This is a genomic window from Pseudomonas sp. LBUM1653 (assembly GCF_059716115.1).
On the sequence record NZ_CP166803.1, the window covers coordinates 757,501 to 815,171 of the forward strand.

44 protein-coding genes, 2 rRNA genes and 3 pseudogenes (2 of these 49 only partly in view) are annotated in these 57,671 nt (G+C 58.9%); 29 read left to right on the top strand and 20 right to left on the bottom strand.

The genetic code is table 11. The features are described 5' to 3' along the window. From ACA054_RS03390 to ACA054_RS03415, 6 genes are all read left to right on the top strand, one after another. Positions 1–1,777: ribosomal RNA gene (locus ACA054_RS03390) — 23S ribosomal RNA — on the top strand (it extends 1,117 nt beyond the left edge of the window). Between the two features lie 170 nt (positions 1,778–1,947). Continuing rightward, a 5S ribosomal RNA gene (gene rrf / locus ACA054_RS03395) occupies positions 1,948–2,063 on the top strand. 248 nt (positions 2,064–2,311) lie between these two features. Next, positions 2,312–5,764 carry an exodeoxyribonuclease V subunit gamma gene (recC, locus tag ACA054_RS03400; RefSeq protein WP_497688190.1) on the top strand — a complete coding sequence of 1,151 codons (3,453 nt, stop codon included), beginning with the start codon at positions 2,312–2,314 and terminating at the stop codon, positions 5,762–5,764. Then, the gene (gene recB, locus ACA054_RS03405) at positions 5,761–9,468 is read left to right on the top strand and encodes an exodeoxyribonuclease V subunit beta (protein ID WP_497688191.1); all 3,708 of its coding nucleotides are present in this window, start codon (positions 5,761–5,763) and stop codon (positions 9,466–9,468) included. Before recC ends, recB begins: the two co-directional genes overlap by 4 nt. Further along, entirely contained in the window at positions 9,465–11,564 is a 2,100-nt protein-coding gene (gene recD, locus ACA054_RS03410; protein WP_497688192.1) for an exodeoxyribonuclease V subunit alpha, read from the top strand. The genes recB and recD overlap by 4 nt, the downstream gene beginning before the upstream one ends. A 225-nt stretch (positions 11,565–11,789) precedes the next feature. Beyond that, entirely contained in the window at positions 11,790–12,800 is a 1,011-nt protein-coding gene (locus ACA054_RS03415; protein WP_497688193.1) for an acyltransferase family protein, read from the top strand. Positions 12,801–13,763: 963 nt separating this feature from the next. On the opposite strand, the gene ACA054_RS03420 is transcribed toward ACA054_RS03415, so the two are convergent. Together ACA054_RS03420 and ACA054_RS03425 are read right to left on the bottom strand one after the other, a co-directional pair. Next, positions 13,764–15,986 carry a calcium-binding protein gene (locus ACA054_RS03420; RefSeq protein ID WP_497688194.1) on the bottom strand — a complete coding sequence of 741 codons (2,223 nt, stop codon included), beginning with the start codon at positions 15,984–15,986 and terminating at the stop codon, positions 13,764–13,766. 1,676 nt (positions 15,987–17,662) lie between these two features. Further along, on the bottom strand, positions 17,663–18,610 hold the full coding sequence (locus ACA054_RS03425; RefSeq protein ID WP_497688195.1) for a LysR family transcriptional regulator: 948 nt from the start codon (positions 18,608–18,610) through the stop codon (positions 17,663–17,665). A gap of 150 nt (positions 18,611–18,760) precedes the next feature. Between ACA054_RS03425 and ACA054_RS03430 the strand changes: the two genes are divergently transcribed. Further along, on the top strand, positions 18,761–20,287 hold the full coding sequence (locus ACA054_RS03430; protein WP_497688196.1) for a CoA-acylating methylmalonate-semialdehyde dehydrogenase: 1,527 nt from the start codon (positions 18,761–18,763) through the stop codon (positions 20,285–20,287). 10 nt (positions 20,288–20,297) lie between these two features. Continuing rightward, a complete protein-coding gene (gene mmsB / locus ACA054_RS03435) occupies positions 20,298–21,185 on the top strand; it encodes a 3-hydroxyisobutyrate dehydrogenase (RefSeq protein WP_497688197.1) in 888 nt (295 codons plus the stop codon). A gap of 160 nt (positions 21,186–21,345) precedes the next feature. On the opposite strand, the gene ACA054_RS03440 is transcribed toward mmsB, so the two are convergent. Further along, entirely contained in the window at positions 21,346–21,690 is a 345-nt protein-coding gene (locus ACA054_RS03440) for a cupin domain-containing protein (protein WP_007946320.1), read from the bottom strand. 286 nt (positions 21,691–21,976) lie between these two features. Here ACA054_RS03440 and kynB point away from each other — a divergent pair, with 286 nt between their 5' ends. Together kynB and kynA are read left to right on the top strand one after the other, a co-directional pair. Next, entirely contained in the window at positions 21,977–22,642 is a 666-nt protein-coding gene (gene kynB / locus ACA054_RS03445; RefSeq protein ID WP_497688198.1) for an arylformamidase, read from the top strand. Further along, positions 22,639–23,493, top strand: coding sequence for a tryptophan 2,3-dioxygenase (gene kynA, locus ACA054_RS03450; RefSeq protein ID WP_497688199.1), 855 nt, complete (start codon positions 22,639–22,641; stop codon positions 23,491–23,493). The genes kynB and kynA overlap by 4 nt, the downstream gene beginning before the upstream one ends. A 63-nt stretch (positions 23,494–23,556) precedes the next feature. Here kynA and ACA054_RS03455 read toward each other — a convergent pair whose 3' ends face one another. From ACA054_RS03455 to antA, 4 genes are read right to left on the bottom strand one after another with little or no spacing between them, the layout of a single operon-like run. Beyond that, on the bottom strand, positions 23,557–24,960 hold the full coding sequence (locus tag ACA054_RS03455) for an amino acid permease (protein ID WP_497688200.1): 1,404 nt from the start codon (positions 24,958–24,960) through the stop codon (positions 23,557–23,559). Between the two features lie 43 nt (positions 24,961–25,003). Beyond that, positions 25,004–26,023: an anthranilate 1,2-dioxygenase electron transfer component AntC gene (antC, locus tag ACA054_RS03460; RefSeq protein WP_497688201.1), complete on the bottom strand. Its 1,020-nt coding sequence runs from the start codon at positions 26,021–26,023 to the stop codon at positions 25,004–25,006. A gap of 18 nt (positions 26,024–26,041) precedes the next feature. Continuing rightward, positions 26,042–26,533, bottom strand: a complete 492-nt coding sequence (antB, locus tag ACA054_RS03465) for an anthranilate 1,2-dioxygenase small subunit (RefSeq protein ID WP_497688202.1) — start codon at positions 26,531–26,533, stop codon at positions 26,042–26,044. Next, positions 26,533–27,924: an anthranilate 1,2-dioxygenase large subunit gene (gene antA / locus ACA054_RS03470; protein WP_497688203.1), complete on the bottom strand. Its 1,392-nt coding sequence runs from the start codon at positions 27,922–27,924 to the stop codon at positions 26,533–26,535. Before antA ends, antB begins: the two co-directional genes overlap by 1 nt. A gap of 507 nt (positions 27,925–28,431) precedes the next feature. Between antA and ACA054_RS03475 the strand changes: the two genes are divergently transcribed. Then, positions 28,432–29,442, top strand: a complete 1,011-nt coding sequence (locus ACA054_RS03475; RefSeq protein ID WP_497688204.1) for a cupin domain-containing protein — start codon at positions 28,432–28,434, stop codon at positions 29,440–29,442. A gap of 129 nt (positions 29,443–29,571) precedes the next feature. Here the strand turns inward: ACA054_RS03475 and ACA054_RS03480 are convergent, their stop codons facing one another. Beyond that, positions 29,572–30,045 (bottom strand): Lrp/AsnC family transcriptional regulator, encoded by a 474-nt coding sequence (locus ACA054_RS03480; protein WP_497688205.1) that lies wholly within the window; start codon positions 30,043–30,045, stop codon positions 29,572–29,574. 174 nt (positions 30,046–30,219) lie between these two features. Between ACA054_RS03480 and kynU the strand changes: the two genes are divergently transcribed. The 3 genes from kynU (at position 30,220) to ACA054_RS03495 (ending at position 34,383) form a co-directional block, all read left to right on the top strand. Continuing rightward, positions 30,220–31,470 carry a kynureninase gene (kynU, locus tag ACA054_RS03485; protein ID WP_497688206.1) on the top strand — a complete coding sequence of 417 codons (1,251 nt, stop codon included), beginning with the start codon at positions 30,220–30,222 and terminating at the stop codon, positions 31,468–31,470. A gap of 102 nt (positions 31,471–31,572) precedes the next feature. Continuing rightward, positions 31,573–32,886 carry an OprD family porin gene (locus ACA054_RS03490; RefSeq protein ID WP_497688207.1) on the top strand — a complete coding sequence of 438 codons (1,314 nt, stop codon included), beginning with the start codon at positions 31,573–31,575 and terminating at the stop codon, positions 32,884–32,886. 87 nt (positions 32,887–32,973) lie between these two features. Further along, positions 32,974–34,383, top strand: a complete 1,410-nt coding sequence (locus tag ACA054_RS03495) for an amino acid permease (protein WP_497688208.1) — start codon at positions 32,974–32,976, stop codon at positions 34,381–34,383. 31 nt (positions 34,384–34,414) lie between these two features. Here ACA054_RS03495 and ACA054_RS03500 read toward each other — a convergent pair whose 3' ends face one another. The 3 genes from ACA054_RS03500 to ACA054_RS03510 all read right to left on the bottom strand — a co-directional run bounded on the left by ACA054_RS03500 (position 34,415) and on the right by ACA054_RS03510 (position 36,354). Continuing rightward, on the bottom strand, positions 34,415–34,786 hold the full coding sequence (locus ACA054_RS03500) for a MerR family transcriptional regulator (RefSeq protein ID WP_497688209.1): 372 nt from the start codon (positions 34,784–34,786) through the stop codon (positions 34,415–34,417). Between the two features lie 61 nt (positions 34,787–34,847). Beyond that, positions 34,848–35,423: an NAD(P)H-dependent oxidoreductase gene (locus tag ACA054_RS03505; RefSeq protein ID WP_497688210.1), complete on the bottom strand. Its 576-nt coding sequence runs from the start codon at positions 35,421–35,423 to the stop codon at positions 34,848–34,850. 46 nt (positions 35,424–35,469) lie between these two features. After that, entirely contained in the window at positions 35,470–36,354 is an 885-nt protein-coding gene (locus tag ACA054_RS03510) for a LysR substrate-binding domain-containing protein (protein ID WP_497688211.1), read from the bottom strand. A gap of 225 nt (positions 36,355–36,579) precedes the next feature. Here ACA054_RS03510 and ACA054_RS03515 point away from each other — a divergent pair, with 225 nt between their 5' ends. Then, entirely contained in the window at positions 36,580–37,344 is a 765-nt protein-coding gene (locus tag ACA054_RS03515) for a sulfite exporter TauE/SafE family protein (RefSeq protein WP_497688212.1), read from the top strand. On the opposite strand, the gene ACA054_RS03520 is transcribed toward ACA054_RS03515, so the two are convergent. Continuing rightward, positions 37,334–37,648: a putative quinol monooxygenase gene (locus tag ACA054_RS03520; protein ID WP_497688213.1), complete on the bottom strand. Its 315-nt coding sequence runs from the start codon at positions 37,646–37,648 to the stop codon at positions 37,334–37,336. The two genes, ACA054_RS03515 and ACA054_RS03520, sit on opposite strands and share 11 nt — an antisense overlap. 164 nt (positions 37,649–37,812) lie before the next feature. Between ACA054_RS03520 and mdaB the strand changes: the two genes are divergently transcribed. The 7 genes from mdaB to ACA054_RS03555 all read left to right on the top strand — a co-directional run bounded on the left by mdaB (position 37,813) and on the right by ACA054_RS03555 (position 46,126). Further along, a complete protein-coding gene (mdaB, locus tag ACA054_RS03525; RefSeq protein ID WP_497688214.1) occupies positions 37,813–38,403 on the top strand; it encodes an NADPH:quinone oxidoreductase MdaB in 591 nt (196 codons plus the stop codon). A 159-nt stretch (positions 38,404–38,562) separates the two neighbouring features. Then, positions 38,563–39,474, top strand: a complete 912-nt coding sequence (locus ACA054_RS03530) for a LysR family transcriptional regulator (RefSeq protein WP_497637834.1) — start codon at positions 38,563–38,565, stop codon at positions 39,472–39,474. 103 nt (positions 39,475–39,577) lie between these two features. After that, positions 39,578–40,471: an NAD-dependent epimerase/dehydratase family protein gene (locus ACA054_RS03535; protein ID WP_497688215.1), complete on the top strand. Its 894-nt coding sequence runs from the start codon at positions 39,578–39,580 to the stop codon at positions 40,469–40,471. 209 nt (positions 40,472–40,680) lie between these two features. Then, complete coding sequence (locus tag ACA054_RS03540) at positions 40,681–42,126, top strand: SulP family inorganic anion transporter (RefSeq protein ID WP_497688216.1); 1,446 nt, start codon at positions 40,681–40,683, stop codon at positions 42,124–42,126. A gap of 309 nt (positions 42,127–42,435) precedes the next feature. After that, positions 42,436–43,785 (top strand): GntT/GntP/DsdX family permease, encoded by a 1,350-nt coding sequence (locus tag ACA054_RS03545; RefSeq protein ID WP_180204352.1) that lies wholly within the window; start codon positions 42,436–42,438, stop codon positions 43,783–43,785. Between the two features lie 15 nt (positions 43,786–43,800). Continuing rightward, positions 43,801–44,661, top strand: coding sequence for a MurR/RpiR family transcriptional regulator (locus ACA054_RS03550; protein ID WP_497688217.1), 861 nt, complete (start codon positions 43,801–43,803; stop codon positions 44,659–44,661). A gap of 1 nt (position 44,662) precedes the next feature. Beyond that, a complete protein-coding gene (locus ACA054_RS03555) occupies positions 44,663–46,126 on the top strand; it encodes an N-acyl-D-amino-acid deacylase family protein (RefSeq protein ID WP_497688218.1) in 1,464 nt (487 codons plus the stop codon). Positions 46,127–46,347: 221 nt separating this feature from the next. Here the strand turns inward: ACA054_RS03555 and ACA054_RS03560 are convergent, their stop codons facing one another. Both ACA054_RS03560 and ACA054_RS03565 read right to left on the bottom strand, forming a co-directional pair. After that, complete coding sequence (locus ACA054_RS03560) at positions 46,348–47,211, bottom strand: methyl-accepting chemotaxis protein (protein ID WP_497690239.1); 864 nt, start codon at positions 47,209–47,211, stop codon at positions 46,348–46,350. Continuing rightward, positions 47,206–48,267, bottom strand: a pseudogene (locus ACA054_RS03565) (methyl-accepting chemotaxis protein); the annotation flags it as partial. The gene ACA054_RS03560 and the pseudogene ACA054_RS03565, both read right to left, overlap by 6 nt. 260 nt (positions 48,268–48,527) lie before the next feature. Between ACA054_RS03565 and pmrG the strand changes: the two are divergent. Both pmrG and ACA054_RS03575 read left to right on the top strand, forming a co-directional pair. Continuing rightward, positions 48,528–49,199 carry a lipopolysaccharide core heptose(II)-phosphate phosphatase PmrG gene (gene pmrG, locus ACA054_RS03570; protein WP_497688219.1) on the top strand — a complete coding sequence of 224 codons (672 nt, stop codon included), beginning with the start codon at positions 48,528–48,530 and terminating at the stop codon, positions 49,197–49,199. Between the two features lie 26 nt (positions 49,200–49,225). After that, positions 49,226–50,110, top strand: coding sequence for a phosphatase PAP2 family protein (locus ACA054_RS03575; RefSeq protein WP_497688220.1), 885 nt, complete (start codon positions 49,226–49,228; stop codon positions 50,108–50,110). On the opposite strand, the gene ACA054_RS03580 is transcribed toward ACA054_RS03575, so the two are convergent. Both ACA054_RS03580 and ACA054_RS03585 read right to left on the bottom strand, forming a co-directional pair. Next, positions 50,052–50,318 (bottom strand): DUF6124 family protein, encoded by a 267-nt coding sequence (locus ACA054_RS03580; protein ID WP_497688221.1) that lies wholly within the window; start codon positions 50,316–50,318, stop codon positions 50,052–50,054. The genes ACA054_RS03575 and ACA054_RS03580 overlap by 59 nt on opposite strands. Positions 50,319–50,783: 465 nt before the next feature. Next, positions 50,784–51,428 carry a hypothetical protein gene (locus ACA054_RS03585; protein WP_497688222.1) on the bottom strand — a complete coding sequence of 215 codons (645 nt, stop codon included), beginning with the start codon at positions 51,426–51,428 and terminating at the stop codon, positions 50,784–50,786. 148 nt (positions 51,429–51,576) lie between these two features. Between ACA054_RS03585 and ACA054_RS03590 the strand changes: the two genes are divergently transcribed. Next, entirely contained in the window at positions 51,577–52,296 is a 720-nt protein-coding gene (locus tag ACA054_RS03590) for a hypothetical protein (protein ID WP_497688223.1), read from the top strand. A gap of 17 nt (positions 52,297–52,313) precedes the next feature. Here ACA054_RS03590 and ACA054_RS03595 read toward each other — a convergent pair whose 3' ends face one another. Further along, on the bottom strand, positions 52,314–52,763 hold the full coding sequence (locus ACA054_RS03595; RefSeq protein WP_497688224.1) for a GNAT family N-acetyltransferase: 450 nt from the start codon (positions 52,761–52,763) through the stop codon (positions 52,314–52,316). A gap of 260 nt (positions 52,764–53,023) precedes the next feature. Here ACA054_RS03595 and ACA054_RS03600 point away from each other — a divergent pair, with 260 nt between their 5' ends. Further along, positions 53,024–53,749, top strand: a complete 726-nt coding sequence (locus tag ACA054_RS03600; protein WP_497688225.1) for an inovirus Gp2 family protein — start codon at positions 53,024–53,026, stop codon at positions 53,747–53,749. Here the strand turns inward: ACA054_RS03600 and ACA054_RS03605 are convergent. From ACA054_RS03605 to ACA054_RS03615, 3 genes and pseudogenes are all read right to left on the bottom strand, one after another. Beyond that, the gene (locus ACA054_RS03605) at positions 53,746–56,010 is read right to left on the bottom strand and encodes a hypothetical protein (protein ID WP_497688226.1); all 2,265 of its coding nucleotides are present in this window, start codon (positions 56,008–56,010) and stop codon (positions 53,746–53,748) included. The genes ACA054_RS03600 and ACA054_RS03605 overlap by 4 nt on opposite strands. A gap of 20 nt (positions 56,011–56,030) precedes the next feature. Beyond that, positions 56,031–56,207, bottom strand: a pseudogene (locus tag ACA054_RS03610) (DUF932 domain-containing protein); the annotation flags it as partial. A 96-nt stretch (positions 56,208–56,303) separates the two neighbouring features. Beyond that, positions 56,304–56,576, bottom strand: coding sequence for a hypothetical protein (locus tag ACA054_RS03615; protein ID WP_225739969.1), 273 nt, complete (start codon positions 56,574–56,576; stop codon positions 56,304–56,306). Positions 56,577–56,751: 175 nt separating this feature from the next. Here ACA054_RS03615 and tnpA point away from each other — a divergent pair, with 175 nt between their 5' ends. From tnpA to tnpC, 3 genes and pseudogenes are all read left to right on the top strand, one after another. Further along, entirely contained in the window at positions 56,752–57,084 is a 333-nt protein-coding gene (gene tnpA / locus ACA054_RS03620) for an IS66-like element accessory protein TnpA (protein WP_497688227.1), read from the top strand. Continuing rightward, positions 57,081–57,416, top strand: a complete 336-nt coding sequence (gene tnpB, locus ACA054_RS03625) for an IS66 family insertion sequence element accessory protein TnpB (RefSeq protein WP_497688228.1) — start codon at positions 57,081–57,083, stop codon at positions 57,414–57,416. The genes tnpA and tnpB overlap by 4 nt, the downstream gene beginning before the upstream one ends. A 165-nt stretch (positions 57,417–57,581) precedes the next feature. After that, positions 57,582–57,671 (top strand): annotated as a pseudogene (tnpC, locus tag ACA054_RS03630) (IS66 family transposase) (it continues 1,352 nt past the right edge of the window).

Below are 57,671 nucleotides of genomic sequence, written 5' to 3' on the forward strand. Positions count from 1 at the left end.
AGATGTAACGGGGCTCAAACCATACACCGAAGCTACGGGTATCATCTTCGGATGATGCGGTAGAGGAGCGTTCTGTAAGCCTGTGAAGGTGAGTTGAGAAGCTTGCTGGAGGTATCAGAAGTGCGAATGCTGACATGAGTAACGACAATGGGTGTGAAAAACACCCACGCCGAAAGACCAAGGTTTCCTGCGCAACGTTAATCGACGCAGGGTTAGTCGGTCCCTAAGGCGAGGCTGAAAAGCGTAGTCGATGGAAAACAGGTTAATATTCCTGTACTTCTGGTTATTGCGATGGAGGGACGGAGAAGGCTAGGCCAGCTTGGCGTTGGTTGTCCAAGTTTAAGGTGGTAGGCTGGAATCTTAGGTAAATCCGGGATTCTAAGGCCGAGAGCTGATGACGAGTGTTCTTTTAGAACACGAAGTGGTTGATGCCATGCTTCCAAGAAAAGCTTCTAAGCTTCAGATAACCAGGAACCGTACCCCAAACCGACACAGGTGGTTGGGTAGAGAATACCAAGGCGCTTGAGAGAACTCGGGTGAAGGAACTAGGCAAAATGGCACCGTAACTTCGGGAGAAGGTGCGCCGGTGAGGGTGAAGCATTTACTGCGTAAGCCCACGCCGGTCGAAGATACCAGGCCGCTGCGACTGTTTATTAAAAACACAGCACTCTGCAAACACGAAAGTGGACGTATAGGGTGTGACGCCTGCCCGGTGCCGGAAGGTTAATTGATGGGGTTAGCTAACGCGAAGCTCTTGATCGAAGCCCCGGTAAACGGCGGCCGTAACTATAACGGTCCTAAGGTAGCGAAATTCCTTGTCGGGTAAGTTCCGACCTGCACGAATGGCGTAACGATGGCGGCGCTGTCTCCACCCGAGACTCAGTGAAATTGAAATCGCTGTGAAGATGCAGTGTATCCGCGGCTAGACGGAAAGACCCCGTGAACCTTTACTATAGCTTTGCACTGGACTTTGAATTTGCTTGTGTAGGATAGGTGGGAGGCTTTGAAGCGTGGACGCCAGTTCGCGTGGAGCCAACCTTGAAATACCACCCTGGCAACTTTGAGGTTCTAACTCAGGTCCGTTATCCGGATCGAGGACAGTGTATGGTGGGTAGTTTGACTGGGGCGGTCTCCTCCTAAAGAGTAACGGAGGAGTACGAAGGTGCGCTCAGACCGGTCGGAAATCGGTCGTAGAGTATAAAGGCAAAAGCGCGCTTGACTGCGAGACAGACACGTCGAGCAGGTACGAAAGTAGGTCTTAGTGATCCGGTGGTTCTGTATGGAAGGGCCATCGCTCAACGGATAAAAGGTACTCCGGGGATAACAGGCTGATACCGCCCAAGAGTTCATATCGACGGCGGTGTTTGGCACCTCGATGTCGGCTCATCACATCCTGGGGCTGAAGCCGGTCCCAAGGGTATGGCTGTTCGCCATTTAAAGTGGTACGCGAGCTGGGTTTAGAACGTCGTGAGACAGTTCGGTCCCTATCTGCCGTGGACGTTTGAGATTTGAGAGGGGCTGCTCCTAGTACGAGAGGACCGGAGTGGACGAACCTCTGGTGTTCCGGTTGTCACGCCAGTGGCATTGCCGGGTAGCTATGTTCGGAATAGATAACCGCTGAAAGCATCTAAGCGGGAAACTAGCCTCAAGATGAGATCTCACTGGGACCTTGAGTCCCCTGAAGGGCCGTCGAAGACTACGACGTTGATAGGTTGGGTGTGTAAGCGCTGTGAGGCGTTGAGCTAACCAATACTAATTGCCCGTGAGGCTTGACCATATAACACCCAAGCAATTTGCTGCTCTTAGTTGAAAAGACGAAAGAGGCCAGATTGCGGTGTGTGAAGACGAAACGAACCGAAAGTTCGAGATACTTACAAAGCACCGAAGCTATCACATACCCAATTTGCTGAAGCGAGGCCAACTGGTCACGACTCAGTACCCGAATTTCTTGACGACCATAGAGCATTGGAACCACCTGATCCCATCCCGAACTCAGCAGTGAAACGATGCATCGCCGATGGTAGTGTGGGGTTTCCCCATGTGAGAGTAGGTCATCGTCAAGATTAAATTCCAAAACCCCTATCTGCGCATGCAGGTAGGGGTTTTGTCTTTGCGGCTCCTTTTACCCGTAGGAGCGAGCATGCTCGCGAAAAACCCGAGAACGCCACGGGGTATCAGGCCCCCAGCGTTATCGTTGACGACCATCGTCGGAACGCCGCCCGGAGCATGCTCGCTCCTACCCCCAACAATGAAGCCAATCGCCTTCAATGCTAAAGTCGTACCTCGATTTGCGCTTTCCAAGGAAGCCTTTATGCCGGACGCAACGTCCCTCAGTGCTGGTTTTATGGTGGTTCATGGCAATCGCCTGGACGAGTTACGCAGCCTGGTGGTGAGCTGGATGCGGCGCTACCCGCTGGCTCCCCTGGAAAATGAAATCGCCCTGGTGCAGAGCAACGGCATAGCCCAATGGCTGAAGCTGGCATTAGCTGAAGACGCTGAAGATGACGACATGGGCGGCTGCGGAATCGCCGCTGCCATCGACGTGCAGTTGCCCGGCAGTTTCATGTGGCAGCTCTACCGGATGGTCCTGGGTCGCGACGAAATTCCGGCCAAGTCGTTGCTGGATAAAGCCCCCTTGACCTGGCGCCTGATGCGTCTGCTGCCGCAGTTGATCAATCAGCCACACTTCGAACCGTTACAGCGTTTTCTCACCCATGACACCGATTTGCGCAAGCGCTATCAATTGGCTGAGCGACTGGCGGATCTGTTCGACCAGTACCAGGTGTACCGTGCCGATTGGCTCGAAGACTGGGCGGAAGGTCGACACCAGTTACGTAACGGCAGGGGCGAAGCCAAGCCGATGACCGCGGCCAATGCCTGGCAGGCGGAGTTGTGGCGTGCACTGTTGCTGGATGTCGGTGTGGAAGGGATGGCGCAAAGCCGTGCCGGCGTGCATCAGCGTTTTATCGAACGCATCAACAGCCTCGACGTTGCTCCGACCGGTTTACCTTCACGGGTCATCGTGTTCGGCATTTCCTCGCTGCCCGCTCAAGCCCTCGAGGCCCTGGCCGGGCTGGCTCGATTCAGCCAGGTTCTGCTGTGCGTGCACAACCCCTGTCGTCACCATTGGGCGGACATCGTCGCCGACAAAGATCTGTTGCGGCATCAATACAAACGGCAGGCGCGCAAGAGCGGCATGCCCGGCGTACTCGACCCGCAAACCCTGCATCAACATGCCCATCCGTTACTGGCCGCATGGGGCAAGCAGGGGCGGGACTACATCAATCTGCTCGACAGCTACGACGACCCCAACAGCTATCGCTCGGCGTTTCGTGACGGGCGCATCGACCTGTTCAGTGACAGCCAGCCGCTGCACATGCTCAACCAGTTGCAAGACGACATCCTTGAGTTGCGTCCACTGGGCGAAACCCGTGAATGCTGGCCAGCTGTGGACCTGGAGAAAGACTCGTCGATTCGCTTCCACATTGCCCACAGCGCTCAGCGCGAAGTGGAGATCCTGCACGATCAGTTGCTCGCGCGCTTCAGCGCCGATCCGCTATTGCGTCCCCGGGATGTGATTGTCATGGTCCCGGACATCGATGCCTATGCCCCGCACATTCGCGCGGTGTTCGGCCAGCTTGAGCGCCACGACCCGCGCTTCATACCCTTCACCCTCGCAGACCAGGGGCAGCGCGGCCGTGATCCGTTGCTGATCGCCGTCGAACATCTGCTCAAGCTGCCAGACAGCCGTTTCCCGGTCAGCGAGATTCTCGACCTGCTGGACGTCCCCGCGCTACGGGAGCGCTTCGGCGTAGAGGAGCGTGACCTGCCAACCCTGCACCGCTGGATCGAAGGGGCGGGCATCCGCTGGGGCATGAATGCCGAGCAGCGTGCAGGCCTGGGCCTGCCGGAGGCGCTGGAGCAGAACAGTTGGCGTTTTGGCCTGCGGCGGATGTTGCTCGGGTATGCCGTTGGCAGTTCCGGTGCCTGTGGCGGCATCGAACCCTACGACGAGATTGGTGGGCTGGATGCCGCGCTCATAGGCCCGCTGGTTGCGCTGCTGGATGCACTGGAAATTGCCCACCACGAGCTCTCTCAACCGGCATCGCCCCAGCAATGGAGCCTGCGCTTGCAAGCGTTGGTGGCACTGTTCTTCCAGGCCAGTAACGAACACGACGAGTATTTGCTGACGCAACTGGAAACGTTGCGTGAAACCTGGCTGGAGAACTGTGAGTCAGTTGGCTTGCACGACGAGCTGCCGCTGACCGTCGTTCGTGAAGCCTGGTTGGCCGGTCTCGATCAGGGGCGGTTGTCCCAGCGTTTTTTGGCCGGAGCGGTCAACTTCTGTACCTTGATGCCCATGCGTGCGATCCCGTTCAAGCTGGTGTGCCTGCTGGGGATGAACGATGGCGACTACCCGCGGGCACAGCCGCCACTGGACTTCGACCTCATGGGCAGCGACTACCGCCCCGGCGATCGCTCGCGGCGTGAGGATGACCGTTATTTGCTGCTGGAGGCGTTGTTGTCGGCGCGCGATCAACTCTACGTCAGCTGGGTCGGTCGCAGCATTCGCGACAACAGCGAGCGCCCGGCATCGGTGCTGATTGGCCAGCTCCGTGACCACCTGGCCAGCGGTTGGCGATTGGCCGATGCCGAGGAAGACTTGCTTGAGGCCATGACCCAGGAGCATCCGCTGCAACCCTTCAGTGCCCGTTACTTCCACCAGGGCGATGCCCTGTTCAGCTATGCCAGTGAGTGGCAGGTGCTCCATCAAGCCAGCGGGCAAGCGCCTGGCCACGAGATGCTGGATGCCCACGTCCAGGAGGAGCCGCTGAGTCTCGGGCAGCTGCAGGATTTCCTGCGCAACCCGGTGCGACATTTCTTCAGTCAGCGCTTGAAGGTGTTCTTCGAGGCTGCCGAAGTGCCTTTGGCCGATGAAGAGCCATTTGTCCTCGATGCCTTGCAACGCTATAGCCTGAGCGACAGTTTGCTCGGCGCGGCACTGGCGGACCTGGATAACACCGACCGGGTGCTGGAGGTGCACGCCAGTCGCCTGCAAAACAGTGGGCTGCTGCCCATGGCCGGATTTGGCGAATGCCTGCAGCGCGAGTTGATCGAACCCTTGCCGGATCTGCTTGCGCGTTATCAACAGCTCCTGGCCTTATGGCCAACGCCACTGACCAGTGCCCTGCCAATCAATCTGCAAGTGGCTGGCCTGCGTATCGAGGGCTGGCTCAGCGGCCTGCATCAACGTGCTGGCGGTGGATTGCTGTCGGTCACGACGATCCCCAACAGCATCGGTTCGATCAAGTCGCGCAAATGGCATCGGCTGACGCGGCCGTGGGTCAACCATCTGGTGGCGTGCGCCAGCGGCATAGCGATGACCACGGCCTTGGTGGCCAGTGACGACAGCCTGCTACTCGAGCCGATTGCCCAGGAGAGTGCCTTGCAAACGCTGGGCGACCTGTTGCTGGCCTGGCAATCCGGCATGCGCCAACCCCTGCCGATTGCAGTCAAGACCGCCTTTGCATGGCTCGGGCAAACCGACCCGGTCAAAGCCCAGGCAGCAGCCCGCAAGGCCTATGAGGGGGATGGCTTGACCACTGACGGCGAGCGACGCGAAAGCGTGGCACTCGCGCGTCAGTTCGCCGATTACGACGCCCTGGTCGCCGACGAGACGTTCACCGATTGGTGCGACGCCCTGTATCGACCGCTGCTGGAGGCCCCTTGGCGTTCAGTGTCCAGCGAGGAAGCCCGCCCATGACCACCCAGACACCGTTGGCCCTGGCGTTCCCGCTGCGTGGCAGTCAACTGATCGAGGCCAGTGCCGGGACCGGCAAGACCTTCACCATTTCCGCACTGTACCTGCGCCTGGTCCTTGGCCACGGTGGAGAGTCCGGTGGTGGAGAGCCCACTGGTTTCGGCCGTGAACTGCTGCCGCCACAGATCCTCGTGGTGACCTTTACCGATGCCGCCACCAAAGAGCTGCGCGAACGCATTCGTACGCGCCTTGCAGAAGCCGCCCGCTTTTTCCGCGATGAAACGCCGGCCCCCGACGGGCTGATCAACCAGCTGCGGGACGAGTACGCACCCGAACAGTGGCCCGGCTGCGCCAATCGCCTGGACATCGCCGCGCAATGGATGGATGAGGCGGCGGTGTCCACCATCCACAGTTGGTGCCAGCGCATGTTGCGCGAGCACGCCTTTGACAGCGGCAGCCTGTTTACCCAGACCCTGGAAACCGACCACAGTGATCTGCTGGGTGAAGTCCTGCGCGATTACTGGCGGTTGTTCTGTTATCCGATGCAGGGTGATGCGTTGAACTGGGTGCGCGGCAATTGGGGTGGGCCGGCCGCCTTGTTGCCGCGAATCCGCGGGCTGTTCGCCAGCGAGCGCGACACCCTCGCCGGTAAAGAGCCGGCGCAGTTGATTACAGAATGTCTGCAGGCGCGGCGAGCTGCCTTGCTAGAGCTCAAGATGCCGTGGCGCCAGTGGGCCGACGAGTTGCTGGCCCTGTGTCACGAAGGTGTCGCCAGCAAGAGTGTCGACGGGCGCAAGATGCAGGCGCGATATTTCGAGCCCTGGTTCGAGAAAATCAAAGCCTGGGCCGAAGACGAGTCCCTTGAACAACTGGACATCGGTACCGGCTTCACTCGCCTGACTCCCGACGGCATGGCAGAAGCCTGGAAGAAGGGCGCAGCGCCGGATCATCCGGCCCTGGACGCGATGCCCGGGCTCAAGGCCTGTCTCGATGGCTTGCCAACGCCCGATGCCGCCGTGCTGCAACACGCTGCCCATTGGGTGGGTGCGCGTTTCGAAGAGGAAAAGCGTCGCCGTGCGGAAATGGGTTTCGACGACATGTTGCTGCGCCTGGATGCGGCGCTGCAAAGCGATGGTGGCGAGCGCCTGGCGACCTTGATCCGCGAACAGTTCCCGGTGGCGTTGATCGACGAATTCCAGGACACCGACCCGGTGCAGTACCGGATCTTCGAGAGTATCTACCGCATTGAAGATAACAGCCCCGACAGCGGGCTGTTCCTGATCGGCGACCCGAAGCAGGCGATCTACGCCTTCCGCGGCGCCGACATCTATACCTACTTGCGCGCCCGCCAGGCGACCACTGGCCGCCTGCACACCCTGGGCACCAACTTCCGTTCGAGCCATGGCATGGTCAATGCCGTGAACCATGTATTTGACTGCGCAGAGTCGCGCGAGTCGGGGCGCGGGGCGTTTCTGTTCCGGGAAAAAAATGGCGACAACCCGGTGCCGTTCCTGCCCGTCGAGTCCCAGGGACGCAAAGAAGTCCTATGCATTAATCAGCAGGCCGTACCGGCGTTGAACATCTGGCACCTGTCGGCCGAGCAGCCGTTGTCCGGCGCGGTCTATCGCCAGCAACTGGCCGCCGCCTGTGCCAGTGAAATCACCGCCTTGCTCAACGGCGGGCAACAAGGCCTTGCTGGGTTCGTGCGTGACGATCAGGCGCTAAAAGGCCTGATGCCCGCGGACATTGCCATCCTCGTGCGCGATGGCAAGGAAGCTCAGGCGGTGCGTACCGAGCTCTCTGCCCGGGGCGTGCGCAGCGTTTACCTATCGGACAAGGACTCGGTGTTCGCCGCGCAGGAAGCTCACGACGTGCTGACCTGGCTCAAGGCCTGCGCCGAGCCGGATGTCGAGCGGCCACTGCGCGCTGCATTGGCCAGCATCACGCTGAATCTGTCATTGGCTGAGCTTGAGCAGTTGAACCAGGACGAACTGGCCTGGGAAGCGCGGGTCATGCAGTTCCGCCGTTATCGCGAACTTTGGCGCAAGCAGGGTGTGTTGCCGATGCTGCGACGCTTGCTGCATGACTTCAAGCTGCCCCAGGCATTGATAACTCGCAACGATGGCGAGCGGGTGTTGACCAACCTGTTGCACCTGTCCGAGTTGCTGCAACAGGCGGCCGCCGAACTTGACGGCGAGCAGGCCTTGATCCGGCATTTGTCCGAGCACCTGGCATTGTCGGGCCAGGCAGGTGAAGAGCAGATCCTGCGCCTGGAAAGCGATGAGCAACTGGTCAAGGTCGTGACCATCCACAAGTCCAAGGGGCTGGAGTACCCGTTGGTGTTCCTGCCGTTCATTTGCTCGGCGAAGCCGGTGGATGGCAGCCGTCTGCCGTTGCATTACCACGATGCCGCGGGCAAGGCCCAAGTGACCTTGAACCCCACGGCTGAACTGATTGCTCTGGCCGATGATGAGCGCCTGGCCGAAGACCTGCGCCTGCTGTATGTGGCCCTGACCCGGGCGCAACACGCCTGCTGGCTGGGCGTGGCGGATCTCAAGCGTGGCAATAACAACAGCTCGGTGCTGCACCTGTCGGCGCTGGGGTATCTGTTGGGCGGCGGTGCTTGCTTGAACGAGTCGGCAGGTTTGCAGACCTGGTTGCGAGACCTGCAACAGGGCTGTCCGGCGATGGGCTATGGCGAAATGCCTGAAAGCACCTGCGAGCAATACCATCCACCGCAGAACACCGCCGCGTTGCTGGCCCCGTTGACGGTGCAACGCAAAGCCAGTGAAAACTGGTGGATTGCCTCCTACAGCGCCTTGCGCATTGGCGACAGCCTGAGCATCGGCAGTGATCAGGCGCCCGAAAGCCCGCAGGCACAGAAACTCTTCGACGACGAACGTCTCGACCCGCATGCCCCCCGAGAGATGGTGGCCGGCGGTGCCGATATCCATCGATTCCCCCGTGGCCCTAACCCGGGCACCTTTCTCCATGGTTTGCTCGAATGGGCCGGCAACGAAGGTTTTGCCGCCACCGCGCAAGCCGTGGAAGATGCGATTGCCCGTCGCTGCAATCGCCGTGGCTGGGAGGGCTGGATCACCACGCTGAGTGAATGGTTGCAGCATCTGCTCAAGTCGCCCTTGCCGCTGGGCAGCGGCCAGGCGCCGGTGATCTTCGGGCAGTTGACCCAGTACCGGGTCGAGATGGAGTTCTGGTTCGCCAGCCACAGGGTCGATGTGCTCAAGCTCGATGCCCTGGTGTGCCAATACACCCACAACGGTGTGCCTCGGGTGGCCGCCGAATCGGTGTTGCTCAATGGCATGTTCAAGGGTTTCATCGACCTGACGTTCGAGCATGACGGCCGTTACTACGTCGCCGACTACAAATCCAACTGGCTCGGGGTCGAAGACGCAGCCTATACCGAGCAAGTCATGGAGCAGTCGATCCTCGACAACCGCTACGACCTGCAATACGTGTTGTACCTCCTGGCCCTGCATCGCCAGCTCAAGGCCCGGCTTGCCGATTACGATTACGACCGGCATGTCGGAGGGGCGCTGTACCTGTTTCTGCGGGGTACGCGTGCGCCAAGCCAGGGCGTGTATTTTGCCCGCCCGCCCCGGGCGCTGATCGAGCGACTGGACCGCCTGTTTCAGGGCAAGCCGGAGCCCAGGGTCGAACCCGCCTGGGAACAGGGAGTACTGCTATGAACCGTACCTTCGCCGATGTGCTGTCGACGCCACTGAGCGCCGACAGCCTGGCGCAACTCAGCCCTTTGAGTCGTGCCGAAGACCTGTTGCTGCTGCTCACGCGCTGGGTCGAGCGCGGCTGGTTGCGAGCACTGGACAAGGCCTTCGTCGGTTTTCTCTACGAACTGGCCCCGGACGACGATCCGCTGGTGCTGCTGGCGGCGGCATTGACCAGTCACCAGTTGGGGCACGGGCATGTTTGCCTGGACCTGTTCGAGACCCTCAAGGAGCCGGACTTCGCCCTGTCGCTGCCACCGGAAGGCGACCTGCAAAGTGGCGCGATGTTGCTGCCTTCGCAGCTGCTCGAAGCGCTGGATGGCGCCCATTGGTGCAAGGTGCTGGCCTCCAGCAGCCTGGTTGCATTGGCCGCGGACGAGCGTGACACCGTGCAGCAACGACCGTTGGTGTTGGCCGGCAAGCGCCTGTACCTGCGGCGCTACTGGGCCTACGAACGACGTATCGACAATGCGTTGCGTGAGCGCCTGGCGGCGCATGAAAACGCACCGGATGATTTGTTGCAGCGCCTTACCGGTTTGTTTGGTCCGGCCAGGCCCGGTGAGGTCATCGACTGGCAGAAACTCGCCTGTGCCCTCGCGACTCGCAGCGCCTTCAGTATCGTCACCGGCGGCCCGGGAACCGGCAAGACCACTACGGTCGTGCGCTTGCTCGCATTACTCCAGGCCCCGGCGGTAGAGGCGGGCAAGCCGCTGCGCATTCGTCTTGCCGCGCCAACCGGCAAAGCCGCGGCGCGGCTGACCGAATCCATCAGTGCGCAAGTGCGAACGCTGAAAGTCACTGAAGCCATCCGCGAAAAAATCCCCTCTGATGTCACCACCGTACACCGCCTGCTTGGCAGCCGCCCGGGCACGCGACATTTTCGTCACCACGCCGGCAATCACTTGCCGCTGGATGTGTTGGTGGTGGACGAAGCGTCGATGATCGACCTGGAAATGATGGCCAACCTGCTCGATGCGCTGCCGGCCCATGCCCGACTGGTGCTGCTGGGTGACAAGGACCAGTTGGCCTCGGTGGAGGCCGGTGCCGTGCTGGGCGATCTGTGTCGCGACGCCGAAGCGGGTTGGTATAGCCCGCAGACTCGCCAGTGGCTGCAGACCATCAGTGGTGAGAGCCTGGAGGAAAGCGGGTTGCAGGAAGATATCCAAGGCACCCATCCGCTGGCCCAGCAAGTGGTGATGTTGCGCCACTCGCGGCGATTCGGTGAAGGCAGCGGCATTGGCCAGCTGGCCCGTTGGGTGAACCAGCAACAGCCCGCAGAAGCCCGAAAGTTGTTGGCGGCGCGAAGCCACGACGATGTGTTTTCCCTCTCCCTCAGAAATGAACAGGATCGGGCGCTGGAGCGCCTGTTGCTCGAAGGTCACGGTGAAGGGCCGCAAGGTTACCGCTATTACTTGAGCTTGCTGCGCAACCAGCGTCCACCGCTCGATTGCCCCCTCGAAGATGCGCGCTGGACCGATTGGGCCCGGCAGGTCCTGCAGGCATTCGACGCCTTCCAGTTGTTGTGTGCCGTGCGCAAAGGGCCGTGGGGCGTGGAAGGATTGAACCAGCGGGTGACCGACGCCTTGCTGAAGGCGCGGCTGATCGACAGCGACCAGCAGTGGTACGAAGGCCGGCCGGTGCTGATGACCCGCAACGATTACGGTCTTGGCTTGATGAATGGCGACATTGGCATTGCCCTCAGGCTTCCCGAGCGCGAGGGGCCCGAGGCCGGAAAACCGGTGCTGCGGGTAGCCTTCCCGAGGAACGACGGGCAGGGCGGTGTGCGTTTTGTGTTGCCCAGCCGCCTCAATGATGTCGAAACCGTGTACGCCATGACCGTGCACAAATCCCAGGGCTCGGAATTCGCCCACACCGCGTTGATCCTGCCCGATGCCTTGAACCCGGTGCTCACCAAGGAGTTGATCTACACCGGCATCACTCGGGCCAAGGACTGGTTCACATTGATCGAACCTCGGGCAGGTGTCTTCGAAGAGGCGGTGCGGCGTCGGGTCAAGCGCTTGAGCGGGTTGATGCTGGAACTCAAGGAGGCGAGCGACTGACAGCGCTCGCAGCGCATCCGCCAAAAAGTTGGCGATTCACTTGACGCCATGAAAGCAACGTCAAAAAAACAGTGATTTAACCAATTGCTCGCGACAAAATTTTATCATGGCGTGAAGTGTAAAGTTCAAAAGGTGACCTAGACTACAGGCTTAAATGGTCTGGCTTCATGAAATTTTCACCGCTACGACTATTGGGTTTTTCATATCCAAAGAGCGAATGCCAATATGAGTGATAGTTCCGTAGCAGGCTCTCGGTTAAACGTACTTGATGGATGGCGCGGAATAAGTATATTGCTTGTTCTGGCGTGTCACCTGCTACCACTTGGCCCAAAGATTTTGCAATTGAATTCCGCCGCAGGCGTTATGGGCATGGCTATATTTTTTACGCTATCGGGTTTCCTGATAACAAGTTTTCTGCTCAAGAACGACAGCGTCATTGATTTTTTAATTCGCCGGTTCTTTCGGATTGTGCCGCTTGCCTGGTTGTACATGGCGATTGCTTTGCCGATCATGAGCAGCCCTCCTGATTACTACATCGCAAATTTTCTATTCTTTGCCAACTGGCCGCCTATGTGGCTTGGCAATGTAAACGGCCATCTATGGAGTTTGTGCATGGAGGTCCAGTTTTATGTGGCCATCGCGTTGCTGGTCGTCATGATGAGGAAAAGGTGGATGGTGCTGATCCCTTTTCTGGCCATCGCCGTCACGACCTACCGAGTCATGAATGATGCCCATGTCGTCATCAACACCTATTACCGAATTGATGAAATACTGTCTGGCTGCATACTTGCGCTGATCTATCACAAAAGACTGGGTAGCACTCTTGTGAAACCTCCGGCTCAAATGCTGCTCGTGCAAATAACTTTATTCGCCCTGTTTGTCGTGTCCAGTCATCCCGACGGCGGCTTCATGAACTACTTGCGCCCCTATATTGCCGCGGCAATGGTGGGGAGCACGTTACTCAATGGCCGGACACTCATTGCCCAGGTTCTGAACAACCGCATTTTGTTTTATATCGCCACCATCTCCTACGCGCTCTACGTTGTCCACCCGTTGCTAGCGCATACCTGGCTGGGGAGCGGAGATACCGTCGTTAAATATTTGAAGCGTCCGTTGTTGTTCGCCGCCATCTTCATCACCGCGCATATATCGACCTTCTATTATGAAAAATGGTGGATTGCTTTTGGTAAGACATTGTCCAGGAAAGTGGCTGCCCGCCAACCGGTTACAACCTGAACGTTCTTGAAGATCCCCAGTCGGCAAACAGCATCTGCCGACTATCCCCCATCAACAGAGCCTGGTTCTGCTCTGTCACCGCGCGGATGTAATCCCACAACAGGGTAATCCGCTTGAGCTTGCGCAAGTCCTCCCGGCAGTACATCCAGAACCACAAGGAGGGAAAGGGTTAACCCAGTGAATACGGGGGCTAACCGCCATGAACATCCTTGCAGAGCCGGACCTTGTCACAAGTGGTGTCACAAATCACACTCTGCCATTGAGACCGACAACTCGACTGGCGAGGCCTTACCACTACAGACGTGAAACTTTCGGCTGTGTTTGCTTGGGCAGTGGAGAATGAGCATCTGACCAAGACGTATGACAAGAAATTGAAGCTAACCAAGGGGCTTGAGTCGACACGTAAAGCATTCTCGCAGGTGCAAATAGTTAAGCTGATGGACTACGCGAGTAACCTCTCTGAAACCTCATGGAGGCCTTGGCTGTTAAGCCTGGGAGCTATCACAGGCGGGCGTCTGAACGAAATATCCCAGTTGACCACGAGCGACGTTCTGGCCTCCTTGATGCAAGCCAAGGGAGTCCCTACGGCTTACGCACAGGCCGTGATGGGTCATGCCGCTTGGCAGATGGTCGCTAAAGAAGTCGCGTGAGAAGTAAGCGTCTGCCAAACACACCTACCGGCTCCCCACATTAAGGGCGATTGTGTCCGCGTATTTTTAAGCGGACGCAATTACCCTTAGCGTTAGGATCACCATGCGCAAACGACACACTTAAAGACAGGGTTTGTGAATCGCCACAACAATCCTGTGAGCCAGACATAAAAAATCCGGAACCTGGTTAGGAGGTTCCAGATTTTTCTGCTGATCAAGGATTCGTCAAACTTCCTTAACTGAAACAGCTTTGATGAAATTGTCAGGGTCGTTTAGAACCTTGGTTCGATGAGGGGCTATTTGCCCCCCACGCTCAAAGTATGAAGTCCGAAGTCGCCAGACTGGTAACCCCGATGAGCTGAATAGCGAACTCGGCGGTGCCGTCAGCATCCGTATTGCCATAGAGCACGCCATTTTCGACCTTCAACTGGCCCGCTTGGGTAAAGGCGGTGGTGCTGGCGATTACGCTGTTGAAGACGTCATTGGCGGTAGTGACCGTATTGGCATCCAGCGTCGACAGGTCGATTTTATCGCCATTTTTGAAGTCGCTGATGACATCCCAGGTGGAGCTAATCGACCCCATTTCCAACAACGAATTGAAGTCGAAAATATCGCTGCCAGCGCCGCCGATGAGGGTGTCCTTGCCTAGTCCGCCCGTTAACACGTTGGCTGCCGCATCGCCTTTCAGAGTATCGGCGTAGCTGGATCCGGTGAGATTTTCGATGTAGAGGAGGCGATCGACACCTGCACCGAGTGTATTCTGGGAGGCAGTCGTAATGTTCAGGTCGACTTTGACCGCAGAAGCTGCCCCCTCGTAGGTAGCCGTGTCCACGCCGCCGCCCCCATTTATGGTGTCATTGCCAGCCGCACCACGCAGGGTGTCATTACCAAGCCCACCACTGAGTGTATCGTCACCGCTGCCTCCATCGAGGCTGTTGTTAAAGGCATTGCCCACCAGGCGATCGTTCGCGTAACCACCAATAACGTTTTCGATATTGAGAATTCGATCATCCTCGTAACGGGATGCCAGGACACGCTGCTCGCCCGTGAGGTTAAGATTGACGTTGAGCGCCAATCCCTCTGCTGCGTAGGACAGGGTATCGATACCCTCACCGCCGTCCAGAAAGTCGTCGCCAAGACTGCTGATCAGTAAGTCATTACCGGTGCCGCCCGATAATACGTCGTCTCCCAGGCCGCCATTCAGAGTATCGTTACCGACGCCCCCCTTGAGGATGTCATAGTTGTCGCCACCATCGAGCTTGTCGTCGCCAATGCCGCCCTCTAGTGTGTCGTTACCATTGCCACCGAACAAACTATCGTTACCGCTGCCACCCACCAATAGGTCGTAACCATCGCCCCCCTCCAGGGTGTCAGCGCCGCCTTCGCCGAACAGGCGGTCGCTGGACGAGGAGCCAACGAGACGGTTGTTGCCAAGGCCTCCGAACAAATCGCTTTTGCCGGTGGCGAACTGATTAGAGTTGGCCGTGCTCGTATTGAGGAGCAGGTTGGTCGTTGTCAGGTTGGCGACCGATACTCCCGTGAGCGCCAACTCAGCCGAGTAGCCGCCGTTCCAATTTGTGATGACATCGCCACCTTTGTCGTCCACCGCCTCAACCAAGCGCTTGAGGCTATCGATATCACTGATCCCGAGCGTGCGGACATCGAGCTTGTCCTGCTCCGCGAGACTGAAATCGATGACTCGGGTCGAGTCGTAGTAATTGCTCCCCCGCTGAGCGATGAATACGTCGCTACCAGCCCCGCCGATGAGCTGATCGCTCCCAGTGCCACCGTTCAGGATATCGTTGCCACTACCGCCTTCGAGCACATCTCCATCGGCGCCACCGCTCAGGGTATCGTTGCCGGCACCACCGACTAAAAGGTCGTTCCCAGCCATGCCGAAGAGGGTGTCATTACCGCTTTCGCCAAAAAGGCGGTCGCTGGACGAGGAACCTGTAAGCTTGTCATTACCCAACCCTCCGAACAGGTCGCTCCTTGAAGTTGCGGTCAGCGAATCGTCTTTGACGGTCGTATTGAGAAGCACATTGGACGCGTCCAACTCCCCGATCCCGGTGGCCCAAAGATTGTTCAGCGTGGTCGTCGAATCATAACCGTTAGTATTTATTTTTAATAAAAGCTTGTCATAGTAATTGACTTCAAACAGGCGATTAAGCGTCTCGATGTCGGAGATACCGAGCTGACGAAGATCCAGCCGATCTGCGGATACGTCAAAATCCGTGATGGTTTGCCCTATATAACTGGCTCCACGATTTATGACGAAAGTATCTGCCCCTGCGCCGCCTGTAAGGATGTTATTACTGCTAGTGCCCGCGTCCAGGATATCGTTGCCGTCGCCGCCATACAGGTCGTCCGACCCACTGCCACCATAGATCGTATCGTTACCATCATCGCCATAAATGGTATCGTCACCATTTTCGCCATAAATCACTTCGGCGGTCTTGACGCCATAAATTATATCATAGCCGGTGGTTCCATAGATGGTGGACCCGGTTACCGTCTTTCCATTAACTGTTGCCATTTAGGCTCTCCTGTCTTTACTGCTAAAAAGGCGGCTTCTGCCACAGGCTAAACTCCAAGCAGTAACTCGAGGCGCAACCCATCCTCGTACATGCTCATGTCAAACACTTGCTTGGTTTAAAAAATCGGTGCGTATACTATTCTCAATCCTGCTCCACTTGACGTGGTTACATCCAAGGCTGACATTGGCGACAAGCCAAGTTCGATCAATAGTCGACTATTAGATGTATCTACGAAACCAAGGGGATTCACTACACCCGTTCACAGATGGCTGATGGCAAGTTGGCAAGTTGGGGGCGTAAGTCGACCCGACTTCCACATTGGCTTTGGAAAATAAAATGCCCCGGACGTTGGTGCCGTAGGGGCTTTTTGACGCCATTCCACTACGCCTGACTACCCTGATCTTATTGTTCAGAATGGATCAGCAGCTATTTTTTCGGCTGTTACTCCTCATGCTGTCCCTATGCCGAGATAATATCAAAACGATATCACTGAGGGTATGGACTCTGTCAAGTGGATTACACAATGGAGGATAGGAAGCGTTCAGCACCGCTGATACGTAATCGGTCAACCTTCTGGCCACACGAAAATACTCCAAAATTCTTGAGCTCCACTCCTTCCTTGGAGGTTCACCACCGAATTCGAGCATTTGCAACGCATTGAGGTACGCATTCACGGGTGGCCCGATTCTTATGCTCTTGGGTGCAGGCCGAAGTTTTCAGTGAAGACTGCTACCGCTGCACAAAGGGGACCACAAAGGAGACCACAAAGGATTCACAAAGGCACAAAGGGGACAGGCACAAAGGGGCGCAAAGGGGACGGGGCGCAAAGGGGATTTATTTTCAAAACAAGGAAGCTGACTAATAGTTCTGTCCCCTTTTCTCTTCATTTTTTCTTCCTTTTCTCTTCCCTTTTCTCTTCCAAGATCGCCACCTACCCCCCCCTCCAGCCCGATGCCGATTACGAGTCAGCTACGGCAGACTTAGCCGGGCTAGCTCCGAACTAACGGCTCGAAAGCGTTTTAGTCATTGATGACGATAAAGTTTCGTCAAGATTATCGATGGATTGGAACAAGCGTTTATTGATAACTATCATTCGCTCTTGGTTCTCAATAATTTTAGACAAGGCCATCCAGAACCCGCACGTAAAGCAGGCACCAATGAAAATACCTACACCAATCAGAACACCATAATATCCCTGTCCGGAAAACGCGGAAAACACACCCACAATTAGGGCTAGGACGACCAACAGACTGATAGGAAATCGAGCGTTCTGATAACTATGTCTTTCATGATTTTTTCCTTGGGCGCACTTTAAATATGGCTTAAAGATAGGGCTCATCTCATAACCATGCTCCTACTTCATAAAGCACGGTAATCGGGCGAGCCGGAAAATAGCTGGGCTTGCCGCGTAGAACGTATGAGGAGTTTATAGGCGAGGGGACTTCCAGCCTTTCATTTGGCGACAACGCCTTAACACTTCATGACAATCCATGACCTTTCATCTGGATTTGCGTATAGCGTTTCTTTCAGATTTTACGTGGTAGCCATGCCTCTCTATGGGCGTGCCTATCTGTCGTCAGCGGTGTTACAAATTGCGTATCAACCGCTGTTACAAAGCATCGGCAAATGCCTGCTGACGTCGTTACGATTTCGCTACTTGATTCCTTGAAGATTCCTAGTCGGCAAACAGCATCTGCCGACTGTCACCCATCAACAGGGTCTGGTTCTGCTCGGTGACCGTGCGGATATAGTCCCACAACAGGGTAATCCGCTTGAGCTTCCTCAAATCCTCCCGGCAGTACATCCAGAATTGCCGGGTGATGTTGATCTCCTGCGGCAGCACCGCCAGCAACCGTGGGTCCTGAGCGGCAAGGAAGCACGGCAGGATGGCCAGTGATCGCCCTTGCTGCGCGGCCACGAACTGCGCGATCACGCTGGTACTGCGCAGATTGGCGCTGGCACCGGGGAGCACGTTGGCCAGGTACAGCAGCTCGGAGCTGAACGCCAGGTCGTCGACATAACTGATGAACGAATGCTTGCCCAGGTCGGCCGGGCGGCGGATCGCCGGGTGCTTGTCGAGGTATTCCTGCGTCGCATACAGCTGCAAGCGGTAGTCGGTCAGTTTGCAGCATACATAGGGCCCGTGTTCCGGGCGCTCCAGGGCGATGACGATGTCGGCCTCGCGCTTGGACAGGCTGATGAAGTGCGGCAGCGGCAGGATGTCCACAGAGATCGCCGGGTAGGCGTCGACGAAGTGGCTCAGTTGCGGGGTAATGAAAAAGCTGCCGAAACCTTCAGTGCAGCCCATGCGCACATGGCCGGACAACGCCACCCCGGAACCCGATACCTGTTCGCAGGCCATGTGCAGCGTGCTTTCGATCGACTCGGCGTACCCCAGCAAGCGCTGGCCTTCGGCGGTCAGGACAAAGCCGCTGGTCCGGGATTTCTCGAACAACAAGGTGCCCAGCGAAGCTTCGAGTGAACTTATGCGCCGCGATACGGTGGTGTAGTCGACGGCCAGGCGCTTGGCCGCGGTGCTGGCCTTGCGGGTGCGGGCGACTTCAAGGAAAAACTTGAGGTCATCCCAATTCAGCGAACCTAAAGACGTGATGTTTTTTTGCATGTTGGACCGGCTTTTATGTGCGTTCTTATTAGAAGTTTGCACATCTATACTCCAAAAACAGTCCGATCACCAAATCGCGGCACACGCCTCATCGCAGGGTGACTTTTTCGCCCTGGCTCCTGAAATAAAAACAAACATCCGGAGACCCACATGAACGCTTCGCTCACGCCTAACGAAACCACCGTACAAAAGGTCAAGCTGTTGATCGACGGCCAGTGGGTCGAATCTCAGTCCACCGAATGGCACGACATCATCAACCCGGCAACCCAACAGGTGCTGGCCAAGGTGCCGTTTGCCACCGCTGAAGAAGTCGACGCAGCCATCAGCGCCGCCCATCGCGCCTTCCAGACCTGGAAGCTGACGCCAATCGGCGCGCGGATGCGCATCATGCTCAAGCTCCAGGCGTTGATTCGCGAACACTCCAAGCGCATTGCCGCTGTCTTGAGTGCAGAGCAGGGCAAAACCATTGCCGACGCTGAAGGCGATATTTTCCGTGGCTTGGAAGTGGTCGAACACGCGTGCTCCATCGGCAGCCTGCAAATGGGCGAGTTCGCTGAAAACGTGGCGGGCGGCGTGGACACTTACACCCTGCGTCAACCAATCGGCGTTTGCGCTGGCATCACGCCGTTCAACTTCCCGGCGATGATTCCACTGTGGATGTTCCCGATGGCCATCGCCTGCGGCAACACCTTCGTGCTCAAGCCGTCCGAACAGGATCCGATGTCGACCATGCTGCTGGTGGAACTGGCCATCGAGGCCGGCGTTCCGGCCGGCGTGCTCAACGTCGTGCATGGCGGCAAGGATGTGGTGGATGCGCTCTGCACCCACAAAGACATCAAGGCCGTTTCCTTCGTTGGTTCGACGGCGGTCGGCACTCACGTCTATGACCTGGCCGGCAAGCACGGCAAGCGCGTGCAATCGATGATGGGCGCGAAGAACCACGCCGTGGTGCTGCCCGATGCCAATCGCGAACAAGCGCTGAATGCGCTGGTGGGCGCCGGTTTCGGCGCGGCCGGTCAGCGTTGCATGGCCACGTCGGTGGTGGTGCTGGTGGGCGCGGCCAAGCAATGGCTGCCAGACCTCAAGGCACTGGCGCAGAAACTCAAGGTCAATGCCGGCAGCGAGGCGGGCACCGACGTGGGGCCGGTGATTTCGAAAAAGGCCAAGGCACGGATTCTCGACCTGATCGAGAGCGGCATCAAGGAAGGCGCGAAACTCGAGCTCGATGGTCGCGAAATCACGGTTCCCGGTTACGAGAAAGGCAACTTTGTCGGCCCGACCCTGTTCTCCGGTGTGACCACCGACATGCAGATCTACACCCAGGAAATCTTCGGCCCGGTGCTGGTCGTGCTGGAAGTGAATACGCTCGACGAGGCCATTGCCCTGGTCAACGCCAACCCGTTCGGCAACGGCACGGGCCTGTTCACCCAGAGCGGTGCGGCGGCGCGCAAGTTCCAGAACGAAATCGACGTCGGCCAGGTCGGCATCAACATCCCGATTCCGGTGCCGGTCCCGTTCTTCAGCTTCACCGGTTCCCGTGGTTCCAAGCTCGGCGACCTCGGCCCTTATGGCAAGCAAGTGGTGCAGTTCTACACTCAGACCAAGACCGTCACCAGCCGCTGGTTCGATGACGACAGCGTCAATGACGGTGTGAACACCACCATCAACTTGCGATAAGGAGCCGGACATGAAAATCGCTTTTATCGGTCTCGGCAACATGGGCGCGCCGATGGCGCGCAACCTGATCAAGGCTGGCCATTCGCTGAACCTGGTCGACCTGAACAAAACCGTGCTGGCGGAGCTCGAGCAACTGGGCGGCAGCATCAGCGCTTCGGCCCGTGAAGCGGCAGAAGGCGCCGAGCTGGTGATCACCATGCTGCCTGCTGCCGTTCATGTACGCAGCGTATGGCTGGGCGAAGACGGTGTGCTCGCCGGGATCGGCAAGGGTGTGCCAGCGGTGGATTGCAGCACCATCGATCCGCAGACCGCCCGTGACGTGGCCGCCGCCGCTGCCAAACAGGGTGTGGTCATGGCCGATGCGCCGGTCTCCGGTGGCACCGGTGGCGCCGCGGCGGGGACGTTGACGTTCATGGTCGGTGCGACCCCGGAACTGTTCGCGACCCTGCAACCGGTGCTGGCGCAAATGGGCCGCAACATTGTCCATTGTGGTGAGGTCGGCACAGGACAGATCGCCAAAATCTGCAACAACCTGCTGCTGGGCATTTCCATGGTCGGCGTCAGCGAAGCCATGGCGCTGGGCGATGCCTTGGGTATCGACACGGGCGTGTTGGCCGGCATCATCAACAGCTCCACCGGACGTTGCTGGAGTTCGGAGATGTACAACCCGTGGCCGGGCATCGTCGAAACGGCACCAGCCTCGCGCGGCTATACCGGTGGATTCGGCGCCGAACTGATGCTCAAGGATCTGGGGCTGGCCACGGAAGCGGCACGTCAGGCGCACCAGCCGGTGGTGCTTGGCGCGGTGGCGCAACAGTTGTATCAGGCGATGAGCCTGCGTGGGGAAGGCGGCAGTGACTTCTCGGCAATCATCAACAGTTATCGCAAACCGCAATAAAACCTGTGGGAGCGAGCTTGCTCGCGATAGCGGTAGATCAGTTAACGTTGATGTTGAATGTGCTGGCCTCATCGCGAGCAAGCTCGCTCCCACAGGTACTGCATGCGCATATGGATATTGACCGGGAAATCACGTCGGGTGATCTCCCGGTTTTTTTGCATCAGGCAAACACGAAATACTTGCGCACGGTTTCCACCACTTCCCAGGTGCCTTTCATCCCCGGCTCAATGACAAAAATGTCACCGGCACGCAGGTGGATCGGCTCTTTTCCCTCAGGGGTGATGATGCAGTACCCCTCGCGGAAATCGCAGTACTCCCACTTCACGTATTCCACGTACCACTTGCCCGGCGTGCAGATCCAGGTGCCCATGATCTTGCTGCCATCTTCGCTGGTGTAGGCGTTGAGGTTGACGGTGTGCGGGTCGCCTTCGAGTTTTTCCCATTTGCAGGCGTCGAGTACGGGCAGCGGATGGGTGTCGCGAAGAACGGTGATCGGTGCGGTCATGATGACTCCGGCGTTGGGGGGAGAGCTGAAGTCGCACCCTATAGGGCTTGGTGTGGCATCAGTTGTCTGTGCTCGACATCGAGGTATCCAGAAACGCAGCGACCATCACCCGCTCGACGCCTGCTACCGGCTGCTACTGGCTGTGGCACCATTGAAATTTCCACTCGATAAACCGCCGATATCTGGCAGTTTGTGCGAAAGCTCCAGGCTTTTTCGAACGTTTTTGCAAGAACATGCACAGGTATCGCTCGTATCATTCACTTCGGAAAAGGCCGAGAGCTGTGCAATGAAAAAAACAATGTCGTGGTGGGACATCAGCCCGCCCTTGAGTACCGCAACACCGACCTGGCCGGGAGATACGCCGTTTCAGGAAGAACGCGTCTGGACGTTAGGGCCTGAATGCCCGGTGAATGTCGGGCGCATCACGCTGTCGCCACACACCGGCGCCCATGTCGATGCACCGCTGCACTACAGCAAGGACGGCGCGGCCATCGGCGATGTGTCGCTCGATGTCTATATCGGGCCTTGCCGGGTGCTGCATTGCCTGGGCAGCAACGCACTGGTGCAACCTGAGCAACTGCAAGGACGTTTGGCCAACCTGCCCGAACGCGTCCTGCTGCGTACCTATCAACAGGCGCCGCTGACCACCTGGGACGCCGAATTCACGGCGGTCGCCAAAGACACCGTCGACCTGCTCGCCGGTCTCGGCGTGCGCCTGATCGGTATCGACACGCCGTCGCTGGACCCGCAGCAATCCAAGACCATGGATTCGCACAACGCCGTGGCGCGTCACGGCATGGCCATTCTCGAAGGCATCGTGCTCGATGACGTCCCGGAAGGGGATTACGAGTTGATCGCGCTGCCGCTGCGCTTTGCCAACCTCGACGCCAGCCCGGTCAGGGCTATCTTGCGTCCACTGAATTCACCGCCACATGAGGAGCCTGCTCAATGAGTCAATGCCCGTATTCGCCTGCCAATCAGACAGAGGAATGGCATAACGCCGAGCTGAATTTTTCCGACTCCATGAGCTACGGCGACTACCTGGATCTGGGGCGTATTCTCAGTGCTCAGCACCCGTTGTCGCCGGACCATAACGAGATGCTGTTCATCATCCAGCACCAGACCTCCGAGCTGTGGATGAAGCTGATGCTGCACGAGCTCAAGGCCGCCCGCGAACACGTTAGACTGGGTGAGTTGCCGCCGGCCTTCAAAATGCTGGCGCGGGTCTCGCGGATCTTTGATCAGCTGGTGCATGCGTGGACGGTGCTGGCCACCATGACGCCCACCGAGTACCACTCGATCAGGCCTTTCCTGGGGCAATCGTCGGGCTTCCAGTCGTTTCAGTACCGTGAAATCGAGTTCATTCTGGGCAACAAAAGCGCGACGCTATTGCGCCCCCACGCCCATCGGCCGGAGCTGTTGCTGGAACTCGAAAAAGCCATCGCCACACCTTCGCTGTATGACGAAGCGATTCGCTTGATGGCCGGTGCTGGCCTTGCGATTGACCCGCAGCGTTTCGAGCGTGACCCGACCGGCCCGACGCAGCATGACGCCTCGGTCGAAGCGGCCTGGCGTGTGGTCTACAAAGATCCGTCGCGTTATTGGGACCTCTATCAACTGGCCGAGAAATTCATCGATCTCGAAGACTCGTTCCGGCAGTGGCGCTTCCGCCATGTCACCACGGTCGAGCGGATCATCGGCTTTCAACCAGGCACTGGCGGCACTGAAGGGGTTGGTTATCTGCGCAAGATGCTCGATACCGTGCTGTTCCCGGAGTTGTGGCGGGTGCGTTCGACCCTTTGATCTGACAAGCATTAAAAAGCCCCGGCATTCAATGAATGCCGGGGCTTTTTGTTGCGCGCAGGATTATTGAGCGACTGGCAAGCCGCGATCCCGCGCCACACGCATCCGGTAGAACACGTAGATGATCGACACCCACACCGGGATGGCGATGACCGAGGCGCGAATGCCCGGAATCATCCACATCACGCAGATGATCATGGCCATGAACGCCAGGCACAGGTAGTTGCTGTAAGGAAACCAGAACGACTTGAAGCCCGGCACGATGCCTTGCTGGCCCATGATTTTGCGAAACTTCAGGTGGGTCAGGCTGATCAGCGTCCAGTTGATCATCAACGAGGCGACCACCAGGGCGAACAGCAACTCCAGCGCTTCATGGGGAGCCAGGTAGTTGACCAGCACGGACAGCATGGTGATCAGCGCCGAGATGCCCAGCGCCCGCAGTGGCACGCCCTGTTTGTTCAGTTTCATCAGCGACTTCGGTGCGTCGCCCTGTTCGGCCAGGCCGTAGAGCATGCGGCTGTTGCAGTAGACGCCGCTGTTGTAGACCGAGAGCGCCGCGGTGAGCACCACGAAGTTGAGGATGTGCGCGGCGGTATCGCTGCCGATCAGCGAGAAGATCTGTACGAACGGGCTGCCGCTGTAGGCATCGCCGGACGCGCCGAGGGTCTGCAGCAGTTGATCCCAGGGGTACAGGGACAGCAGCACGGTGAGTGCGCCGACGTAGAAGATCAACACGCGATAAACCACCTGGTTGATCGCCTTGGGAATCACCTTCCTCGGTTCGCTGGCTTCAGCGGCAGTGATGCCGACCAGTTCCAGGCCGCCGAAGGAGAACATGATGAACGCCATCGACATCAGCAGACCGGTGGTGCCGTTGGGGAAGAAACCGCCGTGGCTCCACAGGTTACTGACCGACGCCTGCGGGCCGCCGGAGCCGCTGAAGAGCATGTAGCAGCCAAGGACGATCATGCCGAGGATTGCCACAACCTTGATGATCGCGAACCAGAACTCCATCTCGCCGAAGACTTTGACGTTCATCGTGTTGATCAGGTTGACCAGGACGAAGAACACCGCGGCGCTGACCCAGGCCGGGATCTCCGGCCACCAGAACTGCACGTACTTGCCGACGGCCGTCAGCTCGGCCATGCCCACCAGCACGTACAGCACCCAGTAATTCCAGCCGGACAGGAAGCCGGCATAACCGCTCCAGTACTTGTGGGCGAAGTGACTGAACGATCCGGCTACCGGCTCCTCGACAATCATCTCGCCCAACTGGCGCATGATCAGGAAGGCGATGAACCCGGCAATCGCATAACCGAGGATCATCGACGGACCGGCCGACTTGAGCACGCCTGCAGAGCCGAGGAACAGCCCGGTGCCAATCGCCCCGCCCAGGGCGATCAGTTGAATATGTCGATTTTTCAACCCCCGCTTGAGCGTTCCCTGTTGCAAGATTTCATCCGCCATCTCGATCCCTTCTGGTTATTGTTGTCAGGCCTGATTTGAAAGATCAGATATTACTCTCGGTGAACTTTTCGTAATACAGGTGAACGCCGTCCAGTGCCTGGGTCTGCAACCAGTCTTTGATCGACTCGACCATCGGCGGTGGACCGCAGACGTACATGTCGACCGGCGCGTCGCGCAGTTCACTGATTTCAAAATGCTCCGCAATGTAGCCGCGCTTGCCCGTCCACTGTGGCGATGGATCGCTGACCACTTCGGTGTAGCGAAACCCCGGAAGGCGTTCGGCATAGGCCTCGATCCGTGCGCGTTCGCACAGATCGGCAGCGTCGCGCACGCCGTAGTACAGATGCACCGGCTGCGCGCAACCGCGTTCTGCGAGGTCGTCGAGCATGCCCAGCAGTGCGGACAGCCCGGTTCCGCCCGCCACCAGAATCAGCGGTTTGGCCACATGCCGCAGATAGAACGCACCCAGCGGTGCCTCGAGAATGATTTCGTCACCCACCCGGCAGCGTTCACGGATGTAGTTGCTCATCACGCCGTCGGGCAACAGGCGAATCAGGAATTGCAGTTGATTGTGCTCACCCGGCCGATTGGCAAACGAGTAGGAACGCTTGCTTTCGGTCCCAGGAATCAACAACCGGGCGTATTGCCCCGGCAGAAAATCCAACGGGCTTGTCGTACCGAGATCCAGGTGCAGGATCGCGGTGCTGGCTGAAATCTGCCTGACGTCAGTCACCGTTGCGCTCAGTTGTTCCGGACCCGAGGCGTTGCACAGGCTGGAGGCGAAGTCGAAATAAAACGCCGCGTCGGACTTCACCCGCGTCTGGCAGGTGAGCATTTTGCGCTGCTGCAGGTCCAGGCTGGAGAGCGCTTCCTCGTCCACGTAATCCTGGCTGTAGTCACCCGATTCACAGCGACCCTGACAGGTTCCGCAGACGCCTTCGCGGCAATCCAGTGGAATATTGATGCCGTTGCGCAGGGCGGCGTCGAGCAGGATTTCGTTGGGTTTCACGGGAAAGAACAGCGTTTTGCCGTCGGCAAAGCTGAACGCTACTTTGTGATTCATGCCTCGGTCTCCATGGATTCAGAGGTGGTAGAAGTCGAGTACCGAGTTGATGGTGTCGTTGAGCAGCAGCACATGCTTGCGGCTGATCAACCAGCTGTCGGCGTGAGGCTTGAGCCGGTAGGTCGCGCGGCCAAAGAACTGCTCGGACGTGGCCAGACGATAGAACAGCGTGTGCCAGTTCAGGCGCACCTCCAGCTCACCGTTTTCGAGTTCATCGATCCGCACGTTGTTGATCAGGTGCAAGGTGCGCGGCATCGGTGTCGAGGACGCGGACTTGCCCGTGCGCAGGCGGAACACGCGATCTTCCAGGCCTGAACGGTTGGGGTAATAGATCAGCGACATTTCGCGTTTGGGGTCGCGTGTGTAGACGTGTTCCGAGTCCCATTGCGGCAGGTGGAATTCACTCTGCTCGTCGAACAGCTTGATGTAGGCGTCCCAGTCCTGGGCGTCGCACAGTTCGGATTTGCGGTAGAAAAACTGTTCGATCTGGTACTGCAATTGCGCATTCATCATTGCACCTCACGGAGTTTCAGGGATTTCGCGTCCAGGCCATCGAGCAGGAATTTCTGCCAGTTGCCGTGCTGGTTGACGTAGAGCCCTTCGTGGGTGAATTCGGTACCAGTCATGGCCGGGGCGATGCCGATCGACTCGCTGTTGGGCGTAGCGCCGGTGGCCCATTGATGACTGCCGCGGGAAATGTCGCTCCAGCGCTCCAGGCGCGCCTGGAAACCGCGCTGGGCTTCACGGAATTCCACCAGGTCGTCCGGTGTGCCCAGTCCCGACACGTTGAAGAAATCCTCGAACTGGCGAATGCGGTTTTCGCGGTCGGCGTCCGATTCGTTTTTCACCCCCAGGCACTGGCTGATGATCTCGGTCTTGTTCCAGGCCACCGGGCGGATGATGCGCAGTTGCGAGCTGATCTGGTCGAGGAAAAACAGGCTGGGGTAGATGTTCAGGTTACGCAGGCGATGCATCATCCATTCGGCCTTTTCCTGGCCGTGTTCTTCGACCAGTCGCGGCATGATCGTTGCGTAGCCCGAGCGTACCGTCGGGTTCGGCATGTCACTGAACAACAGGCTGTGACCGTTGTTGAAGGCGAACCAGCCGTCATCGGTATTGGCGTCGCCGGCACCGAGCTTGCTATAGTCCAGGGTGCTGCCGCTGCTGGTGCCATTCTCGCTGTTGACCTGCTGGCGATGCTGCACCGTGGCCACGTAGTTATAGTGCACCGTGCTGACGTGATAGCCGTCGAGGCCGTTTTCGTTCTGAAGTTTCCAGTTGCCGTCGTAGGTGTAGGCCGACTTGCCGGGCAGCACTTCCAGTTCACCGGTTGGCGACTGGGCGACCATCATGTCGAAGAACACCTTGGCGTCGCCGAGGAAGTCTTCAAGGCTGTTGTCGGCGTGAACATCGAGGCTGATGAAGACGAATCCCTTGTAGCTCTCGATGCGCGCTTTTTTCAGGCCACGGGTGGCCTTGTCGAAGCCTTCCGGATACTCGCCAGGCGCCTTGACCTTCACCAGGCGCCCGTCGCTTTTGTAGCACCAGGCATGGAACGGGCAGGTGAACGTCGACTGGTTGCCCTTGCCGACGCGGGTCAGGGTCGTGCCGCGATGCTGGCAGGCGTTGATCAATGCATTGAGCTGACCGTCGCCATCGCGGGTAATGATCATCGGCTGACGGCCGGCGCGCATCGTGACGAAGTCGTGATTGTTGGCCAGCTCGCTTTCATGGCAGGCGTAGATCCAGTTCTTCTCGAAGATCAGTTCCATCTCCAGATCGAACAACTGCGGCTCGGTGAAAATGTCCCGGGCGATGCGGAACACGCCTTCTGCCGGACGGAAGTCCAGGCAGCCCTGGATAAACGCTTTCCACTGCTCGACGTTTTTTTCGCCACTCATGGGTGTGTACCTGTTTTTATTGGGGCTAATCGTTGTGCTCATTAGAGGGAGTGGGCGGGTGGGGGTCTATCCGGTTTGTGGGCGAAGGCAGTCCGTAAAATTTGTGGGTGGCAAAAAGATCGCAGCCTGCGGCAGCTCCTACAGGATTGCGTGTTTTGGCCATATCCCGGGTGTACTCGGTCGGTGTAGGAGCTGCCGCAGGCTGCGATCTTTTGATTTTTCAGGATCAAAAGAATCCACAGGGGAGTTGGGTAACAATCGATTGTGATGCGACTACCCAGACAGCGCACCAAACGATGAACGGCTGCACCTGCGTGCAGCAATCAGGTACTGTTTTGCGCAACGTCGAGTGCCGGTTGGGGAGCGTTCAGCGGCTGCGTTATCCGCATAGTCGAGGATTGCTATCCACTTAGTTGGCGCCGGGGTTTTGTGGCTTGGAACTTGCTTTTTTCAAGCCGAAGACGCGCCGTCAGAGCGCGCTGAAAAATAGCCCGTGGGTGCACCGTGATGAACAGCAAAAACGATCCGCAGTGTCGTGACATTCGTGTCGACAGCGATGATCTTGAGGCCGCGAGAAACTGGATGTCCGGTATTTGCGGGCCGCATCGTCTCGTGAGCACGACGCCCGAGCGGATTCGCTTCCATCACAGCGCCAACATGTTCAAGTCGATGGCCACCACGCTTGGCACTATCGAGTACGGCACCGATGTCACCATCGATATCGAAGACGCCGAACACTTCAGCAGTTACAGCCTGAGTCTGCCCCTGGTGGGCGAGCAGGAGTTGAGCAAGAACGGCAGCGTGGTGAAATCCGACCGCGACCAGGGGGTGATCATTTCGCCGAATGAAAACCAGCTGCTGGCGATTTCCGGCGATTGCCGCAAAGTCCAGGTGGTGATCACCCGCGTCGCCATGAGCGAGTCCCTGGAAGGCTTGCTGCAGCGACCGCTGGATGCGCCGCTGCGCTTCGAACCGATGATGGATGCGGTCGACGGCGCGTCGGCTTCGTGGTGGCGCATGGCGCGCTATTTCATCGCCGAGCTGGAACGCAGCAGCGAACTCTACGAGCAAGTGGCCTTCACCCGGGACATTGAAAGCTCGCTGATCAAAGGTTTGATCCTCGCCCAGCCGAGCAACTACTCAGAAGAGCTGCGCGAGGTGCTGGGCGTGAAGTTGCCGCACTACCTGATCAGGGCGCGGCAATACATTCACGACAATGCTCGCGAGGCCCTGCATCTGGAGGACATTGAACTCGCCGCCGGGGTGTCGCGCTTCAAGCTGTTCGAGGCGTTCAAGAAGTACTTCGCGTTGTCGCCGATGGTCTACCTGAAGAAATACCGCTTGAACGGCGTACGACAGGAGATTCTTGAGCACGGCTCGGCGCGCAATATTTCCGCGATCGCCATGGGCTGGGGGTTCACCCACCTGGGGCGTTTTTCCGCCGAGTACCGCAAGCTGTTCGACGAATCCCCAAGCATGACCTTGCAGCGCAATGAAGCCCGGCGCATGCGCGGCTAAAACACTTACATGTGGGAGCGGGCTTGCTCGCGAATGCGGTGGATCAGTGAACATTGATGTCAACTGACACTCCCTCTTCGCGAGCAAGCCCGCTCCCACAGGTTTAGCAGTGTATAAGGCGTTGTTCTCTTACTTGCGCACCACCAGATCCAGCAATTCTTCGCGCTCCTTGATTTTCTGCAGGACGATTTCCGAGCGGATATCGGTGACCCCCGCCGTGCGGTTCAAGTGGTTGACGATGAAATCGGAGAAGTGTTTGAGGTTGCGCGCCTGGACCCGCAGCACATAGTTGCTCGCTCCCGTAACCACGTATGCGGTGACCACTTCCGGCCACGACTGGACCTTCTTGATGAAGGTCTCGTGCCAGTCCTCGACGTCCTGTCGCAACGACACATGGACGATGGCTTCCAGCTCGATTCCCAGCCGTTCGGCATTCAGCACGGCGCGATAGCCGGAGATGATTCCCTCGCTTTCCAACAGACGCAACCGGCGTAGACAGGCCGACGGCGACAGGGCGACTTTCTCTGCCAGTTCCTGGTTGCTGATACGGCCATCCTGTTGCAGTTGATGGAGGATTCGCAGGTCTGTCGAGTCGAGATTCATGGCTGGTGTAAATCCGCGTTTATAGGTGTTGGATTCGAATTTTATGCGAAATAACTACCCTATAGCCGCTTACTTTGCACGAAAATTCTCCAATGCTTCGTTCATTATCTCTCCACGAAACGGGGCCGACAACGCCTGAAAAAACGCTACGACCTTCAAAGAACAGGACACCCGATGACAACAAGAAACGATTGCCTGGAGCTTGATGCCCAGGACGCTCTCGCGCCGCTACGCCAGCAATTTGCGCTACCCGACGGTGTGATTTATCTCGATGGTAATTCGCTGGGCGCACGACCGGTCGCGGCATTGGCGCGTGCTCAGGAGGTGATTGCCCAAGAGTGGGGCAATGGCCTGATCCGCAGCTGGAACAGTGCCGGTTGGCGTGACCTTTGCGAGCATCTGGGTAACCGCTTGGCCGGGCTGATCGGCGCCCGTGACGGTGAAGTGGTGGTGACCGATACCACCTCAATCAACCTGTTCAAAGTGCTCAGTGCCGCGCTGCGTGTGCAAGCCACAAGGTCGCCAATGCGACGGGTGATTGTCACCGAAACCAGTAACTTCCCCACCGACCTGTACATCGCCGAAGGCCTGGCCGACATGCTGCAGCAGGGTTACACCTTGCGCCTGGTCGACAGCCCTGAAGAGCTGCCGCAAGCGATTGACCAGGACACGGCGGTGGTGATGCTCACCCACGTCAATTACAAGACTGGCTACATGCACGACATGCAAGCGCTGACCGCGCTGACCCACGAGTGTGGGGCACTGGCCATCTGGGACCTGGCGCATTCCGCCGGCGCGGTGCCGGTCGATCTGCATCAGGCGGGCGCCGACTATGCCATTGGTTGCACCTATAAGTACCTCAATGGCGGTCCGGGTTCGCAGGCGTTTGTCTGGGTCAATCCACAGTTGTGCGACCTGGTGGCGCAACCGCTGTCGGGCTGGTTCGGCCATTCGCGGCAGTTCGCCATGGAGTCGCGCTACGAGCCGAGCAGCGGCATTGCTCGCTATCTGTGTGGCACCCAGCCGATCACTTCATTGGCGATGGTCGAGTGCGGGCTGGACGTTTTTGCCCAGACCGACTTGGCCTCCCTGCGCCGTAAATCCCTGGCGCTGACTGACCTGTTCATCGAGTTGGTCGAGCAGCGCTGCGCCGCTCATGATCTGACCCTGATCACTCCGCGTGAACATGCCAAACGTGGCAGTCACGTCAGCTTCGAGCATCCCGAAGGCTATGCGGTGATCCAGGCCTTGATCGAGCGGGGCGTGATCGGTGATTACCGTGAGCCGCGGATCATGCGTTTCGGCTTTACCCCGCTGTACACGACCTTCACCGAGGTCTGGGATGCGGTGCAGATCCTCGGCGAGATTCTCGATCAAAAAACCTGGGCGCAAGCGCAATTCCAGGTCCGCCACAGCGTCACCTGATACCGCCGATATTCACCTCTGTTGCCGGGTTTCCTGGCAGCAGGGCTTCGGTCGTCCTCGATTTACAGTTCTGTGCAATCACAATAATAAGGAGCACGCAGAATGAGACTGTCCCCCTGGCCCGCCTTGTCGCTCGCCCTCGGCAGTTGCCTCGGGCAAATGGCCTATGCCGCCGCCGACAATGGATTCGTCGAAGACAGCAGCCTGACCCTGACCAACCGTAATTTCTATTTCTACCGCAACAACCTCAACAACCCTGGCGGCCAGAATTACCGGGATGAATGGGCCCACGGGATCATGCTCGATTACCGCTCCGGCTACACCCAGGGAACGGTGGGGTTTGGGGTCGATGCCTACGCGCAATTAGGCATCAAGCTCGACAGTGGCAAGGGACGTACGGGCACGGGCTTGCTGCCGGTCGATTCCGATGGTCGTCCCGAGGATGAGTACTCCGAAGCGGGTGGCGCGGTGAAGGCGCGGATATCGCAGACCGAACTCAAATACGGCAACCTGACACCGCTCAACCCGGTGTTCGGTACCGGCAATGCGCGACTGTTCACCAGTGTTGCCACCGGCTTTCAGTTGACCAGCAATGAACTCAAGGCATTGCAACTGGACATTGGTCATTTCACCGCCGGCAACGACAGTAATTCGACCAATGCCGATGGCGCGCTGAAAGCGCTGTACGCTGGCGTGGAAACCCGCAGCGTCGATTATCTGGGCGGCAGTTACGCCCTGAGCGATCAACTGAACGTCAGCCTGTACGGTTCGCAGTTCACCGATATCTGGCGGCAGTACTACGCCAACAGCAACTACACCTTTGCCCTGAGTGAAGGCCAGTCGCTGAACCTGGATTTCAACATCTACCGCACCAATGACGATGGCCAGAGCCTGGCCGGCAAGATCGACAACACCACCTGGTCGCTGGCCAGCGCATACAAGTTCGGCGCCCATCGATTGACCCTGGCTTATCAACAAGTCGATGGCGATGAACCGTTCGATTACTTGGGTTTCGATCAGCAGCCGGGCACTTCGATTTTCCTCGCCAACTCGGTTCAGGTACTCGACTTCAACGCCCCCAACGAACGCTCATGGCAACTGCGTTATGACCTGGACATGGCGGCATTCGGCGTGCCGGGCCTGAGCTTCATGTCGCGTTACGTCAGCGGTGACCATATCGACGACAGCCATTACGACGGTGGTCCCAACGGCGCCTATGGACGCTACGGCGATGACGGCAAACGCTGGGAGCGCGACATCGAGGCGCGCTACGTCGTGCAGTCGGGCAAGGCCAGGGACCTGTCGGTACGGGTGCGCCAGGCCAGTGTGCGTTCGACCGCGCAAGTGGCGCGGGCGGATACCACGGACAACAATGAAGTCCGCATCATCATCGAGTATCCACTGAGTATTTTCTGATCCGTGTCCTGCTGTGCGTGGCTGATCCCCACCGGGTAAAAACCAAGACGTGCTCTTCAAGAAAGACAATATTCAGAGGACATAAAAATGACCGATAACGCCGGTTTTGAAACGATATCCAACCGTGAACAGGGCCTGCGGCGTCAGTTGACGTCAGGGCAGATGAGCATGATCGCCATTGGCGGTGCGATCGGCACCGGGCTGTTCATGGGCAGTGCCTACGCGATCGGCTATGCCGGGCCGAGCGTGCTGCTCAGCTACGCCATCGGCGCGATCATCACGCTGCTGCTGATGGGCTGCCTGGCGGAAATGACCGTGGCCCATTCCACCTCGGGTTCGTTCGGCGCTTACGCCGAATTCTATGTCAGCCCTCTGGCCGGGTTCCTGGTGCGCTATGCCTATTGGGCGGCGATCGTGCTGGCGGTCGGTACGGAAGTGACAGCGGTGGCGATGTACATGAAGTACTGGTTTGCCAACGTGCCGGAGTGGGTGTGGATCGTCTCGTTCTCCAGCGTGCTGATCGTGCTCAACGCGATCAGCGTGAAGACTTTCGGCACTTTCGAGTACTGGTTCTCGACCATCAAGATCGGCGCGATTGTCGGCTTCATCATTCTCGCGGTGTACGTGGTGTTCGGTTCCGGCAACCCGGAATACGGCGTGCACAATTACACCGCCCACGGCGGTTTTTTCCCTCATGGCCTGCAAGGCATGTGGGTCGCGGTTATCGTGTCGATCTTCAGTTACCTGAGCGTGGAGATGATCGCGGTGGCCGCCGGTGAGGCGCAGGACCCGGAGCAAGCCGTGAAGAAAGCCTTTCGCGCGACCATCGTGCGGCTGGTGGTGTTCTATCTGCTGACCCTGGCCCTGATGCTGGCGATCGTGCCGTGGGTCCAGGCCGGTCATGCCCAGAGCCCGTTCGTCACGGTCATGCAAGCCATCGGCATTCCCGGCGCAACCGGGGTGATGAATTTCGTGATCCTGATCGCGGCGCTTTCGGCGATGAACAGCCAGTTGTACATCACCACGCGCATGATGTTCAGCCTGTCCCGTGGCGGTTACGCCCCCAAGTCCATGGGCAAACTGAGCAAGACCGGGATTCCGTTGAACGCACTGTTGCTGTCGAGTTCGGGCATTGCCCTGGCGACGTTGCTCAACATCCTGTACCCGGACAGTTCGTTCACCTTGATGATGGCAATCTCCATGTTCGGCGCCATCTTCACCTGGTTCATGATCTTCCTGACGCACTACTGTTTCCGTCGATATCACCAGCGCCACGGCGAGCGAAAACTGTCGTTTCGCATGCGCCTGTTTCCCTACAGTACTTTGCTGGGGTTGGTGCTGATGGGCGCGGTGATGATCACCACCTACTTCACCGAAGCCTTCAAGATGACCCTGGTGTTCGGTGTGCCGTTCCTGTTGCTGCTGACGGTGGTCTACGGTGTGTTTTTCAGGAAGCCCAAATCAGCCGGGGAACTGAGTCCACTGCCAAAGGTTTAGTCGGGAGATGCCTGCTGCCGGCCGATGGTTATCAAAGACTGTCGAGCTGGCACTGGTCCTGAGCATTCAGCAGGCTCGCCTCGAAGGTCTCCAGCGCGCGGTGACGTTGTTGGAGGGCGTCGATGTCGTTCATCAGCTCGCGTTTTTTGTCCGCGATGGCGACTCGTGCCAGTTCCCATGGAAATGCCTCGCCCCGGTGTTGCTCGAACATCACTCGCATTTCCTTGAGCTTGAAGCCCAGCTGCTGGGCGCACTTGATGAACATCAGCAACTCGACGTGTTGCTGGGAGTAAGTGCGGTATTTGCCCAGGCGCTGCGCCGGGGGCATCAAGCCGATGGCTTCATAGTGACGGATACTTTTGACGGTGCTTCCGGAGAGTCGCGCGACTTGACCGATGTACATGAAAATCCCTTTTTTGAATGCCTCGAATGCGCCCGAAGGGCCCGTGCATTATCCGGGACATTCAATGAGCGGCGATAGCATGCACCTGTTCGAGCCACGTTTGTCGTCGCGCTGCGCTGGCCCCGAGAATGGGCCCAAAAGTGAGGGTTCTGGTTGGCTTGATACCGCAAAACTCCAGGGTGGTTTTGCGTATCTGGTGCAGCCCAGGCATGCGATAAATCCAGCGGTAATACCAAGGCGGTGTATCCATGGTCACCAGCAAATGGGCGCTGCGACCATGCAGCAGTTTGTCGGGAAAGGCTTTGCCTTCGCGGTACTTGAAGGCGAAACCGGGCAGGAACACCCGATCGAAAAAGCCCTTGAGCAACGCTGGGATCCCGCCCCACCAGATCGGATAGACCAACGTCAGATGTTCGGCCCACAGGATGTCTGCCTGCGCCTGGTGCAAGTCCGCTTCCAGCGGCTGAATCTGTTGATAGCCTTCGCGAAGTATGGGATCGAAGTCTAGCTTCCCGAGAGACAGCTGGCGCACCTCATGCCCGGCATGCAACGCCGATTGCGTGTAGCGCTCGGCGATGGCGGCGCAAAAACTGTTGCTCGATGGATGACCCAGAATCACCAGAATTCGTTTGCCCATTGCCGCTGTCCTCGAAGATGAAAGCCTCAAGGGTAAAGTCTGCCCCTCAGGGGAGAGTCAAGGCGTGCAGCAAGGCCTGGGCATAACGGGGCAGTGTCGCGAAATTCCGGGAGCAGAGCTGGAGCGTGCGTTTGGCCCAGGGTTCCTGCAGCACGACGCAGTTGAAAGGGCGGATGCCCGGCCAGCGTTCGACTGCCGCCAACGGCACAATCGCCAGCCCTGCGCCGCGAGCGACCATGCGCATCACGCCATCGAAACCGTCCGCGCGGATACGGATCTGCATGCGCATACCCGCGTGCAGCGCCTGTTCTTCGAGATACACCGCGAGTGCGCTATTGGCGGCGAGGCCTACATAGTCGTGCTGCAAGGTATCGCTGAAAGTCGCAGGTTCGCCGTCGGCCAAGGGATGCCCGAGTGGCATGATCAGCACCAGCGGGTCGTCGCGAAAGGGCAGGGTTTCGAGGGCGTGGGTGTCCACCGCGTCGGAGACGATGCCCAGGTCGGCGGCACCTTGGCGTAAGGCGTGGGTGATGCGCGTGCTGGGCAATTCCTGCAGGTCGATGTCGAGGTTGGGGTGCTCGCGCAGGAAGTCGGCGAGCAACTCCGGCAGGTATTCGGTGATGGCCGTGGTGTTGCACAACAACCGCACCTGGCCTTTGACGCCCTTGGCATATTCGGCCAGGTCCAGCTGCATGCGCTCGGCCTGTTGCAGCAGGACGCGGGCGTGTTGGGCGAGGGCTTTGCCGGCAGGCGTGGGGGTTACGCCACGACGGCCGCGCTCCAGGAAATCAGTGCCGAGTGAAGATTCCATCGCGCGAATTCGTGCGCTCGCTGCGGCCAGGGACAGATGGCTGCGAGCGGCGCCGGCGGTGATGTTGCCGGTGTCGAGGATGTTCAGGTAGAGGCGCAGGTCGGTCAGGTCGAAGTGCATCACGGCAACCTCAAGAGTTGAGTTGTCGGGAAGGATGCTTTCGCGAGCAGGCTCGCTCCCACAGGTGACCGAGTTGTCATTGGCGAAATGCAATCCACTGTGGGAGCGAGCCTGCTCGCGAAGAGGCCAGTCGCCTCAACTCATTAATCAGCCTCTTGTTATGAAAGAGGCACCCTCAGTATATGGCAGATTTTCACCCGGCCAATCCAGCCTCACCATAGCCCCATGAACACACTCGCCTCCTTCTACCAAAATCTCGGCTTGACCCTGTCATTGCTGGTCATCGCCACCTTCCTGCTGGCCGGCATGATCAAAGGCGTAATCGGTCTCGGCCTGCCGACCATCGCCATGGGCTTGCTCGGTCTGGCTATGGCACCGTCACAGGCTGCCGCGCTGTTGATCATTCCCGCGACCTTGACCAACGTCTGGCAGCTGGCCTTCGGCGGGCATCTACGTGGATTGATGAAGCGGCTGTGGCCGATGCTGCTGGCCATTTTCATCGGTACCGGCGCAGGCACGCTGTGGATCGGCATGGTTGGTGGACACTGGGTGGTGCGCGGATTGGGGGCGGCGTTGTTGCTTTATGCGTTGAGCGGTTTGTTTCTGCCGACCTCGCGTGTAGGAGCTCGCAATGAGCGCTGGCTAGGTCCGCTGTGCGGCGTGCTGACGGGCGTTATCACGTCGGCCACGGGCGTGTTCGTGATTCCGGCAGTGCCGTACATGCAGGCGCTGGGCTTGAGCAAGGACGAACTGGTGCAGGCGTTGGGCCTGTCATTCACCGTCTCGACCCTCGCCCTCGCTGGTGGACTGCTATGGCGCGGCGCCCTCGGCGGTGGCGAGTTGAGTGCGTCGCTGTTGGCGCTGATCCCGGCGGTGCTCGGCATGTGGCTGGGGCAGTGGCTGCGCCAGCGGATCAGCGCCGTGTTGTTCAAGCGCGTGTTCTTCATCGGCCTCGGCTTGCTCGGCGGCCATTTGTTGATCAGCGGCTAGCGGACGATGGGCTGAGCATTTCGATGGCGCGGATCTCGAAATCCCGTTCCAGGTACTCGTCGCGCTGTCCGAGGAACTGCTTCATGTGCGGCAGGTTCGAGTGTACGTCGAGGTGTTCCTGGGACTGCCAGATCTCGTAGAAGATAAACAGGCTCGGGTCCTGCTTGTCGCGCAGCATGTGGTATTCGATGCAGCCGGGTTCGGCGCGACTCGCTTCTACATAGCCGCTGAAAAACGCTTCGAAGGCGTCGGATTGTTCCGGGCGGGTCTTGGCGTGCAGGATGAAGCCTTGCATTTCACTCATCAGAAAACTCTCCTGAAGTAAGAATCGGCGCCAGTCTAAGGCAACAATCGCCTGTTGATTCGTGCGTGTGGGTCAAATGAATTTTGCGAAATGGGCGCTTATTCCACGCGAGGCAGATCGTTAGTCTGCCGCCATCCAATTCATGACCCTTCCCGAGACCTCCCATGAAAAAAGTCCTGCTACTCAATGGTGGCAAAAAATTCGCCCACTCCGATGGCCGCTACAACACCACCCTGCATGAAGCCGCGCTGAGCGTGCTGGATCGCGGCGGTGTGGATGTCAAAGCCACCTTCATCGACGAGGGTTACGACGTCGCGGAAGAAGTCGCCAAATTCCTCTGGGCCGACGTGATCATCTATCAGATGCCAGGCTGGTGGATGGGCGCGCCATGGACCGTGAAGAAGTACATCGACGAAGTCTTCACCGAAGGTCATGGCAGCCTCTACGCCAGCGATGGTCGCACCCGTTCCGACGCCTCGCAGAAGTACGGCAGTGGCGGCCTGGTTCAGGGCAAGCAGTATATGCTGTCGCTGACCTGGAACGCGCCGCAGCAAGCCTTCGACGACCCGACCGACTTCTTCGAGGCGAAAGGCGTGGACGCGGTGTACTTCCCGTTCCACAAGGCCAACGAATTCCTCGGCATGACCGGTTTGCCGACCTTCCTTTGCGTGGACGTGATGAAACGCCCGAACATCGAGGCCGATGTGGCGCGTTATGAGCAGCATTTGGCTGAGGTGTTTGGCCTGAAGGCTTGAGGCTCCGCTAATATCGATATCTGGAACCAGAACCTGTAGGAGCCGGCTTGTTGCGGGCGGCGTTCCGACGATGGCGATCTTGAGGACCCTATCGCCAGCAAGCCGGCTCCTACGAAGTGCGATTGATGCGCGCCGCTGAGCAATCGATAAGGAACACACGTGAAAGCCAGATCCGATGAATTGCAGATTTTCGTCTGCGTGATCGAGTGCGGGTCGATTTCCGCGGCCGCCGAGCAGGTCGGGCAGACGCCGTCGGCGGTCAGCCGCACGCTGTCGCGGCTGGAGGCCAAGCTCGATACCACGTTGATCAACCGCACCACACGGCGCATGGACCTGACCGAGGAGGGCAAGTATTTCTTCGAGCATGCCAAGCTGATTCTCGATCAGATGGATCAACTCGAAGAGCGCTTGTCCTCGCGCCAGCAAACACCGTCCGGGCGCTTGCGCATCAACGCCGCGTCGCCGTTCATGCTGCACGCCATCGTGCCCTACATCGATGAATTCCGCCGGCTCTATCCGGATATCCAGCTCGAACTCAACAGCAACGACCTGATCATCGACCTGCTTGAGCAAAGCACCGACATCGCCATTCGCATCGGCACTCTCGCCGACTCGACCCTGCACGCCCGCTCCCTGGGTTGCAGTCCGCTGCACATCGTTGCCAGTCCGGCGTATCTGGAAAAACACGGTACGCCGACAGCCGTCGCCGACCTGGCCGAACACACCCTGCTGGGATTCACCCAGAACGAAGGCCTCAACCAATGGCCGCTGCGCTACGTGCATGGCGATCGCTGGCCAATCCAGGCGTCACTCAGCGCTTCCAGCGGTGAAACCATCCGCCACCTGGCGCTGGAAGGCCAGGGCATTGCCAGCCTGTCGCATTACATGACCATCGAGGACATTCGTGCCGGACGGTTGAAGGTGTTGCTGGCCGAGTTCAACAGCGGCTATCGCCAGCCGATCAACGCGGTGTACTACCGCAACTCGCAGCTGGCCTTGCGCATCCAGTGCTTCCTCGACTTCATCCAGGGCAAATTGGCGGTTTACGCCTCCACGGATTTCAGCGGCTGATTCGTGATTCCTGCGCAAGAGTGAATTGGGTCAGCGGGGATTTTTCGTCAGGGATCGCTGCTTGATACTCGTTGCATCACTTATCAACGCAGGGAGTTTCTCCATGAACGTATTCATTACCGGTGCTGCCGGTTTTATCGGCGGCTCCATCGCCACCGGCCTGATCAAGGCCGGTCACAAGGTTACCGGTCTGGTGCGCAACGCCGAACAAGCGGATGAGCTCATAGCGCTGGGCATCACGCCAGTCACCGGCACGCTGGATGACAGCGCGCTATTGGCCGAACAGGCCCGAGCTGCCGACGCCGTGATCAACGCCGCCAGCAGCGACCATCGCGGTGCTGTCGAAGCCTTGCTCGATGCCCTGCGCGGCTCCAACAAAGTGTTCCTGCACACCAGCGGTTCGAGCATCGTCGGCGATGCATCGGGCGGTCAGTCCAGCGACGTTATCTACGTTGAGGACAACTTGCCGGAACCCACCGTGGACAAGGCCGCCCGGGTGGCCATCGACAACCTGATCCTCGCCGCTGCGAAGGATGGCGTGAACTCGGCAGTAATCTGCAATACGCTGATCTACGGCCACAGCCTGGGCGTCAATCGCGACAGCGTGCAGTTACCGCGATTGCTGAAACAGGCGCGTAAAAGCGGCGTGGTCCGTCATGTCGGGACTGGGCAGAACATCTGGTCCAACGTGCACATCGAAGACGTGGTGTCGCTGTACCTGCTGGCGCTGACCAGGAACATCCCGGGCACGTTCTACTTCGTCGAAAGCGGTGAAGCGTCGTTCATCGACATGACCACGGCGATCGCCGAGGCGCTGAATCTGGGCGAGCCGCAAGACTGGCCGTTGAAGGATGCCGAAGCCGAATGGGGTTATGAAATGGCCAACTATGGCCTGGGCTCCAACAGCCGGGTTCGCGGTAAGCATGCGCGTGAAATACTGGGCTGGGTGCCGAAGCGTACGTCGGTGTTGGAGTGGATTCGTAACGAGATGGTGTAAGTTCGCTTTAGACCGAGTTGCTGCCTTCGCGAGCAGGCTCGCTCCCACAGGGAATCTTCGTTGTGCACAAATCTGTGTCGCGCAACGATCGAATGTGGGAGCGAGCCTGCTCGCGAAGGCGTTTCTGAAGCCGCATAAACTGGTCGGGCCGCCCTCGATTCCGTAACATCCTCAAACTCTTTCTTGCTACTCCCTGCACGCGGTCCCCCATGAAACAAAAACATTTACGCGCCGATGCCCTCGCTGGCCTCACGACGTCTTTTGCCCTGTTGCCCGAATGCATCGCCTTCGCGCTGGTGGCTCATCTCAATCCGCTGATGGGGCTGTATGGTGCGTTCATCATTTGCACCCTGACCGCGCTGTTCGGTGGTCGGCCGGGCATGGTGTCCGGTGCTGCCGGGTCGATGGCGGTGGTGATCGTCGCGCTGGTGGTGCAACACGGTGTGCAGTACTTGCTGGCGACGGTGCTGATGGGCGGGTTGATCATGTCGGCGTTCGGGTTGCTGCGACTGGGCAAGCTGGTGCGCATGGTGCCGCACCCGGTGATGCTCGGTTTCGTCAACGGCCTGGCGATCATCATTGCCCTGGCGCAACTGGAGCACTTCAAGAGTGGCGAGACCTGGCTGAGCGGTACGCCTCTGTACTTCATGATCGGGTTGGTGGCAGTGACGATGGCCATTGTCTATGTACTGCCGCGTCTGACCCGCGCGGTGCCGCCAGCGTTGGTGGCGATTCTGGGGGTGGGGCTGGCGGTTTACCTGCTTGGCCTGCCAACCCGTACCCTCGGTGACATGGCACATATCGCTGGCGGTTTGCCGACGTTTGCCTTGCCGGACATTCCCTGGAACCTGGAAACCCTGCGCATCATCGCGCCCTACGCGATCCTGATGGCGATGGTCGGCCTGCTGGAGACGTTGCTGACCCTGAACCTCACCGACGAATTCACCGAGAGCCGCGGCTACCCTGATCGCGAGTGCGTGGCGCTGGGCGCGGCCAATGTGGTATCCGGTCTGTTTGGTGGCATGGGCGGTTGCGCGATGATCGGCCAGACCGTGATCAACTTGAGCTCCGGGGGCCGCGGCCGGCTGTCCGGTGTGGTGGCCGGGGTGTCGATTCTGCTGTTCATCCTGTTCCTGTCGCCGCTGATCGAGCGTATTCCGTTGGCGGCGTTGGTGGGTGTGATGTTTGTGGTCTCGCAGCAGACCTTCGCCTGGGCTTCGCTGCGGGTGCTCAACAAAGTTCCGCTGAACGATGTGCTGGTGATTATCGCGGTGACGGTGATCACGGTGTTCACCGACCTGGCCACAGCGGTGTTGTGCGGGATCATCATTGCGGCGCTGAATTTCGCCTGGCAGCAGGCTCGGCAGCTGTACGCCGACAGTCACCTGGAAAACGACGGCAGCAAGCTTTACCGCGTCCACGGTACGCTGTTCTTCGCCTCGACGACCCCTTTCCTCAATCAATTCGACCCGGCCAACGACCCTGCGCAGGTGACCCTCGATTGTCACCACCTGAGTTTCGTCGACTACTCCGCCATCGCTGCATTGGATACTTTGCGTGAGCGCTACAGCAAGGCAGGCAAGCACCTGCGGGTGCTGGGCCTGTCCGATCGCTGCAAGAAACTGCTCAAGCGTGCCCGGGTGCATCACGACTGAGATCCGCCTGCCTGATGATCATTCCCACGCGCAGCAAAGGAATGCAGCCCGGGACGCTCCGCGTCCCTTCAAAAGCCGAACGCGGAGCGTCCGTGGAGGCATTCCCACGCAGAGCGTGGGAACGATCAGTGCTCGGTGATGCCATGAAAATCTACCTGGCTGATTTTCATTAATCGCGACACGCCATACCTCTAAGCGACATCCCTTACCTCTGCACGAAAATTACTTTCACCTCGTTTGAAAGTCGCGCCTCGAAATGTTTTAAGAGTTTCACAAAACTTTCGACGTGACCCTCTCGAGGAGTACCGCATGACCCTGTCCTTCGGCTATTGGCTGCTGGTGTACGCCGCCATCGCCATCATCGCGCTGATCGTGCTGATCGCCCGCTACCGGCTCAATCCGTTCATTGTCATCACCCTGATCTCCATCGGCCTGGCGTTGGTGGCGGGCATGCCGCCTTCCGGCGTGGTCGGGGCGTATGAGGCGGGCGTTGGCAAGACCCTTGGGCATATCGCCCTGGTGGTGGCGCTGGGCACCATGCTCGGCAAGATGATGGCCGAGTCCGGCGGCGCCGAGCAGGTGGCGCGCACCTTGATCGATCGCTTCGGCGAAAAGAACGCGCATTGGGCGATGGTCTGCATCGCCTTCCTGGTGGGGCTGCCGTTGTTCTTCGAGGTCGGTTTCGTGTTGCTGGTGCCGATTGCGTTCACCGTGGCGCGGCGGGTCGGCGTGTCGATCCTGATGGTCGGCTTGCCGATGGTCGCCGGCCTCTCGGTGGTGCATGCGCTGGTGCCACCGCACCCGGCGGCGATGCTGGCGGTGCAGGTGTATCAGGCGTCGGTGGGGCAGACCTTGCTCTATGCGATTGCGATCGGCATTCCGACCGCGATCATCGCCGGTCCCCTGTACGCCAAGTTCATCGTGCCGCGCATCCAGCTGCCGGCGGAAAACCCGCTGGAGCGGCAGTTCCTCGAGCGCGAACCGCGGGACAGCCTGCCGAGTTTCGGCCTCACCATGGCGACCATCCTGTTGCCGGTGGTGCTGATGCTGATCGGCGGCTGGGCCAATCTGATTTCCACTCCGGGCACTGGTCTTAACCAGTTCCTGCTGTTCATCGGCAACTCGGTCATCGCACTGCTGCTGGCGACCTTGCTGAGCTTCTGGACCCTGGGCCTGGCCCAGGGTTTCAATCGCGAGTCGATCCTCAAGTTCACCAACGAATGCCTGGCGCCGACCGCCAGCATCACCTTGCTGGTGGGCGCCGGCGGTGGCCTGAACCGGATCCTGGTGGACGCCGGCGTCACCGACCAGATCGTCGGTCTGGCCAACGAATTTCACCTGTCGCCGTTGCTGATGGGCTGGTTGTTCGCCGCGTTGATGCGCATCGCCACCGGCTCCGCCACCGTGGCCATGACCACCGCCTCGGGCGTGGTCGCACCCGTGGCCATCGCTATGGGTTATCCGCATCCGGAGTTGCTGGTGCTGGCGACGGGGGCGGGGTCGGTGATTTTTTCCCACGTCAACGACGGCGGCTTCTGGCTGATCAAGGAATACTTCAATATGACGGTGACCCAGACCTTCAAGACCTGGACGGTGCTGGAAACCCTGATCTCGCTCGTCGCCTTCGGCCTGACCGTGGGCCTTTCTTACCTGATTTAGCCGGAGCCACCTGCCATGGACATCCTCTACCAGATTCGCGCCCGTCAGGATTCCTTCAGCGCCGGGGAAGGACGCATCGCGCGCTTGATGCTAGACGATGTGGGGTTTGCCGCCTCCGCCAGCCTCGATGAGCTGGCGCTGCGCGCAGAAGTCAGCAGCGCCACGCTGTCGCGTTTCGCCCGAACGGTCGGCTGCAAGGATCTGCGCGACCTGCGTTTGCAACTGGCCCAGGCCAGCGGCGTCGGCAGCCGTTTTCTCGACCCGGCGGGCACACCGGATCAATCGGCGTTTTACGGGCAGATTGTCGGCGACATCGAATCGACCCTGCGCCAGCACCTGTCGGCCTTCGACGAATCGCGGTTCGCCGATGCGGTGAAACTGCTGGGCAAGGCGCGGATGATTCACGCCTTCGGCATGGGCGGCTGCTCGACCTTGTGCAGCGATGAGTTGCAGGTGCGCCTGGTGCGCCTTGGCTACCCGATCGCGGTCTGTCACGACGCGGTGATGATGCGGATCACGGCGGCCAGTCTCAGCGCCGATCAGGTGCTCATCGTCTGTTCACTCACGGGCATCACCCCCGAGCTGCTGGAAACCGTGGAACTGGCCCGCAACTACGGCGCGCGCATACTGGCCATCACCCGAAGCGATTCGCCGCTGGCGCAACTGGCCGACATCGTGCTGCCGCTGCAAAGCGCCGAGACCTCGTTCATCTACAAACCGACAGCGGCACGCTACGGCATGTTGCTCGCCATCGATGTGCTTGCCACCGAGCTGGCACTGGCCAATCCTCAAGACAATCAAGAGCGCCTGCGGCGGATCAAACTCGCCCTGGACGATTACCGCGGCGGCGACGATCACTTGCCGCTGGGAGACTGACATGATGTACGACACGCTGATTCGCAATGCCCTGGTCATCGACGGCAGCAACAGCCCTGGCTACCCGGCCGATGTGGCGATCCGCAATGGGCGCATCGAGCGCATCGGCGACTTGCAGGATGCCCGTGCCACCGAAGAAATCGACGCTGGCGGCCGCGTGCTGGCGCCCGGCTTCATCGATGTGCACACCCACGACGACACGGTGGTTATCCGGCAGCCGCAGATGCTGCCCAAGCTCAGCCAGGGCGTGACCACGGTGATCGTCGGCAATTGCGGGATCAGCGCCTCGCCGGTGAGTCTGCGCGGCGATCCACCGGACCCGATGAACCTGCTCGGCAGCGCTGCCGCGTTTGTTTATCCGAAGTTCATTGATTACCGGGCGGCGGTCGAGGCGGCGAACACCACGCTGAACGTCGCCGCGCTGGTGGGCCACACCGCGCTGCGCAGCAACCACCTCGACGACCTGTTTCGTACCGCTACGGCCGATGAAATTGCGGCGATGCGCGAGCAACTGCGCGAAAGTCTCGAGGCCGGCGCCCTGGGCTTGTCCACCGGTCTTGCCTACGCCAGTGCTTTCTCGGCGTCCACCGATGAAGTGATGCAACTGACCGAAGAGCTGACGGCGTTCGGCGCGGTCTATACCACCCATTTGCGTAGCGAATTCGAGCCGGTGCTTGAGGCCATGGATGAGGCGTTCCAGATTGGCCGTCATGCGAAATCCCCGGTGATCATTTCCCACCTCAAATGTGCCGGCGCCGGTAACTGGGGGCGCAGCCCGCAACTGCTGGCGTCCCTTGAACAGGCGGCGAAAACCCACCCGGTGGGCTGCGATTGCTATCCGTATGCCGCCAGTTCCTCGACCCTGGACCTCAAGCAAGTCACCGATGCCCACCGCATTACCATCACCTGGTCAACGCCGCACCCGCAGATGGGCGGGCGCGACCTGATGGATATCGCCGCCGAGTGGAGGCTGTCGTTGCTCGATGCCGCCCGCCAGCTGCAACCGGCCGGCGCGGTGTACTACGGGATGGACGAAGCCGATGTGCGACGGATTCTGGCGCACCCGCTGTCGATGGTCGGCTCCGATGGCCTGCCGGAAGACCCATTTCCTCATCCACGCTTGTGGGGCGCCTTCCCACGGGTGCTCGGCCATTTCAGCCGTGACGTAGGACTGTTTCCCCTACACACCGCCGTGCACAAGATGACCGGCTTGTCGGCGGCGCGATTCGGCTTGAAGGAAAGGGGCGAAATCCGTGAAGGCCATTGGGCCGACCTGGTGCTGTTCGACCCGGCAACCATTCGCGATGTGGCGGACTTCAATGATCCGCAACGGGCGGCCGAAGGCATCGATGGCGTGTGGGTCAACGGGGTGTTGAGTTACCAGGACGGTCAGGCGAACGGGCGCAGGGAAGGGCGGTTTCTGGCGCGGGAAGGGGATTTGCGCGCTGGGTTTGCGTGCCGCTAAAAGATCGCAGCCTGCGGCAGCTCCTACAGAGAAATGCGATCCCCTGTAGGAGCTGCCGAAGGCTGCGATCTTTTGATCTTTTATCCCGGCTCACTGATGCGGGCATTTAGGTTGTTAGTCATATCGCCATCGCGAGCAAGCTCGCTCCCACAGGATGCTCAAAGAACCTGTGGGAGCGAGCCTGCTCGCGAATGGATCTTTCATTCAGCGCTGACCCAGCGTCAGACGCGGAAGTGACTCACCATCATCTGCAACTGATTCCCCAGCCGCGCCAGTTCAACACTGGATTTAGCGGTCTCATCGCTGGCCGCAGCGGTCTGTTCCGACACGTCGCGCACGTTGATGATGCTGCGGCTGATCTCTTCGGCCACCGCGCTTTGCTGCTCGGCAGCGGCCGCGATCTGCTGGTTCATCGACTGGATGTTGGACACCGTGCGGGTGATGTTTTCCAGTGAGGCGCCGGCCTTGCGGGTCAGGGCTACGCTGCTGTCGGTCAGGGTGCGGCTGTTGTTCATCACGGACGCTACTTGCTGGGTGCCGTTCTGCAGGGCGGCCACCAGGCCTTCGATTTCCTCGGTGGATTTCTGCGTGCGTTGGGCCAGGCCCCGCACTTCGTCGGCCACCACGGCAAAACCGCGTCCGGCTTCACCGGCGCGTGCCGCTTCAATGGCGGCGTTGAGTGCCAGCAGGTTGGTCTGTTCGGCCACGGCCTTGATCACGTCCATGACACTGCCGATCTTGTCGCTTTCCTGTTGCAGCAGGCCCATGGCTTCGGTGGAGCGTGCCACCTCGCTGGCCAGGCGTTCGATCTGGGTGATGGCTTCACCGACCACTTTGTCCCCTTCGCGTGCTTCACCATCCGCCGCGGCGGCGGCCTGGGAGGCTTGTTCGGCATTGCGCGCGACTTCCTGCACAGTGGCGGTCATCTCGTGCATGGCGGTGGCGACCTGATCGGTCTCGACTTTCTGGCTGTTGACCCCGGCGCTGGTCTGCTCGGTCACGGCCGACAGTTCTTCGGCCGCGCTGGCGATCTGGGTGACGCCGTCGCGGATACCGCTGATCAGATCGCGCAGGGTCACGCCCATGCGCGCAATGCCTTGTTGCAACACACCCAGCTCATCGCGGCGCGTCACCTTGACGTCCTGGGACAGGTCGCCGCTGGCGATGCGATCGACCACGGCCAGGGTCTCGCGCAAGGGACCGGTGATCTGCCGGGTAATGATGACGGCGGCAATAATGCCCACCAACAACGCCAACAGGGTGCTGATCAGTTGCAGGGTACGCGCCTGGGCGCTTTCGGCGTCTCGACGGTCGAGCTGGATCTGATACAGCTGCTCGCTCAGGCTGACGATGGCCGCGCCCTCGTCGGTCATTTCCTTGCGCGCCTGCACGGCATCGATGTTCGCGGCTTTATAAGCCTGCAAGGCGCTGCGGTAGTTGCCCAGCGCGGTCTCCAGTTGGCGCAGTGCCTCGGGCTGGACGTTGGTGAAATGCACGTTGAGCTGTTTCAGGCTGGCAATGGCGGCGTCCAGTTGGGCGACGGCTTTTTGCTCGGTCTCGACATTGGTGGTCGCGGTGTAGCCACGCACTTCGTAGCGGGCCAGCAAGAATGCTTGTTTGGCGGCGGTGATGGCCTGGAACTGTTCGAAGCGCTGATCACTCGGTGGCAGTTGTTGCACGCGGCGGTTCAGATCGTCGATCAGCGTGCTGGCGGTTTCGGCGTTGGCGCCCATGACGTCGCGGGCGCTGTTGCCGGTGCGGTAGGCACCACGCATCTTGGCCAGGGACGTCTTGTAGGCGTCGATGACGGTGCCTTGCTCTTTAAGCAGCTTGAGGTTTTCCGGGCTCTTAAACTTCGCCAGCAAGGCTTGTTGCTGATCGGAAAAGGCCTGCAGCGTGGTCTGTACGTTCTGCGCGGTGGCTTCGTCGCCGTTGGTCAGCATGTACTGCAGGCGCACCACGCGCAGCTTGGTCAGGCCGGCGTTGAGCTGGGTGATATCGCTCATCCAGTTGCTGCGGTCAATCAGGCTGCCCAGGCTGGTCCAGCCGGTCAGGGCGAGGACGCAGGTCAGGGCCAGGACCAGGCCGAAGCCCAGGCCCAGTTTCAGGTTCACGCTGATGTTGCCGAACCAGCTATTCATCAAAATTCCTCCAGGAACGTGGTGTTTCTTGATCGTCGGTTGGCTGGAAGATTGTTGTTCTTAGGCGCCAGCAAGGTGGGTAGCAGGTCTGTATCGGCAGCAATCGCGAGAGCTGAAAGGATTTTGTCGGGCGGATGCTGTAACAAGTTTTTGCCACAGGCTTAAGCTTTTTTTCACATCGGTTTCACTGGCTGCCGACGCCCACCTCATTACCCTCGCGGCATCAAATGAAGGGCTGCATGCCGGCGAGGCGGCTTGATGTGGAACTGAGACTGAGTCTGTTCGGAATAAACCGCTCGCTCGACCTGAGCCGTTTTGCCCGTTATCGCAATGCGCTTGTGGTGCTGGGCTCGGCGCTGCTGGCGCTGCCCTTGACGGTATTGCTGCTAAGCCCTGCCGCCGTGCCGGACCTGGCCCATGGCAACGTTGAGGGCGCGCGGGCGCTAGTGGCGGGTTGGGCCAAGGGCGACATGATCGTGCTGGTGCGCCATGTGGAGCGTTGCGATCACTCCAGCGCCCCCTGCCTGAGTGGCAACGATGGCATTACCGATCGCTCGCGCAGCATTGCGGTGGCCGTCGGTGCGCAGTTCGAGCAGCTTGGGCTGGGGAAGGCCGACATCTACAACAGCCCGATGCTGCGTACGGCACAGACGAGCGGGTACATGTTCAACAAGGTCGGCGTTGGCGACGACTGGCTGATCAACTGCAAAGGCACGATGTTGCGCGACGCCCTGGCGCACAAGGTTGCCGGGCGCAACCTGATTCTGGTGACCCATAGCGAATGCATGGCGCAACTGCAAAAGGATCTCAAGTTGCCAACCTCGACCCTCGGCTACGGCGCCGCGCTCTTTGTCACCGCCCAAGCGCTGCAAGCGCCACGCATGCTCGGTTTCATCGAAGCCTCGGACTGGCACTCGGTGACCACCGAATGAATCCACACTGCGAATCAGGACACACGATGCTGACGGCTTCCCGCTCGCGTTTTTATTGGCTGAACTTTGGTATCCCTCTGGCCTGTGCGGTCGTGGTGTTCCTGATGTTCGACCTGACCCGGATCGACATCGCCTTCAACAATCTTTTTTATGACCCGGTGACGCAGACGTTCCCGCTGGACCATGTGCACCTGTTCGAAAAAATCACTCATAAATGGGCACGGATCATTCCGAACTGGACCGGCGAGATCGCCATCATCGGTGCCTTGCTGTCATTTCTCTGGCCGCGTTTGAAGGCGGAAAAACACGCGAAAATCATCGCCGTCCTGGAAAAGATCAAAGTCGCGCCGGTACTGCGCTTTGCCAGCAAACATCGTCGGGATTTCCTCTACGTGGTGTTTGCGTTTTCCATCAGTACCGGCGTCATCCACTACCTCAAGGGCCATACCAGTGTGTATTGCCCGGTCGAGACGACCCAGTACGGCGGGAAAATCGAACACAAGGAGTGGTACGAGAATTTCGATTTGCTCAAGGTCGCCGGTGACGGTCGCTGCTGGCCGGGCGGGCATGCCTCCGGTGGTTTCACCATGCTCGCGTTGTACTTTGTTGCACGCCGTTACCGCTGGCGTCATGCCAAAGCGCTTATGTACGGCTCCCTGGCCCTGGGGTTCGTGTATGGCACGACGCGGGTGGTGCAGGGCTGGCATTACATGTCCCACACCTTCTGGGCCGGGATCTTCGTGTGGCTGGCGTGTTTGCTGACGGCGCTGGCGTTTTACGGGCGAGCGCGGTTGGAGATGCCGGTTCTGCGCAAGGTTGAAGAACCGGCGTTGGTGGCTCAGCCTGCCCGACTTACTCCTGCGGATCGACAATATCCAGCGCCCGGTTCACAGCCAGCTCCGCCACCATGACGACCTGCGCAATCCCCAGCGCGGTGTTGCGCTGTGGGCCGTGAAGGTAAGTCGCGAAATCATTGAGCATGACGCTGGCTGAAGCCAATGATTCGCAGGCGTGGGCGAGGAGGCTTTCGGATTTGATGTCGGGGAGGATCGTGAAGAAGGGGCTGGGGCGATAGGGTTTGGTGGTTTCGAAGGGGGGACCGGGGGTTAACTTATCCAAGATGATTGACCTCTTGCGTGGGTGCCATTACTTGCCGTTCTCACACAGCAAAGAGGTGGCAGCTATGTGCGAGGTGAGAATCCGGTCATAGCCACCCGGTCAGACTAAGTCTGCCCGCACACAGCCGCCATTACGCATTTACAGGCAGCGGATAAGCTGTCGGCAATTATGCGGATACTGGCAGTGCATGGCTATTAATTACCGGGTTCTCACACCCGATCACTGAATGGTCAGTGACGACAAAAGATTAATAAGCCCCCTTCCGACCGACAACCTGAAAGACCTGTGGGATTTTTCCCTGCGATTTGCTCTGAGGTAGGACTTTTCGCAAGACAAAAAAAAGCCCGCGGGAGGGCGGGCAAACCGTAGTTTCTTGAATGAGCGAGGCAAATGTACAGCTAGTTGCCTGAACGCGGGGTGAAGAAAAGTTCATGTGTTGCCCGGGGGACGAAAGCGGAAAATGGCTCAATACTCCGTCACCTTCTGCCTGCGCAAAATCCACCCCGCCTCCCCAGGCATCAACCGGTACTGAATCTCGCGCATTTTTCCCGTCCGCCCCGCCGAGGCGTCCGCACCGTCATACAGCGCAAACCTGCGTACCAATGTGTTTTCCACCACGGCAAACTCGTCCTCGCCCCGATACCCCTCGGCGATCTTCGGGTCTTCGCTGACCGGTGGCAGATAGATCGCACTGAGGGATTTTTTACGGTTGGCGGCGTAGGCGACGAGTTCGCCGGGCAATCCGCGCCCTGGTGACCTGACGAAGACGTAGATTTCCGGTGAGCCATCCCGATCAAGGTCCGCGACCTCCGCCCGGGCAATGTCGCCAGCCAGCGGGTGAATCATGGCTGAATTATCTATTTGCAGCCCTTGGGGAGAGATACGCATTGCCCGGCTGCCATCCACCGACTCATCCGTCACATGAAAGACGATGCCCTGCAGTTCCAGCGTCTGATCGAAAGGCCGGCTGCCATTGCCGGCCTCTGCAATGCCGAGGTTCAGCGAGAGGCTGTAGTTCGCCACCTCGTTGCGCCGAGGGGCGACTTCGCTGGCGGCGTCTGCCAGCAGGGAAACCATCGCCGCCAGCAGGGCTAGAATCCGGCTATTCATGTTTTGCATTCCTGAATGCTTCTGTTCAGTGGAGGGTTGAGCCTCAAGCGAAGTCATCAGAATAGATCCGCTTGCCAGCTCGCACTGCTCACGATTTGCCAGTGACCTATTCTTTTGATTCTGGCCAACATCGAAAGGGGCAAGAGCCATGAACGATTTGCTGAAAAAAGTACTCGACGCACATGGCGGCCTGGAGCGCTGGAACAGGTTCACAACGCTCAACGCCACCATCGTCACGGGCGGGGAGTTATGGGCCATGAAGGGCGTTGTGCAAGACACGATGCCCCGCGAGATGACCGTCAGTCTGCACCAGCAAAGCGCCAGCGTGACGCCGTTCGGCAACCCACACTGGCGCACGGCATTCAGGGCCGACTACGTCGCCATCGAAACCACCGATGGCGAAATCGTGCGCGAGCGATCGAACCCGCGAGACTCATTCGCCGGGCACTGCATGGACACGCCCTGGGATCCGCTGCACCGTGCGTACTTCAGCGGGTACGCCATGTGGACTTACCTGACGACGCCGTTTTTCATGGCGCTGCCGGGTTTCAACGTCACTGAAATCGCGCCCTGGCAGGAAGGCCCCGAGGTCTGGCGCGGTCTGCGCGTCGAGTTCCCGGAACACATCGCCAGCCACAGCCTTTTCCAGGATTTTTACTTCGCAGACGACGGCCTGTTGCGTCGACATGACTATCACGTCGATGTGGCCGGCGGCTTTGCAGCCGCCCAATATGTCAGCGAGTACGTTGAAGCCCAGGGCTTTCGTTTTCCCTCCCGGCGTAGAGCCTACCTGCGGGGCGAGGATCGGAAGCCCGTGCGCGAGAGGGTGATGGTGTCGATTGACTTGAGCGACTTTCGATTGAGTTGAGAGGCAAAACGTGGAGTCTAGTCCTGAAATAGGGTTACACCTGTTTCACCCCAGCGCATCACCTTCTCAAGGTGGCCAGTGTGCTCGTCCAGTTGTTCATTGAGAACTACAAAACCCTGGTTCTCATAGAAATGGATACTAGGCGCATTCGCCGAATACACAGTCAGCTGTAGTGTTGACCTGGATGCCATGGCGTCCGCGAGAAGCTGCGTACCTATACTGTTCCCCTGATGTTCAGGCGATACGAACAGCGCCGCAAGTGTGTCTCCATATACAGAGCAGAATCCTACTACCGTCCCGTCTGCCTCAAACACTCTGGACATGGCGCCGGGTAGATAGACATCACGCATAGCGTCAAGCTGGCTACGCCAAAATGTGGGGGCTATGAAGTGATGCGCCTGGATGGACGCTCGTAGCCAAATGTCCAATACGGGCTCCAGGTCAACGTTTCGAAAGTCGCGGATCATGAGGCCTCAACGATTGAGCCAGGAAGGAAGAATTGTGCCATATCCTCAGCACGCTACTATCGACTGATTAAGCCTGGACCAGGTGTCCTACGCGCAACCAGCCAACGATCACCGCACCTGTATGGCATCGCCGGAAGTGGTTGAACAGGTTTGAGTCTTGCGTGTTATGCAACCCATTGGCAGTAACTCCGCCAACACTTGAGTAAGTGACTGTATGTATATTCCTGCCCAATGGTCCCAAACATTCAGTGGGGCGCTTATTGAACGACAAACTATCGGAGAGTCAGGGGCAGAGGTATCTCGCATCCAGCCGCTACCCACTTCGTCATCCAGGTAACACCAATCTCCACCTGTACCGCCAACCGACCTACTGTGGTCTGTCCTTGATGGTCGACAAGGGGCCATTTGTAGAAGAGTACCTATTTCGTCTCCTGCGTGTTATCGAGCTGGCACTGACCCAGTATCCGAGGGTCATGGCATTCCGGGTGGACCTAAACCTGCCGAAGGATGTCGATCTGTCCGACGACGCTGACACCAATAAGGTCATCAGCAGATTCATCGAGTCCTTCGGCTCCAAGATCGAATACCACCGCAGTCAGCTGCGTGAGCAAAAGAAGGACACTCGTAATTGCAGGGTCCGTTATGCCTGGGCAAGGGAAGTTGGAATGATGGGAAGGCCGCACTACCACCTGGTATTCCTTCTGAATCATGATGCTTATCACAGGCCGGGGCGGTTGCAATCTACGAGGCAAAATCTCGTTGCGCGCCTGCAGGAGGCTTGGGCCAGTGCTTTGCGGCTATCGGTCGATCAAGTCGGTGGGCTGGTGAATATCACTGACAATGCCACGTATCGAATCTACCGGGACGTCCCCGACGGCAGGATGGATGAGCTACCGGAGTTGTTTCGGCGGGCCAGCTACCTATGCAAGGAGGCTACGAAGTCCTACGGTGGTAATCATCATGGGTTCGGAAGCAGCAGGGGCTAATTGCCCGCGATACGGCTTTCAGGTTGAGATAGCCAGCTTGCGTAATCGTCGAGTAGGAAATAGGCGGTCAATACCTGCCTACCATTCGCTGAGGCTTGGAACTCCTCTGCAAGCAAGTAACGACTTAGCACAAGGCCTAGCATCTCTCCGGCAGATACACCCCGCTTGGCTGCACGCAGTACGATATCTCCGGAGACTGAAAGTGCGTCGCGCTTCGCCTTGTCGACAGCGATTTGAATCTCGTCGGATCCGAGCTGGAGATTCAACTCATCCAAGCGTCTACGAACCAACACGCTCAACAACCGAAGCTCCGAGGTCGAGCTAACAATCATATTGCGGCCATTAGTCGAGCCCCTACGGTAGCGCACCACCGTGATGTTGTTGTGCTGAAGCTGGCGCTTGTCGAGAAGCTCGTCGTAGGTGGCTACCCATTCGGCCAACTCGTGAGCGTCCTTGATTATTTCAGCCAGAGCTGGGCTTTGAAGGGAAATGCGGCGTGCAGGCAGGAATCGCTCCCCTGGCATAGCGTCCGTCTGCCGGCAAACTGCGGCGACAGCCGACACGTACGCCCAACCTGATGCCGTTTGCCATGGGCAAACTAGGAATGTGGTCGACTTCAGCTCGTTCTCACCTGACACGCTCCGGTAAGACCAGCGGGAAGGCGCATGATCCAAGTTCGGCCGATCGTTGGTCCACTGCACTGGGAGCCATTCTGTTTGGGCCTCGCGCGCGACCACGTCATGCAGGAAAGCCACATCGAAAGCCTTAAAACCCAGCGCACTCTCTCTTGGAGTCGCCGAGAGGGGCATTACAGAAATACGCAGCTTCGAGATGAAGTTTTCGCTGGTTTCGCTGACTACTGGCAGATCAGGATCATCACCAGCCTTGTTGACCAGCTCGCCATAGACTCGCCGCAGCTTTCCTTGATCTGAGTGGCGTACCGAAACGCTGCATTGGAGCTTGCCATCCTCTTGTATAGAGGAGAGCTCGCGCACTGTGGCCAGCGGCAACTCAGCTGCATCTGCGTTATAAAGCACGACGCTAAGGTTGCTTGCCTCGTGGGGCTGCAGCCCAACATAACGCTCCAAAAGCTCGCGCGCCTGTTTGGCTGCAGCCGTTGGATCGACATCGGTCATGGCTTCCTCAGCGCCACGCGTCGGTGACTCCAAAAGACTATAACCGTTAACCGTGCTGCTCTCCGAGACAAGCGTCAAAGCGCCGCCCCGATTGAGAACCGCAATCTCTGGATAGAACGGATGAGCGATCTCGTCGGTAAGTTCCCGCATAAAAATCTCGCGGTCACCATAGAGAATGCTAGCGCTGGAGAGCAAGTGTGTAGCGAAACCGGCAACGCGTCGCGTCTTTACCGCAAGAGCCTTCATTCGTTCTGGATGCCAAGGCGGGATGATAACTGCTGGGTTTTCGCCGGCAACACGCACCGTCCCGACCGATAGTATTTCAGCGACCAGTCGCGAGCGACACACATCACCACGAGCATTTACCATCAAGGTGTTCAACAGTTCGGCGTAAGACTCCGCTTGACGCATAACGGCATCGCCATGTAGCCCAGTCGTGACGAAGTCCTCCATCGCCTTGATGTAATCCTCCTCGAACTTATCCCACGATGCCTTTACCTCGCTCTGCTGATGAACCGTCAGCCTACCCTGCTCGGCGAGCTCTTTGATCCGGGTCTTAATCACATGGCGCAGGCTTTGGAGCTTGCTGGCCGAAGAAACCAGCGACCCCGCATCCCCATAGATAGGATCGATCGCGACCAAACGCTCGAAGTCGGCTTGCAGCCGCAAATCGTCCTTCCCATAAACCAGCAACCCATCAGCAGCATTGGTGGACTCATCGCCCACGCCAAAGCTGGACATCGCCTTGAAGATGGGGCGGTCAGAGGTCCTTCGCTTAAGGAGATTGGCTCCGAAGGCGTTGGCATAGACACTAGCCGCCCCAAGAGTGCCTCCTTCCTGAATCTTCGCGACATCGGCACAGGTCAGCAGGTTGTCCTTGGCCTGCTTGGCATCGGAGCAACCGAGGATCATATTTGAACAAAGCGCAAGTAAGTCGCGTATAGGTAGATGCAGCCCATTGTGCCTGGCGATTTCAACCAAATCGCCCAAGCGACGAGAGAGCTGTCCACCATCCGCCTCACCCAAAAGCCTGCGGCGATTCTCGTCGATGGGACAAACTTTACCGTTGGCCTGAAGTGCACAGCGTTTGCAGTTGTCCCACTCGGGATGCCCCGCCACAGCCATAGCCACCTCATCTAACGTTTTGCGGCTAGTCGGCCGACGGTCTCTGATTTGAAGAGTACGGGGCTTTCCTGGATCGCCCAGTTCATGCCGGCTTCGCGTTGCCAGACTTCGATGGGCTGTTTCTGAGTGAGTTGATTACCTAGGCCATGCCACGGTACAGCGCCAGCGTAGGCCATAGTTTCGACGAGATGAGCCATGGTTGAGATTCCTTTGGGTGCAGGCCGGCATTAAGCGCCGCGCCCAGCGCAGCACCGTCCGGACGATATGGATAAAAAAGGTGTGGTCTTGCCAGATCAAGCCGGCAGGTTAAAACGGTGACCGCAGAGCAAGCAGAGGTTGTGGGCCAGGACGTGGCGATCGAGCGACTCACCCAGTTGGGCGCCGAGAGCGCAGCCGCCGACACCGCCGGCCAGTCCGCCGAGGATGGCACCTGACACTGAGCCGAGAGTTATGCCGACGGGCCCGGCAATAGCGCCGATTAGCGCACCAGCCTGACCACCTGCTAGAGCTGCGCTGACGCCACGCGCGGCACCACCTACTGTGCCGATGGCCGCGCCGACTTTCATAGCGTGATGGAAAGAAGCAACTTTTGGGGAGTGACAGCGAGGACACTGCAATGACATGGGATGAACCCTCCTGGTAACCGTCCGGCCAACACACCTTCCTGACACCGTCGCTTGAGGCGATGGTGTCCACCTAAATTTAAGTGGACACCATTTTTAGCCTTTTAAGCGGACGCCCATGCCACCAGAACGCCGTTCCTATTCCAAGTCCTTCAAGGCCCAGGTCATTGCTGAGTGCGCCCAGCCTGACACCTCAATTGCCAATGTCGCATTGATACACAACCTCAATGCCAACCTTGTCCATAAATGGATTCGGGGGCATGCGCAGAAAAACCTGGCACTGCAAACTGCCTTTATTCCGGTCAAGGCATTGTCGTCGGCAGCGGCACCTCAAGTTCTTCCGTCCACGATCCGAATCGAAGTGCCTCATTCAAAAGGCGTAGTCGTTGTGAGTTGGCCGGCAGAAAATGCAGCGGCGTGTTCCGCTTTCCTGCGAGACCTGCTGCGATGATCCGCATCGACTCCATCTGGCTCGCCACCGAGCCCATGGACATGCGTGCCGGTACTGAAACCGCGCTGGCGCGGGTCGTGGCGGTGTTCGGTGCGGCGAAGCCGCACTGTGCTTATCTGTTCGCCAACCTTCGCGCCAATCGCATGAAAGTGCTGGTGCATGACGGCGTGGGGATTTGGCTTGCCGCCCGGCGTTTGAATCAAGGACGCTTCTTCTGGCCGGGTGCGCGGCACGGCTCCGAAGTTGAGTTGGATGCCGAGCAACTTCAGGCCCTGGTGCTCGGTTTGCCTTGGCAGCGCGTCGGTGCAGGCGGAATCATCTCGATGCTTTAACACCTGCCATGGCGCGCTTGCCAGCGCAATTGGCTCATCAGTCTATCGTCGCCACCAGCCCTCTCTGGCAAAATCGGCGGCATGACTTCGCATCCAAATCTCGATCAATTAAACCCTGAACAACTGCGTGCCTTGGCGGCGCAGTTGATCCAGCGCGTCGAGACAATGGACAAGCAAATCACCCATCACAAATCGGTCAACGAGAAGCTGGCCCACGAGATCGCGCTGCTCAAGCGCTTCAAGTTTGCCAAGCGC

Excerpts from the sequence above, each read along its gene's own strand:
- ACA054_RS03575 (WP_497688220.1), top strand. The coding sequence starts at position 49,226 with ATGCTGACGGCTTCCCGCTCGCGTTTTTATTGGCTGAACTTTGGTATC.
- ACA054_RS03500 (WP_497688209.1), bottom strand. The coding sequence starts at position 34,786 with ATGTACATCGGTCAAGTCGCGCGACTCTCCGGAAGCACCGTCAAAAGT.
- ACA054_RS03590 (WP_497688223.1), top strand. The coding sequence starts at position 51,577 with ATGAACGATTTGCTGAAAAAAGTACTCGACGCACATGGCGGCCTGGAG.
- kynA (WP_497688199.1), top strand. The coding sequence starts at position 22,639 with ATGAGTCAATGCCCGTATTCGCCTGCCAATCAGACAGAGGAATGGCAT.
- ACA054_RS03515 (WP_497688212.1), top strand. The coding sequence starts at position 36,580 with ATGAACACACTCGCCTCCTTCTACCAAAATCTCGGCTTGACCCTGTCA.
- ACA054_RS03585 (WP_497688222.1), bottom strand. The coding sequence starts at position 51,428 with ATGAATAGCCGGATTCTAGCCCTGCTGGCGGCGATGGTTTCCCTGCTG.
- ACA054_RS03510 (WP_497688211.1), bottom strand. The coding sequence starts at position 36,354 with ATGCACTTCGACCTGACCGACCTGCGCCTCTACCTGAACATCCTCGAC.
- ACA054_RS03490 (WP_497688207.1), top strand. The coding sequence starts at position 31,573 with ATGAGACTGTCCCCCTGGCCCGCCTTGTCGCTCGCCCTCGGCAGTTGC.
- kynB (WP_497688198.1), top strand. The coding sequence starts at position 21,977 with ATGAAAAAAACAATGTCGTGGTGGGACATCAGCCCGCCCTTGAGTACC.
- recD (WP_497688192.1), top strand. The coding sequence starts at position 9,465 with ATGAACCGTACCTTCGCCGATGTGCTGTCGACGCCACTGAGCGCCGAC.
- ACA054_RS03440 (WP_007946320.1), bottom strand. The coding sequence starts at position 21,690 with ATGACCGCACCGATCACCGTTCTTCGCGACACCCATCCGCTGCCCGTA.
- ACA054_RS03430 (WP_497688196.1), top strand. The coding sequence starts at position 18,761 with ATGAACGCTTCGCTCACGCCTAACGAAACCACCGTACAAAAGGTCAAG.
- recB (WP_497688191.1), top strand. The coding sequence starts at position 5,761 with ATGACCACCCAGACACCGTTGGCCCTGGCGTTCCCGCTGCGTGGCAGT.
- antC (WP_497688201.1), bottom strand. The coding sequence starts at position 26,023 with ATGAATCACAAAGTAGCGTTCAGCTTTGCCGACGGCAAAACGCTGTTC.
- ACA054_RS03595 (WP_497688224.1), bottom strand. The coding sequence starts at position 52,763 with ATGATCCGCGACTTTCGAAACGTTGACCTGGAGCCCGTATTGGACATT.
- ACA054_RS03550 (WP_497688217.1), top strand. The coding sequence starts at position 43,801 with ATGGACATCCTCTACCAGATTCGCGCCCGTCAGGATTCCTTCAGCGCC.
- ACA054_RS03560 (WP_497690239.1), bottom strand. The coding sequence starts at position 47,211 with ATGGGCGTGACCCTGCGCGATCTGATCAGCGGTATCCGCGACGGCGTC.
- ACA054_RS03480 (WP_497688205.1), bottom strand. The coding sequence starts at position 30,045 with ATGAATCTCGACTCGACAGACCTGCGAATCCTCCATCAACTGCAACAG.
- ACA054_RS03605 (WP_497688226.1), bottom strand. The coding sequence starts at position 56,010 with ATGGCTGTGGCGGGGCATCCCGAGTGGGACAACTGCAAACGCTGTGCA.
- ACA054_RS03615 (WP_225739969.1), bottom strand. The coding sequence starts at position 56,576 with ATGAAAGTCGGCGCGGCCATCGGCACAGTAGGTGGTGCCGCGCGTGGC.
- ACA054_RS03555 (WP_497688218.1), top strand. The coding sequence starts at position 44,663 with ATGATGTACGACACGCTGATTCGCAATGCCCTGGTCATCGACGGCAGC.
- ACA054_RS03520 (WP_497688213.1), bottom strand. The coding sequence starts at position 37,648 with ATGAGTGAAATGCAAGGCTTCATCCTGCACGCCAAGACCCGCCCGGAA.
- kynU (WP_497688206.1), top strand. The coding sequence starts at position 30,220 with ATGACAACAAGAAACGATTGCCTGGAGCTTGATGCCCAGGACGCTCTC.
- antB (WP_497688202.1), bottom strand. The coding sequence starts at position 26,533 with ATGAATGCGCAATTGCAGTACCAGATCGAACAGTTTTTCTACCGCAAA.
- mdaB (WP_497688214.1), top strand. The coding sequence starts at position 37,813 with ATGAAAAAAGTCCTGCTACTCAATGGTGGCAAAAAATTCGCCCACTCC.
- recC (WP_497688190.1), top strand. The coding sequence starts at position 2,312 with ATGCCGGACGCAACGTCCCTCAGTGCTGGTTTTATGGTGGTTCATGGC.
- ACA054_RS03420 (WP_497688194.1), bottom strand. The coding sequence starts at position 15,986 with ATGGCAACAGTTAATGGAAAGACGGTAACCGGGTCCACCATCTATGGA.
- tnpB (WP_497688228.1), top strand. The coding sequence starts at position 57,081 with ATGATCCGCATCGACTCCATCTGGCTCGCCACCGAGCCCATGGACATG.
- ACA054_RS03495 (WP_497688208.1), top strand. The coding sequence starts at position 32,974 with ATGACCGATAACGCCGGTTTTGAAACGATATCCAACCGTGAACAGGGC.
- antA (WP_497688203.1), bottom strand. The coding sequence starts at position 27,924 with ATGAGTGGCGAAAAAAACGTCGAGCAGTGGAAAGCGTTTATCCAGGGC.
- tnpA (WP_497688227.1), top strand. The coding sequence starts at position 56,752 with ATGCCACCAGAACGCCGTTCCTATTCCAAGTCCTTCAAGGCCCAGGTC.
- ACA054_RS03455 (WP_497688200.1), bottom strand. The coding sequence starts at position 24,960 with ATGGCGGATGAAATCTTGCAACAGGGAACGCTCAAGCGGGGGTTGAAA.
- ACA054_RS03535 (WP_497688215.1), top strand. The coding sequence starts at position 39,578 with ATGAACGTATTCATTACCGGTGCTGCCGGTTTTATCGGCGGCTCCATC.
- mmsB (WP_497688197.1), top strand. The coding sequence starts at position 20,298 with ATGAAAATCGCTTTTATCGGTCTCGGCAACATGGGCGCGCCGATGGCG.
- ACA054_RS03540 (WP_497688216.1), top strand. The coding sequence starts at position 40,681 with ATGAAACAAAAACATTTACGCGCCGATGCCCTCGCTGGCCTCACGACG.
- ACA054_RS03475 (WP_497688204.1), top strand. The coding sequence starts at position 28,432 with ATGAACAGCAAAAACGATCCGCAGTGTCGTGACATTCGTGTCGACAGC.
- ACA054_RS03415 (WP_497688193.1), top strand. The coding sequence starts at position 11,790 with ATGAGTGATAGTTCCGTAGCAGGCTCTCGGTTAAACGTACTTGATGGA.
- ACA054_RS03545 (WP_180204352.1), top strand. The coding sequence starts at position 42,436 with ATGACCCTGTCCTTCGGCTATTGGCTGCTGGTGTACGCCGCCATCGCC.
- ACA054_RS03505 (WP_497688210.1), bottom strand. The coding sequence starts at position 35,423 with ATGGGCAAACGAATTCTGGTGATTCTGGGTCATCCATCGAGCAACAGT.
- ACA054_RS03425 (WP_497688195.1), bottom strand. The coding sequence starts at position 18,610 with ATGCAAAAAAACATCACGTCTTTAGGTTCGCTGAATTGGGATGACCTC.